Genomic DNA, 57,671 nt, shown 5'->3' with positions numbered 1-57,671 from the left:
GGGTATCCGATGACGCCAATTACGTGTCCCGGGATATTAGCAAAAGCCCTACGCTGTTATCGCTATATGCGGAACTGCGGGACAGCAACAAACGGGCTTACGGGCTGGTGCGCATCAGCATCGATTTTTCGTTCTGGTTCGAATCAATGTTGCAAAAATCCGAGAGTGATCAGGCCTACTTCATCATGTCCCGTTCCGGCGAGGTGATTGCCAGGTCGATTCCTGATTCTTCACTGTCTCCGGAAGCCGTGCATAAAATCGCAAACCTGCCGCAAAACGGTCATTGGACCGATCAGCAGTCCGATTCGCTAGTCAACTACAGCTATCTGTCCTCCCTGGATTGGTATCTCGTGGACCGCATTCCGCTTCATCTGTTGTTCCGGGAGATCGAAACACTGAAGCAGCAGTATTTTGTAACTTTTTACGTCATTACTGCCGCGTTTATTGCGATAGCGTTCATGATTTCACATGCGTTTACGAGGCCGCTGTCACATCTGCAGCGGAAGATGGAGGAGGCTGTCCGCAAGGATCTTATGATCCGGGTGCCCGATAAGCACTACAAAGGCGAAATACTGGAGCTAACCCGGACGTTCAACACGATGATGGTCGACATGAACGGACTCGTCCAGCGGCTGCGGGCCGAGGAACGTCAGAAGGACGCGGTGCATTTTCAAATGCTGCTGGCTCAGATGAACCCCCATTTTCTGCTGAATACGCTGAATACGATGAAGTGGATCGGACTGCGGGAAGGAAACGAGGAGATCGTGGATATTTGCCTCTCCCTGGGTAAACTGCTTGAGACAAGCTTGAACTCCGACGTAGACCTGATTCACCTCCGCGATGAGATCGAGCTTACACGTGCATTTCTTTATATTCAGCAGGTCAGATATGGAAACCGCTTTCAGGTGGAGTTCAGCTATGACGAGGAGCTGATCTACGCACTGGTGCCGAAGCTGAGCCTTCAACCGCTGGTCGATAATGCGATTCAGCACGGCATCGGCAATATGGCGGAAGGCGGGCGGATTCTGATCCGGATGGAACGCAGCCCGCTGCGGCCGGATCGGCTTACGCTGGAGGTCGAGGACAATGGCGTCGGACTCGGGAAGTCCAGCCGCAATCGCAGCGAAGGACGCAAGCGTCCAAGCATCGGTCTGCAAAATGTGAGGGAGCGGCTGCGCCTGTTGTTCAAGGACCGAGGAGAGCTGGAGATCATTCCGCTAAAACAAGGCACGCTGTGCCGCATGCATTTGCCGGAGCTGCTGTCCGAGCCTTACGACCATGAACGGCAATCCGATATCATCTAGCTAACAGCGAAGGGGAAACGCATATGTGGAAGGTATTACTGGTGGAAGACGAAACGTTCGTAAGGGAATCGGTTAAGGAAATCATCCGTTGGGAAGAGATGGGCTTTACGCTAGCGGGCGAGGCAAGCAATGGATTGGAGGCGCTTCCGATGATCGTGGACGATCCGCCGGATCTGGTGCTGTGCGATATCGTCATGCCCCAGATGGACGGGCTTGAGCTGCTGCAAGAAACGCGGAAAGCCGGCATCGCATCTAAATTCGTCATGCTCACCTGTATCGGCGATTTCGAATCAATGCGCAGAGCGATGGAATACGGAGCATCCAATTATATTCTGAAGCTGTCCATGAGCGTCAAGGATTTGCGGGAGACGCTGGAGAAGGTCAGCAGGGAGCTGTCGGCTGCGCATGCCCCGGCCGAGCGTCCGGCGCGTTTGGCTGCGGCGCCGAGGGAGAAGATTACCCATCCCGAGGTGAACAAAATCATAGATTATATCGAACAAAATTACGACCAGGACATTACACTCAAATCGCTCGCCCGCTACGTCATGATGGGGGAAAATTACGTCAGCGCTCTGTTCAAAAAGAAAACCGGGGAGACGCTGATCCATTACCTGCACCGGACGAGGGTCGAAAAGGCGATCGAATTTCTGACGACAACGGACCTTCCGGTCAATCGGATCTGCCAGAACGTCGGGTTCATGAACGACAACTATTTTATTAAAATTTTTAAGCGAATGACAGGAATGACGCCGAGCCAGTACCGGATGAAACAATAGAACAAAAATGCATATCCGTTAGCCGGTTACAGGCACGTGAACTGCGTATATCTGTTCCATGAAATCATGATTCTGTTACTTACGAGAAGATCCGCTGCTTTGCTATCCTTGAGCTACAACAAACATTTCATAGGTGTGTAGGGGGTCTTCAATTGAGAAAAAAAGGTTGGCTTGCGGGATTCGTATCGTTGGCGCTGATCGCTGGTGTGATATCGGGCTGCTCCGGCGGCGGAAGCGAAGCGGGGGGCGAGGACGCGAAGACTGCTTCGCGCTCCAGCGTCAAACTGAAGATGTGGGGCGGCGTTCCGCCGGAAGCCGGTCCGCAGAAGGTCGTGGATGCCTGGAACAAGGATCACCCGAACATTCAAGTGGAGTACGTGCGTTATGTGAACGACGATGGAGGTAACCTGAAGCTGGATACCGCCATTATGACCGGCCAGGATGTGGACCTGTTCGTCAACTATTCTGCTTCACATGCGAAAAAAAGGGTTACCTCGGGGGCTGCGGCCGATCTGAGCACATTCACCGACTATAACATCGCTGAGAAAATGGGCCCGGCAGCAGAAAACTGGAAGATCGACGGAAAGTTTTACGGCGTACCGACAACGAAAAGCTCTTACTTCGTTGCGCTGAACAAGGATGCCCTTGATGCGGCTAATCTTCCGGTTCCTAAGGATTGGACCTGGGAAGAGATGATGGAATACGCCAAAAAACTGAAAAAAGGCGACGGGTACGGCTTCATTCAGAATACTGAACCGTTCGTTGACCCGATTGATTCGGTGCTCGCCAAAGCGGGCTATACCAAAGCGGACGGCACGTCCAATCTGGGCCATCCGTTGGTGCGCAAATGGCTGGAGTCCTTGAACAACATGATGACGAAGGATAAAACGACGCCGCCGCTCGGCGAGCAGTTGACGTCCAAAATGCCGGTTGAGCAAATGTTCCTCAGCGGCGGAGCACCGATGCTGAACATCGGGGCATGGTTGCTCCGCAACTCCAACGATTTCACCAATTATCCTCGCGATTTCAAAATTGCATTCGCGCCGGTGCCAAGACTGGATGGGGATGCGGCGAACTTCGTGACCCGCGGCGGTTTGGGCGACTACATCTCGATCAACGCCAAGTCCAAGCATCAAAAGGAAGCATGGGAGTTTCTGAAGTGGTACTCAGACGGCGGAATGGCGCCGATGGCGGCAGGCGGGCGATTGCCGGCATCCAAGGATGCTGACCAGGATGCGGCTCTGAAGAGTATGCTTGGCGACAAAGGGGACACGTACGATAAGGAATCCCTGATGTACGTCATGTTCGACAACAAGGCGCCGACGTTCGTCCGCACCGTTCCTCAGGTGGTTATGGACCTGCGTTCGCAGGAGTATGAAAAATACTTCCTGGGAACTCAGGATCTCGACACGACAATGGCGGCGATGATCAAACGGCATGAAGAGTATTTGAAGACTAATCCGGGGAAGTAACCGCTGTCGATGCGAGGAATCGGACTTAAAGACAAGGGACGGCCAAGATTGACGGCCGTCCCCTTTTTATGCAAATGCACAATCATAAGAAATCCGGGAACAACATCGATCGCAGGAACCTTGTACATACTTGCCCCTACATTGATTGGATAGCCCGATTGTCGATTACCGATAGAACATTTTGATGAACAAGTGCCATGCGGCTAGCCGCGCGGCATTTTTTTGCATCATTTTGTGGTATGAAGTCGATGGTTTTGTTCCTTCTCGCAAATGGTTCCGGCTTGATAGACTGAGGACATCAAATCAAGAAGTGAGGGGAAACGCATGAAAAACAATTGGATGAGAAGGCAGCAGAGGCTCGGTTACATCTTTATCGGACCCAGCATGCTCGGAGTGCTGCTGTTTTTTCTCATACCTGCCGCATACTCCCTGGGGCTTGTTTTCACGGATTACAAGTTCATGAATCCCAAGGTTGATTTCGTCGGTTTCGATAATATTAAGCGGATGCTGCATGACGAACTCTTTTATCTGTCGCTGAAAAATACAGTCCTTTTCCTTTTGTCGGTACCGGTATCGATCGCACTCGGCTTCTTGGTTGCGGTCATCCTGAACCAGCGCATTCATTTGAAAAAGCTGCTGCGCGCTTTGTACTTCATGCCGTATATTACGAGCGGAGTGGCCGTCGCCTTCGTCTGGATGCTGCTGTTCCAGCCGACGCAGGGACCGATCAACGGATTCCTCCGCGCCATCGGCATCGATCATCCGCCGGGCTGGCTGTCGACGACCACGTCCTCCATGTTCGCCATCGATATCATCTGGATCTGGTTCTTGATGGGCTACAACATGATCATTTATTTGGCCGCACTGCAGGAGGTTTCGTCGGAGCTGCTGGAAGCTGCGAAAATCGACGGGGCACGTCCAGGTCAGCTTCTCCGTAAAATCATCTGGCCGCTCGTCAGTCCCACCTCGTTCCTGCTGCTGGTGACAGGCATGATCATGACGATCAAGACATTCGGCATCATACAGGCGACGACGCAGGGCGGCCCCGGAAACAGCACGACCATTTTGTCCCTCTACGTCTATCAGAATGCCTTCCGTTATTACGACATGGGCTATGCCTCCACGATCTCGTGGGCGCTATTTATCATCATCCTGATTATCACCGCGATCCAATGGATCGGGCAAAAACGTTGGGTCCACTATTAAGAGAAAGAGAGGCCTGAGGCATCATGGAAATCAAAAAACGACTAGTCGCCGGCACGCCAGGCAGGCTGCTTGCGACGCTGGTTATGCTGGCGCTGGCTATCGTGATGGTCATGCCCTTCCTATGGATGATCAGCACGTCCCTGAAAACCCCGGCCGAGGTATTCAAATACCCGATCGAATGGATTCCCTCGAATCCGACCTGGGAACATCATGTAAAGGTATGGAGCGGTCCGAATAGCTTCGGTACCTATTATCTGAACTCACTGAAAATCTCCCTGATCGGGATGATCGGAGCCACGTTTCTGTCTGCTTTCGCGGCATACGGCTTCGCCCGGATCGAATTCAAGGGTAGAAACGGGCTGTTCATGCTCTATCTGTCCATGATGATGGTTCCCCCGCAGGTGCTGTTCGTGCCGAAGTTCATCATGTTTGAATGGGCAGGTATTTACAATACACATTGGGCGCTGATCTTGCCCGCCATGTTTACGATTTTTGGCGTGTTTATGCTGCGCCAGTTCTTCCTGTCTATTCCCCATGAGATTTCCGAGTCGGCCTTCATCGACGGGGCGGGGCATTTCCGGATCTTCTTCCGGCTCATTCTGCCTCTGGCCAAACCGGCGCTTGCGACCTTGGCCATCATCGATTTCTCCTGGCATTGGAACGATTACGAGAACGCCCTCGTTTTCCTGATTGATGAGGATCTGTACACCATTCCGCTTGGACTTCAGAACTTCATCCTGGAAAATATGGTGGATTACAACGGCATGATGGCCGCGGCGTCTGCGGGCATCGTCCCGATGATCGTCGTGTTCGCGATCGGCCAGCGCTATATCATTCAAGGCTTGACCAACTCAGCGGTGAAAGGGTGAGAAGATGAGAACGGAAACGATTCAAAGCGACGTAACGGTCATCGGCGGCGGACTGGCAGGCGTGTGCGCCGCCATTGCGGCGGCAAGGCTCGGCAGCAAGGTCGTGCTCGTGAACAACCGCCCGGTCCTGGGCGGAAATTCCAGCAGCGAGGTGCGGGTATGGGTGTGCGGAGCGACCGCCCACGGCATCAACCGGTACGCGCGGGAGACCGGCATTATGGGAGAGCTGTTCGTGGAGAACCAGTACCGCAACCCGGACGGCAATCCGTACCTGTGGGATTTGGTTATCCTGGAAGCCGTTCGGGCGGAGCAGAACATTACTCTGCTGCTGAATACCGATGTACATGAAGTCGAGGCGGACGGTCCGGAGGATAGCCGGACGATCCGGTCTGTCACCGGCTGGATGATGGGCTCCGAGCGGCGCATCCGCCTGGAAAGCCCAGTCTTCCTGGATTGTACCGGAGACGGACTGGTCGGCTTCATGGCGGGTGCCCGGTATCGGATCGGACGGGAAGCCTCCCATGAATATGGGGAAGAATGGGCGCCGGAGGAGGCGGACGGCATTACCTTGGGCAGTACACTGCTGTTCTACACGAAAGAAGAGGATCATCCGGTCCGGTTCGTGCCGCCTTCTTTCGCCAAAGACATCGCACAGACGCAGATCCCGATCAAGCGTGTGATCCGCAGCGGCGACTCGGGCTGCCATTACTGGTGGATCGAATGGGGTGGCGGGCTGGATACGGTCCATGACAATGAAGTGATCCGGGACGAGCTGTCGTCTGTCATTTACGGCATTTGGGATTATATCAAAAATTCCGGCCGGTTCGAGGCCGACAATATGACCTTGGAATGGGTCGGATCCATCCCGGGAAAAAGGGAATACCGCCGCTTTGTCGGCGATTACGTGCTGAACCAAAACGACGTCATCGCGCAGGAGCCGTTCCATGACCGCATCGCCTTCGGCGGTTGGTCGATCGACCTGCATCCGCCGCAGGGGATGTATGCCGAAGCCAGCGGCTCCAAGCATATGCATGCGGACGGCAACTATCATATCCCGTACCGCAGCCTGTATTCGGTGAACGTATCAAACCTGCTGTTCGCTGGCCGGAACATAAGCGCTTCTCACGTAGCGTTCGGCACAACGCGCGTCATGGCGACCTGCGCCGTCATGGGGGAAGCGGCTGGTACCGCAGCTTCCCTGTGCACTGCAAAGGGCGTGATCCCGAGAGACATCTATCTCTCGCATCTGCAAGAGCTGCAGCAGACACTGCTGCGCCACGATGCCTCCATCATCGGCCTGCGGCATGAAGACGACGGGGACCAGGCCCGCCTGGCCCGGGTAACGGCATCATCGGTCCGCCGCATCATCGCCGTTGATCAGCCGGAGTCAGCTGTTCAGCTGAGCAGGGATGTCGCGGTGCTCTTCCCGGTAGATCCTGCGTTCGAAGGGCTGGAGCTGCTTGTAGACGCGGCCGAGGATACCCGGATTACGGTGGAGTTATGGAACACCGGCCGTCTGGAGAATTACGTGCCTTACTCGAAGCTGGCCGAAGCCGAAACGGCCGTCTCCAAGGGGCAAGCGCAGTGGGTATCCCTGCCGCTTGCCTGGGCGCCGGATGGGCCGCAGAATGCTTTTGTCATCATTCGAGAAAATCCGGGTGTCTGCCTGTACAGGTCGGCCGAACCGCTTACTGGCGTCCTCGCCTTCGAGAAGGGTGCCATCCCTAACGCTTCGGCCGAGCTGGAGGACCACGACGAGAATCAGCCCGTCGTGGCCTGGAGCATGAAGGCGCTGGTCCGCCAGCCATTCTGCTTCAAGGTCAAGGGCACATCCGAAGCCTATGCGCCGGAGAAGGCGATTGGAGGATTCAAGCGGCCGTTCGGGGGCCCGAATCTGTGGGCATCCGAGCCGATCGGGCCGGAGCACGAGGCTTGGCTGCAATTGGCGTGGGAGCAGGACATTGCCGTGAAGGAAATCCTTCTGACTTGGAATGACGATGTCAATGAAGACCTAATCAACCTTCACCATCATCGTACGCCATTCGATATCATCCCCGAACTGGTGAAGTCGTACCGGATTGAGGCCCGGGTTCAAGGGCAGTGGTGTACGGTGGCTTCCGCTGCGGATAATAGGCGAAGAAGCAATCGCATCCACCTCAAGGACCCGATCCTGGCCGATGCGCTGCGCGTCGTTATGGAAGAAACGAATGGCACATCTTGCGCGGAGCTGGTGGAAATCCGGGTGTATTAACAGTTGAGTCAGCCTACCCTTGATAGTATCCCCTTTAAGTAGACAGTGTGTGTGAAAAGCGCACTACGGTTTACTTGGAGGGGATTTTTCATAGGCGAAATACGAAAGACTCAGCCATATGGAGTGACTGTCAATCATTTATTGAATGACTCAACTGATGCTGCAAAAGAAAAAAGCGCTAAGTGGTGAAGCTTATTATCGCGCGGACCGCAGCTCTGTTAAGTCGAAAAAACTCATCTCCAGCATCATTTTTTTACAGACGGCACTTCAGGCCCCTAAAATAAAGGAAAAATGTTGAAAATCGTCGAATATTCCTACTAACTAACTATAGAAGTTTCCATGCGGAGGAAATTCAATGATTATAAGCTCCAAGCTTCATTTCCCCCAATTGCGTAAAGCATTGGTAATTAGGCCGAGACTAATGCGCATGTTGAATGAGGGAATGGACAGTAAACTAACGCTTGTTTCCGCGCAGGCCGGTTACGGGAAAACTACAGCGTTAAGCGAATGGGCAAAACAACGCGGTGAACTTACAGCCTGGGTTTCGCTAGATAAGCTGGATAACGACTTTATTCAGTTTTGGAGTTTGGTAACAGCTTCGATTCAGGCGAGAATTCCTGTATTTGGCAGTACGGTCTTTTATTATCTTGAAAAAGGCCTCTCCGTTGCTTTGGAACATACGATTCCTGCGTTGCTGAATGAGCTAAATCAATTAACCGAGGAACTGGTCATTATTCTTGATGATTTTCATTTCATTGAGCTCCCTGCAATCCACCATTCTTTCATATATCTTCTGGATCATTTGCCTTCCCGTATTCATCTATATATCGCCAGCCGTACCGATCTGAGTATACCTACTGCCAGGCTTCTGGCAAAAGGGGAGTATCATCGAATTCTCATGCAGGATTTACGCTTTCTGTTGGATGAAGGACTTGTCTTTTTTCGGGATACGACCGATTTATTGCTCACAAAAGAGCAAGTGACCGAGCTTTTTCACCAGACAGAGGGTTGGATCAGCGGCTTGCAGCTGGCAGCCATCTCACTAAAGCAAAGTAATAATATAGCCGAAACGATTCAAAGATTCAGCGGTAGGCAGCAAGATATTTCCGATTATTTGTTGGAGGAGGTTCTTCATGATCAATCAGGACCCATGCTCTCTTTCTTATTGGAAACGTCTATTTTAAACCGTATGAATCAATCCTTATGCCAGGCTGTAACGGGCCAAATAAACAGTCAGAATCAATTGGAAAAACTGGAGAAATTGAATCTGTTTATTGTTCCGCTAGATGATCATAGGAGCTGGTATCGATATCATCATTTGCTTTCCGATTTCTTGAAACAAGTATTGCTAAGAACGGATCCGGATCAATGGATACAAGTGCATATTCGTGCGGGCACCTGGTTGGAGAAGCATGGATACGACGAAGAAGCCGTAGAGCATTATTTGGAAGGGAAGCAGGTTGCCGATGCCGTTCGATTGATCGAGAAAAATCTTCATGCGCTGGTGCAATCGAAAAGCGTTGCGCTCCATAGATGGGTCTCTCTTTTACCGGAGAACGCCTTTGCGGAGAAACCGATGATTGAAATGTTCTATATCTCGGTGTTGCTGGGAGTTGGAGAATGGGATGCGGCTTTCAGCAGAGTGGGGCAAGCTCTCACCCGCTTTCGAGAGATGAAGGGAAAATGGAACGAAGCAGAGTGGAAAGAAGCCATGGGCAACATTTACTTTTTCTGTTCAATTACCTCGTACCTTCAAAAGGACATGGATCAAACCTCCAAATATTTCGAGTTGGTGGAACGCTTTATGCCGGAAGGCAGCTTCTTTCAAACGATGGGGCGCAATCGATATCAAGGCTATGATTCGTTTGATGATTATTTCGCGTTTATCAACGATCTTCATGTAGGCGAGGCATTCCTGTCGAAGTGGATTACAATTTGGGGAGAAAAGGAAGAATATCCTTTCGTCGGTCTCCTGTATGCATCTTACAGTAAACTGCTGTACGAGTGGAATCGGCTGGAAGAAGCCGACTTGTGTGTGAGTCAGGCTCTGGGACGCCAGGATATGAAGCCTTTTGCGCGGATTTTGATTCAAATAGCTATTAGCGCTTCACGGATTCAGCAGGCCTTAGGAAACCCCGATCGAGCCTCAGAGGTGCTTAAGCAAGTGAAGCTGCAGATCGACTCACCCGATTACGACTTATTTATGTTGAGTATCGAAGCAGAACAAGCGTGTCTGGCTCTGCAGCAAGGCTCATTCGACTATGCGCTGGAGTGGTTGCAAAGATCCGGTCTGGCGTATACCGATGAGGTTTCATTGTATCATGTGCTGGAACATTTAGCGTTGGCCAGGGTTCTTGTATCCTGTGGACGAATGGAAGAAGCCCTGTATCTATTGGATCGGTTGAATCACTTATTACACAGGGAAGATCGTCTCCGGGATCGAATTAAGGTACTCATTCTGATGAGTGTAGCACATCAGCGCTTAGGCCAGACGGAGGACGCACTTGTTCCGTTGGAGACCGCTTTTCAGTTGGCGCAGCCGGCGGGATATATTCGCAGCTTTATAGACGAAGGGGCTATGATGGTGGAGCTGCTGTCCGCTTATTTGAAGGTGACGCAAGGTGGACGCTCAACAGAATTTTCCCCGTCTTCTATGACCTATGCAAAGCAGTTGCTTCAAGCTATGCAGGTCTCGCAGGAAACGAAAGTGGCAATTAAAGATAATCTAACCGAGCAGGAAACGAGGGTTTTGCAGTTAATCGGAGGTGGATTGTCCAACAAGGAAATCGCCCATCGTCTGAACATCTCCGCCGAAACCGTAAAGAGCCATATCAAAAATGTGTACAGAAAGCTTGGAGTGAACAATCGGGTTCAAGCGCTGCAGCGTGCAAAAGAATAAATGATGCATGATACCCTCTATTTATCACCGTAAACTCCCCCGTTTGGGGGATTTTTATTTTGTTGGAATCGTTTTAAAGTAAGACTACTACGTCAAAAGTTGACAAAAGGAAACAGGAATCTGCGAGAATTGTCGTTATTGTAATTGGATTAGGCTTTAACTTTTAAGGCGTAGATGATCGAGGGGAGATAGAGTAACGTATGGATCAAAGAAATGGAAGGCAAGTAATGGGGAAATGGTATGTACTTAGCTTGGTCGTATTGATTATAACGATAGGTCTAAATGCAGTTCCGGCACAAGCTGCAGAGCAGTGGAGTCAGTATGGCTTAAGGGGGACGGTTCGAGATTCAAAAGCAGGGGGATTTGATGCTCCCAAAGCAGTCGCGGTAGATAGCTTCGGTAATATGTATGTGGCAGATAGTCGAAATCATCGCGTACAGAAGCTAGACGCAGCGAGCGGAGTTTGGTCCGAATGGGGAAAGAGCGGCGGCGAAAGAGGAAATGGCTTGGGTGAGTTTAATTATCCGGCTGGAGTGGCAGTAGATAGCATCGGTAATGTGTATGTGGCCGATAATCAAAACCATCGCATACAGAAGCTGACCGTAGCGAGCGGAGTTTGGTCCGAATGGGGAAAGAGCGGCGGCGTTGCCGGAAACGGGTTGGGAGAGTTTTATTATCCATCTGCAGTGGCGGTAGACAGCACCGGGAATGTATATGTATCAGATGGGCTTAATAATCGTGTACAGAAGCTGACAGAGGCGACAGGGATTTGGACCGCATGGGGGAAAAGCGGCGGTGGAATTGGAAATGGCCTGGGCGAGTTTAACTATCCAATGGGTGTGGCGGTTGACAGCATCGGTAATGTGTACGTGGCCGATCTGGGTAACCACCGCATACAGAAGCTAACCGCAGCAACGGATATTTGGACGTCTTGGGCAAAGAACGGCGGCGGAGCTGGAAGTGGCTTGGGCGAGTTTAATTATCCGGCTGGAGTGACGGTAGATAGTAATGGCAATGTGTATGTGGGAGATTTGTATAACAATCGCGTACAGAAATTGACTGCAGCGACGGGTGTTTGGACCTCATGGGCAAAAGGCGGCGCCAATTCTGGAAATAAACTGGGCGAGTTTAATTATCCATCTGGATTGGCAGTAGACAGCTACGACAATGTGTATGTCGCTGATGAAGATAACTATCGTATTCAGAAGTTGACACTGACAACGGGGCAATGGAATCAATGGGGAACCGAGGGAGTTGTTTCCGGTGATGCTCTGGGTGAGTTTAACTATCCAAGTGGAGTTACGGTTGACAGTACCGGCAATATGTATGTAGCCGATTCTGAAAACAATCGTATACAGAGGCTGACCACGGCAACGGATGTTTGGACCGCATGGGGAAAGAGCGACGGCGGAGATGGAAGCGGATTAGGCGAGTTTGATTATCCAGATGGTATAGCCGTAGACAACAGCGGTAACATTTATGTAGCCGATGCTGATAACAATCGCATACAAAAGCTGACTGCAGCGACGGGAATTTGGACCTCCTGGGGGAAGAGCGACGGCAAATATGGAAGTGAATTGGGCGAGTTTGATACTCCTAAAGGATTGGCGGCAGACAGTGATGGGAACCTGTACGTAGCGGATATCGGTAACCACCGCATACAGAAGTTGACCGCAGCGACGGGTACATGGAGCGCATGGGGGACCAATGGAAGTGGTCTGGGTGAGTTCAAATATCCTAACGGAGTGGCGGTAGACAGGGATGGTAATGTGTATGTAGCCGATTCTCAAAATAATCGCATACAGAAGCTGACCGCGGCAACGGATGTTTGGACCGCATGGGGAAAGAGCGGCGGCGGAAGCGGAAATGGCTTGGGTGAGTTTAATTATCCGGAAGGAGTGGCGGTAGACAACATCGGTAATGTGTATGTGGCGGATTCCTATAACGATCGCTTACAGAAGCTAACCGCAGCGACGGAGGTCTGGACCGCCTGGGAAAAGAGTGGCGGCGGAGAGGGAAACGGCTTGGGCGAGTTTGATTATCCAGTGAATGTGGCGGTAGACAGCATCGGTAATGTGTATGTGGCAGATCCAAGTAACAATCGCATACAGAAGCTGGTAACGACGTCCGTGCCGGGTAGCCCTACAGACGTAACGGCAACAGCGGCGGATAGACAGGCGACGATTAGCTTCGTGGCACCGGTTAGCGATGGAGGAAGCGCCATTACAAGCTACACAGTAACTTCAAGTCCGGATGACTCAAATCCCAATGGAATCACGGCTACCGGGTCCGTAAGTCCGATTACGGTAACAGGCTTGTCGAATGGAACCACATATACCTTTACTGTAGTTGCAACGAATATTGTAGGGGATAGCGCATCTTCCGGCGCTATAAGCGCTACGCCGCAAGCTCCAATACCTGGAGCCCCGGTGTTGCAGTCACCTGTTGCAAGTAATGCGCAAGTATCGCTATCTTGGAATCCGGAGAACGGTTCATCCGGTTATAAAATATTCCAGAGTGTAGCTTCCGCAACATATGGAACTGAAGTGGCCAGCGTGAGCGGCTCGGTGTACAGCTACGATGTGACAGGGTTGACGAACGGAACGACCTACTATTTTGTGGTAAAAGCGATCAACGCAGGAGGAGACAGTGCAGCTTCCAATCAAGTGAGCGCAACGCCCATGACGGTGCCGGGTGCGCCTGCAGGCATAACAGCTGCGGCAGGCAACGGACAAGCCATGATTAGTATTACCGCTCCAGCGGATAACGGCGGAAGTCCTATCACAGGCTATGAGGTAGCTTTAATGCCGGGAAATATCTTGGTTACGGGAGCATCAAGCCCGATTACGGTAACAGGTTTGTCGAATGGCGTGACCTATACATTCACGGTAAGGGCGTCTAATAGCGTTGGCAGCAGTGTATCAACGGATGTCTATAGTGTAACGCCACGGTCATCATCCTCATCCGGAGGCGGCGGCTCGTCCTCATCCGGTGGTAGCGGGGGCTCCTCGTCCTCAAGTGATAACACCGTTACCGCTAAGGATGGCAAACTAACGCTTCCTGCTGGTAAAAAAGGCAATGTGAGTTTGCATAATAAGGTTACAATCGTTATTCCGGCTAATGCGGCAGATAAGGAAATGAGATTAACGATAGACCCTGTAATGGACATTCAGAAACTTCTGACGAATAAAGAAACTTTAATCAGTCCGATCTATGAGATTCTGAAAAACTTCCCGGAAAACTTCAGTAATCCGGTAACGCTGACCATTGCTTTTGATGCAAAAATTTTGAATAACGGCCAAAGACCGTCTGTGTTCTATTATGACGAAACGGACAAAGCATGGGTAGAGGTCGGGGGCGGTAAGATTAACGGCTCAACCATTACGGTTGAGGTTAATCACTTTACCAAATTCGGAGTATTCGCAGTCGGTCAAACTGATCCGACAGACACGAAACCGACAATTAGCTTTAACGACATCTCTGAGCACTGGGCAGAGGCGGGCATCAACCAAGCGGTAAGCAGCGGGATCATCAGCGGTTACCCGGATGGATCGTTTAAGCCGAATCATACAGTGACGCGTGCAGAATTTGCAGTGATGCTGATGAATACGGTGAAGCCGGAGGGAGAAGGAGCAGCGCTGACATTCACAGATACAGGCAAGATCGGAGCCTGGGCTCAGAAGGCAGTGGCGCAAGCGGTACAAGCGGGTATCATTACGGGTTATGAGGACAATACGTTCCGTGCAGATGCAGAAATTACACGCGCCGAAATGGCAGTGATGGTCGCGAATGCGCTCAGTCTAAAGGCCGAAACCAATGGTGCATCTGGCTTTGCAGATGACAAGGAGATTGCGGCGTGGGCAAAAGGTGCAGTTGCAGCGATTAAGAGGGTAGGCTTGATAGAAGGTAAGGATTTCAACCGATTCGAACCGAATGCGAAGACATTAAGGGCAGAAGCTGTGACGGTGTTGCTGAAAGTGCTAGTACAGAATAACAACTAAGCAGTGCTTCGTTAAGGACGGACTATGTTCTGGAGACTTCGTGACGATAGAGCAGAATTCATGTTTATGCAGTATCACCAAATATCTTAACGTCACGCAGCGGACTGTGGATTTGCTACACCGCGATTCGCCTCCATACAGAGAACAGCAGAAGGTCCCAGCAGATAGACTGGGGCCTTCTTGCTGTTCCAGTAGGCAGGGCGGAGAATCCCACAGGTTCAGACCGCGCGGACTGCAGCGGATTCGAAGGGGCACGGGATTGGATTGAAATACTGCCCCATTAACCCCAATAATAGACCCCCGCAGCAAAATGCGGGGGTCTATTATACTGACGGTCAGCAAGTTAAAGCTTTCTATAGGCTGGCTGCATCATCCCTTGAGTGGGCTGATCCTCTTGGTACTCATAATATTGCGACTGAATCGGCGCATGTATTTGTGTTTCAGCGGGCACTGACGGCTGTTGATATGGCTCATCCACATACATGATTCTGCGCTGAATTTGCATGAGCCCATTCACAACGCGAAGCGCGATCCAAAAAAGTACAAGGCCAACACCTGCGTACAGCATATATTGCTGATTATAGGTCCAATCGATATGGAAATAATTAAACAGGTTATTCTCTAAAATATTAATCTGCATTTCATTCATTAAAATGATATGTACGACCGGAAGAGCGATCAATCCTAGTCCTAGTGAAATCACCGTTACCATAACAACAAAGAATACAATGCCTGTTACAAATTTTAGAACTACGAGCAGCAAATTTCGAATGAATAGCCCACCGTCAAAACCTCTCACCATCCGCATCAACCAGTTCCGTCCGACTTCAGACTGCTGATTGTAGATATACGAAACAGGCGGATTCGGTAAACCTAAAATTTGCCTAATCATGCTCTGTTCAAAATTCACAATCCCATTTAACAGCTTAGCTACTCCAAAAAACAACGGTATTCCGATAAATATAGGAGTTAAACCGATGGATAGCACAAGTCCAGTTATCGCTACTGTAAAATAGATGATCCCTAATGGGAGGGACAGCAATAAATAGAGAATCGTTGCATAGGTTTTTGGATTAAAAAGCACCCAACTCACCTTGCCATTTGGCGCCTTTGCAGGTGCTTTTGTTGCTTTCATATTCAAACACTCCTTTTGCTTCATAAGTCATGCTCTGAGTTATAAACCCATTATATCCGCTGTGTTTGCCTGAGATAACCGTCTTAGGGGGTGTCTGAACCTAGACTTTAGACTAGTATCGGTCCTGTGGAGGATTTGTTATTACTCTCTGAAAATGGTCAGTGCATGACCAGGCTATATAAGAAGTAAATTGGAAGAAAAGTGAGAATTGAACCCGGTTGCAAGGGGATATAGAGGCAGCTAACCAAACGGCATCAGGTGGTGGATAGTTATGAACCAACGGAGGTTACCTCCCTATATAGCAAAGGACCTAACCTTGCGGTTGGGTCCTAGTGCTGTTGGAGCTGCTAAATTATTTTAGTTTAATTTGGCCTTGTTCGGTTCCGAAGAAACCCGTTTGAACATTTAAGACAAAATCAGTCACGTCTTTGGGGACCTCAAACGCAACATTTCCGGTTTTGGATAAGCCGGGGTTGATTCCGTCAAATAAGAAGAATTCTTGGGAAGTGGTAATGAGCATTGAAGGTGTATACGTGACTTCACCCTTTTTAAGTTGGAAGAAGGAAGAGTCTGTGCTGATCATTTTAGTGCCGTCATTTTTAACGGTGACATTAACAATGTAAAATACACTTCCGTCTGAATCAGTCTTGTATGAGAGATAAGGCCCATCCTTAATTTCTTTTGTAGTGGAAACCTTGTTGACTTTGAAAACAACATCTCCGACCTTGAGTTCTTCACCAATGGATTTGATCTGAGCTTCTTTGGCTGGTTGTTTGGTTGCCTCCGGTTTTTCGTTAGCCGATACATTGGCCGCAGAATTAGCGGTAGTGGTCCCTGGATCATCTTTGACGGAAAGCATAGAAATAACGATTCCTAAGACGAATAACATCACAAACCCTAAGCAGCCGATCTTAAATACTTTTTTCATTTAGAACCCTCCTGTAATAGATAAAATAAACGGATATTCCATGAACTCTGAAGTTTATGGTTCTTAAGACATAATACTTTAGAATCAGTTCATTGGTTTCAAATCCTATCTATTCCTTATATCGGTTTGAAATAGATTGATATTAAGTGATTCCTGACATTTTTAGAAAGAGTATTTTTTAAAATATGGAAAAATGATTAATTTAATGAAAAATCTCTAGTCGAAATGAACCTGTTAAGTTACAATGAATAGGAAATATTACCTAGAGGAGTGTTTGGTATGACGGGGTCTAGAGTCATGAAATGGATATCCGGAGGGTTAGAGCTGGGATTAGCTATTCCGTTTATCGGGGGAGCATTTGTTCTTGCTAGCGGGTACACGGTCTTAGCATTTATGTTCATCTTGCATGTAATTACACTGGTTCTTTCCAGCCGGAATAGAGAACCGAATTACGGGTCCATATTAGGGATTGTGACCTCTTTACTTGCTTGGGTTCCATTCTTGGGATGGATCTTGCATCTGCTTTCTGCTATTTTCCTGATGGTTACGGCGGCACAGAGAAGTAAGTAATACCCGGATTCGTAATTTAACTGCTAATAGGAAGACAAAGGCTTAAAGGAAATACCTTACAAAGGATGTGCCGTTATCAGTCAGTAACGGTCGTATAATTAGCTGTAAATTTAAATTTGCACCCTTACAAACGGATATCGGAAAAAGCCTCCGGGTTTGACTGATTCATTTCAAAGGGTGCATTTTTATTTGCATGATTATTAAATACCCCTAATGTTGGTTGTCAGTTTCCGCTACAAAGGATGTCATTCCATTTGAATGATCCACGCCGCAGGGACGATTAACTATCCCGGAATCAACGGCTAGACTACAAGTATGTGTGGAGCCGATCTAAATATAAAGATATTAATACAACAAAAATCCCTAACCTTCCGGCTGGGGATTTTTGATGTACCGATGGAAGCCTCCGCTTATATATGAACGGGCAATTCCACGAAAAAGGAAACCTGCTCATTCTTCACGCTTTTCGCATAGATGTTTCCTTTATGCTGTTCGATAATGGCCTTAGCGATTGCTAATCCGAGACCATAACCGCCTTGGCCGCGGGTCCGGGATGAATCCGTACGGTAGAATCGGTCGAAGATTTTGTCCAAGTGCTCTTCAGAAATCCCTTTTCCCGTATTGGTGACGATTAGGACCAGATTCTGGTGGCGCTTGTTCAATGTAAGATCGACCGATCCGCCGGACTCCGTATATTTCATCGCATTGTCCAGCAGGATCATGACGACTTGCTTGAACTGCTCAATGCTGCCTCGCGCTGTCAATCCAGGCTCGATCTCATAGGTAAGGTGGATATCCTGCTCATAAATAACGGCTTCCATAGTAAGGACTACTTGTTCTACAGCCTCACTTACTTCAAAGGGAGCCATCATCACACCGGTATCGATTTGATCGATTTGCGCTAGATATAATAGGTCATTCGTCAGTTTTCCCATCCGTTCCGACTCGGATTTAATAAACATAAGCCATTTTGACTGATTTTTGATGATGTCGTCTTCATGAGCCAGCAGCACATCTACGTTGGTGTTAATTACGGTAAGAGGGGTTTTGAGTTCATGTGAAGCATCGGCAATAAATTGCTTTTGCTTGTTGAATGCCTCCTGTACGGGTCCGATCGAACGATTGGCGAAGAAACGGCTGATGAAGAAAATGATGACAAGCATGACGGAAGCCACGACTAGGAATGCATAGATCAAGTTGGTCAAGAAGGCTTGCTGGGAGGTAACGTCGAGAAAGGAGATCACATAGCCGTCGGGAACAGTCTGCACAGCATAGGCCCAATGAACATCATCGAGCTTGAGCTTCCCCTGCTGCTTGTTTTTGGCTAAGGCTGCGGTTTTAATCTGGTTATAGAATTCAGCGGTCATATCAAAGCGGGATGAAACGGTTTGGATTGTGCCCTGCTTGTCCGTGACAAGCGCAAAAGATGCGGAACGAAGCGGAGGCGACATTCCGTTGTTACCCGCGCCCGCTTGAGGTTCCTGAGGGGCAGTGTTAGGTCTGAACGGAGCGGATTTCCCTGCCGGCTTACGAGAATCGGATTCCCGGTGCAGCTCCATATCGATATCACGGCTAATATTCTGATCCATGATGATATAAATCGAACTGAATGCGATAAGCATCATGAAAGAGATGATAATCATATTCAGGAGGAGAAATTTATTTCGCAGCTTGTTGAACATTAAGCTTTCACCTCTAGCACATAGCCGACTCCCCGAATGGTGCTGATTCCTACAGCCGAATTCAGGTGGACGAGCTTTTTTCTCAAGAATGAAACGTAAACTTCCACATTATTATGCTCCGCCTCGGCATCAAAGCCCCATAATTTCTCTATGATTAATTCCTTAGGCGTAACCGCCTGCTTCCTCATGATGAAGAGCTGCAGCAGCTCGCTTTCTTTCAAAATAAGCTTAATTTCCTTGCCTCTGCATGAGAGCTTTAATGTGGCCGTATTCAGCTCGATATCGCCATAATGCAGGGCGTTGTCCGGAACAACTTCGCCCTTGCGCCGGAGTGCGGCACGTATGCGGGCCAGCAATTCTTCTGTAACGAACGGCTTGGCTATATAATCGTCGGCTCCGTAATCGAGCCCGGATACTTTGTCCTCCGTCTCGCCCCTCGCTGTAAGAAGGATAACCGGCGTAGCGATTCCTTCTTTGCGGATCGTCTGCAGCAGAGCCAGTCCGCTCATTCCGGGGATCATAATGTCCAGCAGCAGCAGATCATAGATCCCGCTTTGCGCATAATCCAGACCCGAGCTGCCGTCATGGACCACATCAACGGAATAGTGCTGCTTCCGAAGGATATGGGCGAGAGCCTCCGCTAAATGAGTTTCGTCTTCAACGATTAGGATTCTCATGGTTTCTGACTCCATCCTTCCCGCTAACAGCGGTTGTAGTAGGACTATTATAGCATTCCGCACCTTTAATGAACCTTAAATGGAATGTTTTACGGCTTGCCGTATGATTCGGTTCTAAGGAGCCAATTACTCCTATGGCTAGGGCTTTTTTCCCTTTTGAGAGATCCCAGAAAAGTATTTAAGGTTCGTTAAAGGTTCACGTCCTAAGATGGAGCCATCCAAGATACACAGGAAGGAGCAAGTAGGATGGCCATTGAGGTGTTTAACCGATATGAGAACAAATATCTGCTTGATGACACAAGCTTCCGCATGATTCATGAGAAGCTGCTTGCATACATGGAGCTGGATGAATATAACCGGAAGCATACGTTTTATTCCATTAGTAACCTCTACTACGATACGAGGGACCATGCTTTAATACGGAATTCCCTGCTCAAGCCCAAGTATAAAGAAAAGCTTAGGCTTCGTTCCTACGGGGTTCCTGAGCCGGGGGCCAAGGTGTATATGGAGATCAAGAAGAAGGTTCATGGCCTCGTGAACAAGCGGAGGACGGCTCTGAAGACAGATGAAGCGTATGAATTTGTCCGCACGGGAGTCAAGCCTGAACTTGCAAGCTACATGAATAAGCAAGTGTTGAGCGAAATCGAATACTTCCTTCAGCGATATGCTTTGGAGCCGAAGGTGTACTTGGCTTATGACCGAATTGCGATGTTCAGTAAAGAGAGCAGGGATTTGCGGATTACGTTCGATTGTAATATAAGGTCGAGGCGAACCGAGTTGATGCTGGAGAGCGGTAACCATGGTGAGCCGCTGCTTGGCCCCGGACAATGGCTCATGGAAGTCAAAGCGGAGAAGACCATCCCCGTCTGGCTGGCCCGCCTGCTGTCGGAGCACAGCATGTTTCGGACGAGTTTCTCGAAGTACGGCAATGAATATAGAAAAATGCGCATGCAGCAACAACATCCGGAGGGAGAACGTGTATATGCTTGAATCTTTATTTTCGACGACAACAACTAACGCAACCTTAACCTTCAGTCACTCGCTCTTGACGATTGTGGTTTCATTCTTGTTAGGCGGAATTATCAGTATCACTTATATGAAAACCAGCAAACAGACTTATTCCCAGAACTTCGCGCTGACGATGATTCTGATTCCTTCCATCATCGCGATTATTATTCTGCTGATCGGCAACAACATTGCGAGAGCTTTCAGTCTAGCCGGTGCATTCTCCATTATCCGCTTCCGCAGCGCACCCGGTGATCCGAAGGATATCGCTTTTGTTCTGTTTACGATGGCAACGGGTCTTGCCTGCGGTGTCGGTGTTTACGGGTATGCCATTATGTTTACCTTGATTTTATGTACATTGATGATCGTGCTCCACAAATTCAAATTCGGCGCCCAAAAAACCACTCAGAAATTGCTGAAAATAACGGTGCCGGAAGATTTGGCGTATGAGGAAGCTTTCCTGGAGGTTTTTAGACAATTCCAAGTCGATCATGAGCTGAAAAAGGTCAAAACGACCGAGTTAGGCAGTCTCTTCGAACTGGTGTATTCGATTACTATGGATCCGGCTGCGAACCAAAAGGATTTGATCGATGCTCTCAGATGCAGGAACGGGAATTTGAATATTACTTTAACTATGAACCCGCAAGCTTCGGATTATTAAACCCTGAGGAGGATGGATGACGATGAACAATAAACATACAAATACAAAGAAGATTAGATTGTTGGCGCTTTTGTGCGCAGTGATGCTGCCGGCTTGTCAGAGCCAGGGGGCTACTCAAACTGATACTTCCTCAGCTTCGCCAGCGGCGATGCAATCTCAAGTTTCAACCGAACCGGTCCCTGTGTCCTACAGCAAGGATGACGAGAATATCGATTGGAAGGCGGCGAGCCCGAACTATATTGAGCTGAGCGCGGCGGGCGCGGACATTACGGGGACCGGGGCAGCGGCAAAGGATCGTACCTTGACGATTACCGCGGCAGGCACCTATGTTTTAAGCGGCTTATGGGATGGAGGCCAGATTGTTGTTGATGCGCCCAAAGAAGACAAGGTCTGGCTGGTGCTGAATGGTGTAGAAATTACGAGCAAAGTAAGTGCGGCGATCTATGTGAAGCAAGCGGATAAAACCATTGTTACGCTTCAGGAAGGCACCAAGAACGCAGTAACAGATGCGGCCAAGTATACGGTGGTTGATTCCACGACGGATGAGCCGAATGCGGCGATTTATAGCAAAGACGATCTTACCATTAACGGAACCGGCGCTTTGACCGTCCGTGGTAATTACAATAATGGAGTGACGAGCAAGGACGATCTTCGGATTACCGGAGGGGCGATTACGGTCTCTGCTGCTGATGACGGGATTATGGGAAAAGATCTGGTAGCGCTCAAAGCAGGCACGGTTTTGATTGATGCTGCGGGAGACGGAATCAAATCGACTAATGACACGGATGCCGCCAAAGGAATCATCCATGTAGACGGAGGAACGTTTCAGATTAAGGCGGGCAAAGATGGCATACAGGCGGCAGCCTCTGTGCAAGTGAACGGCGGTACATTCGCGATCTCATCCGGTGGCGGGAGCGCGAGCGCTCCTGCGAAGAGTGAAGCAGGAGGCGGCATGAAAGGGGATATGCCGGGCGGAATGAAGGGAGGAACGGGAGGTTTCCCGGGCCAAGCAGAAGGCGGGGCACCGGGAGAAATGAACGGCGAAGGCGGAGCGCGAGCAGACAAGCCAGTCACATCGGAGGCGGCTACCCAACCGAAGAGCAGCGCCCAGGCAGACGATGCGGCTGCGGAAACGGCCAGCGCCAAAGCTATTAAAGCGGGTAAGGCTATCACGATTGCGAAGGGGACATTCAGCATCGACTCAGCGGATGATGCTATTCACAGCAACCAGATCATTGCTATAGCCGGAGGGGATTTCTCTATCGCATCCGGGGATGACGGTATTCATGCGGATTCGTCGATTCTGATCAGCGGCGGCAAGATTCAGATTACCAAGAGCTATGAAGGGATCGAGAGCTCGGACATCACCCTCGCAGGCGGGGAGATTCATGTGACCGCGAGCGACGACGGGATTAATATCGGCGGAGGGGCGGACGGATCGTCGACGAATGGACGTGGAGGGCAGAATAAGTTGAATTCTTCCTCTGCCGGCAACAAGCTTAAGATTACAGGCGGCAGTATTTATGTGAATGCCTCCGGCGACGGATTGGATTCCAACGGATCCATCCTGATGTCGGGCGGGACCGTCTATGTAAACGGGCCGACCATGAATGGCAACGGCGCGCTCGATTATGACGGCTCCTTCGAGCTAAGCGGAGGTCTGCTGGTTGCAGCCGGCAGTTCGGGAATGGCGCAGGCACCATCGGATTCCTCAACTCAATCGTCTATTCTGATGACCTATCCTCAGGCGCAGAAGGCAGGGACGAAGGTCGAGCTGCGGGACAAGAACGGGAAAACACTGGCAAGCTATACCCCTGACAAGAGTTTTCAGACGATAGTCATAGGCTCGCCTGATCTCAAAAAGGATGCCGCTTACTCCTTGTATACCGGAGAAGCGAAAACGGTTGATTTCACTGTCTCCGGTATAGTGACATGGCTCGATGAGAACGGCGTGACTACGGCGAGAAGCTCCGGTCCGGGCGGATTCGGGGGAGGACACGGAGGCGGCAATCCGGGCGAGCCTGGCGGAAAACGCGGCCCTGGTGAAATGAGCAGGCCCTAGGACGGGTATGCGCCAGTAGGTATAAGCAGCTTCATGCATTAGGGGCGGCAACTTAAAGAACCTTCATTCCACTTCAAGTGGTTTGAAGGTTTTTTGGATTGTTATAAGCATAAGCCATTGGGATTTGCCCGGGGGAGCGACGGCGCTGACCGGCATAGGGAGCAAGCGATAAGATTATTTAACCCGATTATTGTTTATAAAAAGTATATTTACTAATTCGAAACCTTGCGGCAGAAGCCGGTATGCGGGTGAGCAAGCTAAGCTGAAACCGGTGCACGGGGGCTGGCAAGGATGCAGGAGGCTGAAGGGTGTGCCCGCTTATGCGTATCATTTTGAAACGAACTGGAAGTTTAATGCGGATATCCGGGAAGTCTGGGAGTTGATCGGCGGTACCGCGGATAATAATTGGTGGTCGGGAGTCAGTTCGGAGCCTATACATATGAGCTCGGATCCCAATGGAATCGGCAGCAAGTATAATTATGTTTTCCGTACGAAGCTTCCGTACAAGCTGGCTTTTATAGCCGAAGTTATAAGAAGAGAAGAACCGCAATATCTGGAAATAAAAGCGAGTGGGGAGCTGGAGGGCCAAGGCGCCTGGAGATTAGCTCAGGAAGGCAGCGTGGCTCATGTCCAGTACATTTGGCAGGTAAATCCGAACAAGAGGTGGATGAATCTGCTCGGGCCGATTCTGAGGCCTGTATTTATATGGAACCACAGCAGGGTGATGAATGATGGAGCCAAAGGAATCGCTTCTACCCTTGGTGTGAAGCTGATTTCGTACTAGCGGCCCTACTATTCAGAAGTAAATCAAGCTTCTTTTTCTTAGGGGAGAAGTCGGGTCCGAGGTTCCCTTGCAATAATAAGCATACGGGAACCGCTGAACAGGAAGCAGCAGATCCTGCATGTGTGCAAGCAAATACATGTGTGCAAGCAAAAAGAATCCCGGATGCTGAATTTCAGCACCCGGGATTCTTTCAACATAGATCTTGTTAACTGTCATATCTCTATAGCGTGAGTTTCTAAGCACGGAATGGAGTATGTATGAGGGGCGCTTCATTCCCCGCTTCCCTTACTCTGCTTTGTAGTCATCTTTCGTATCAATCCGGATGGAATTAGCATCGGCATCCCACGTAACACCGATATTCATCAATTCTGCAACGTCTCTAAGTTTGAAGTAGTTATTCCCATCAATATTGTATGCAACGAAAAACACTTCAAATTCATCGAGATATACACTGGCTGACGTTTCCTGCACTTGCTTGCTTGCCGATCCTTCAGCAGCAGCCAGTTCTCCGCCTACTGGTGTATAAGCTTTATTAGTGGCGAGGGCAATTGCGTTCTTGTCGGCATCCCAGCTGATTTCGAAGTTCTTTTCCGTGCCGTTTACCGACATCGCCAAATCCCGTAATTTAAAATAGTTGTTACCCTCGATATTGTAAGCCTCGAATGCCACATCTTTGCCGTTTACCAATACTTTGGAAGGTGTAGGAATCGCTGACAAAGTCTCAGACTCTTCCGTACCCAGAACCTCCGTACCCGCTTCGCCTCCAATTACTTGCAGTAGAATGGGAGCATTATCGTCCTTGTTTTCGCCTTGGAATACAGGGAAAATACCGTAATCCACTGCTTCTGTAAGCACCGCTGAGTTATTGACGATATCTACGTATTCCAGGCTTTCATCGTCCACCCATTTGGCGATTGCCGTTTCTTCGGACAGTTCCCCATAGAAGGTCACCTTCACTGGGCCCGTCGCTAAATACTTAACCTCACCATAACCTACGTCCTCGGTCATTGTTAATTCAACTACATTTGAAATGGTGACATAGCCGCCCAGCTTTGAATCAAAGCGCATGACACGCCCCTCTTCGCTTGCAGCCAGCCCCGTGAATGATGCGAATAACGAAATGAACAAAGCAAGTACGGTCGTAACTGAAAGACGTTTGAAGCTTTTCTTCATCGGATAATCTCTCCCCTTATTTTTAAGTAACTAAATAATTAATATTGCTTACTAAGATTAAATCATATCAGACCCCTTTTCAATATATTGGTAACAACTATTTGTGTCATTATGAACTGAAGTTGAGTAATTTGGCGAAGAACCGCGATTAAATTAACAGGGTAGCACATCCTGGTCCCATGGTTTAAAGAATTAAAAATTCCATTGCCTAGGTGACCCTGTTAGGCATACTGGATTAGTTTCAATGTTTTAATTGTTATTATTAATTCTTACAAATCTATTTATTACATAAGGATCATACTTGATAGAACCTTGATATGAATCGGCTGCATATAGATGACTGGGGAGTGCGGCTTCATGATCCAGATACCAGGCATGGCGGGGTGTCCTTCTTCATGCTCCATTAGAGTGAAAAAGTATTGTAAAAAAACGGCTAATGATTAATACTGATATTGGAAATACGATTTGTAAATGGAAAAAATCCGGATTGCCGGGGCGTATCATCGAAGGAATAGTGTCTTACTCGCTTTACATAACTATTAATGATGTATGGGGGGCTAAGTGATGAAAGTTTTAAACGGAATCGATTGTATATTTGACCAGTACTTATATGATGAGCATGGGCTCAACTGTTTTTTGGCACCCAAATATTTAGCAACGCAAACCTTTAACCAGGAATATCCCGATTTGTTTTATTTGTACTTCTACTTGTTCTTCCACTATAATTTCAATCCCGCCGATCGTGATGCTCCTCGACTTTATCATCATGATTTAGATTCCATTGAATCTTATCTCCTCAAAGAAAAACTAGGATTAGAGATGGCCGATATAAACATAGAAGATAACCTGGTAGAGAAAATTGAAGAAAATTTAACCGAGGGAAGACCCGTATTCGTGCCTGTAAGTAAGAAAGCGATCTTCTATTGTGAAGAATATTTGAGGAATGACCATCCGCATCTTATTCTTGTAAAAGGTTATGACCGGGAAAGAAGACGCTTTGTCATACAGGATGGCGAGCAGCTTGTTTCCTTAACGAACAGCAGGCCCTATCCGGCTCTGCGGACCAAGATCGGCGACGTATGTTCCGAGTTCTATATGCTCTACGAGACTTTGGAAAGCGGTTTCGACATGTATAAGGAATCCTTCGTCTATATGGATGGAAGTATAAAAGCGATGAGAGCGGTAAAAGCACCTGCGATAGATTCCAGTCTGAACGCATTAATTGACATCTCGGATATGATAATGGAATTTGCGGGAAATGAGGAGCATTTCATCCAGTCTAAACTTGAGTATCTTGCGCATAGCGATAATGAGTTGATCATGGCTTATATATCCAGTCAAAAAATATTATTTAACATTCTTAACCGTTTTATTTCCATGCACGATCAGGACCCTTCCCATGTAGAGCATATCCGGATCCTCATGAATGAATGCAGCGGCTTATGGAAAAAGCTCACCAATATCATCGTGCTTAATACGGGGAGAAGGAAGGCCGGTCTTGAAAACTCCAGTTCTTCTATGATTAACAGTTTATCTGATGAAATTATGGAAATGGAGATTAAGTTATTAAAAGATATAGCCAAGATCGGAGCGGCCTTGAAAACTCCGGTCTGAAGCGAGACTAGCCGGCTTCGTATGTCATTTGCTGTGTTCATTCTCTAAATATCTCAACAGCTATCGACCCATTTGAGAGAATGTGCTATTCTTGATAACGTGGTAACGCAATAAAGTAACCAAACTTATTCAAAGGTGGCCTCTTACAGATGAAACGTGTAGCATCAATGGTTCTAATTATGGCAGCAGCCCTTTCTATTTTTACGGGATGTTCGTCCAAAGGAGCAGAGAATGGCAGCAAAGAGCTGGTCATTGGAATTGACGACAAATTTGCGCCGATGGGTTTCCGGGATGAGAAGAACGAAATCGTCGGTTTTGATATCGATTACGCCAAGGCGGCCGGTGAGAAGATGGGCCAGGCGGTTAAATTCCAGCCAATCGACTGGAAGACCAAAGAATCTGAGCTGAGCAGCGGACGAATCGATCTGATTTGGAACGGATATACGATTACGGACGAGCGTAAAGGGAAAGTTCTTTTTACCAAGCCTTATCTTAAAAATGCACAGGTTGTAGTTACGAAGAGTAATTCACCTGTGACGAAGCTGGATGATCTGGCGGGTAAAGTTGTAGGGCTCCAGTCACTTTCTTCGGCTGCCGATGCGCTGAATGCGAATCCGGTTAAATCGAAGATCAAGTCCGTTACGGAATATGCGGATAATGTCCTCGCCTTGAGCGATTTGAAAATCGGCCGGGTGGAAGCGGTTGTCATTGATGAAGTCGTGATTAAGTATTACATGGCCAAGGATCAGGGGACTTTTAAACTGCTGAATGATTCGCTGGCTCCTGAGGAATATGGAATCGGCGTGAAGAAGGGCAATGAAGCTCTGCTTCAGAAGCTTCAGAAAGCCCTCGATGATATGAATCAGGACGGTACGGCTGCGAAGATTTCCGAGAAATGGTTCGGCGAGAATAAAGTATTGAAGTAATCAGAACTGAATGAAGATAAAACAAATCGGATTTCTTAATTGAAATCCCATTTTGTTTTTGGAGGGACTTTTTATGTCTGCAGATTATTGGAACACCATGGTCCTGCCTATGCTGGAAGGGGCCCAGATGACCGTCCTGCTGTTCTTGATTGCTATTGTGGTCTCGATACCGCTCGGATTCGGGCTGACACTGGCGGTCAAAAGCAGCAGCAAACCGGTTTCCTGGCTGGCCCACACCTATATTTATGTCATGCGCGGTACGCCGCTGCTGCTTCAATTGCTCATTATTTGCTTCGGGCTGCCCATGCTGCCCGTTGTCGGCGAATATCTGGTACTGGACCGGTTCGCCGCAGCCTGTCTGGGATTCATCCTGAACTATGCCGCTTATTTCGCGGAGATCTTCCGCGGAGGACTGCTTGCTATCGACAAAGGGCAGTATGAGGCCTCTCAGGTGCTCGGCTTAAGCAAATGGCAGACCACTACGCGTATTATCCTGCCGCAAATGTTCCGGGTCGTGCTGCCGGCAGTATCCAATGAATCCATCACGTTGATTAAGGATACGGCGCTGCTCTATGCGGTCGCGGTGCCGGAGCTGCTGCACTTTGCACAGACCGCCGTAAACCGTGACTTTACCATTGTCCCGTTCTTTATAGCGGGTATTATTTATCTGATCATGACCCTTCTATTGACCTTGCTGTTCAAATGGATGGAAAGAAGATTTAAATACGAATAAAGGAATGGCGCTTGTGGCTATTATTGAAGTCGATGGGCTTACCAAATCATACGGTACCCTGGAAGTCTTGAAGAAAATGACGTTCGACGTCCATAAGAATGATGTCGTTGCGGTGATCGGGCCCTCCGGGTCAGGCAAAAGCACGATGCTCCGCAGCCTGGTTCACCTCGAAGAGATTAATGGCGGCAGCATCCGGGTGTCGGGTGAGTATCTGGTCCGGAACGGACTCTACTCTAAGCCGGGGGAGATTAAGAGAATCACCTCCAAGATGGGAATGGTGTTCCAGCATTTCAATCTTTTTCCCCACCTGACGGTAAAAGAAAACCTGGAGCTCGCCCCCAAAGTCGTAAAAGGTGAAACAGGTGCGGAAATCAGCCGCAGAAGCGCCGAGCTGCTGGAGAAGGTAGGCCTCGGAGGACGGGCGTCCGAGTATCCGTCCAGATTGTCGGGCGGCCAGAAGCAGCGGGTTGCGATTGCCCGGGCGCTGATGATGAACCCCGAGATCCTGCTCTTCGATGAGCCGACATCCGCCCTTGACCCCGAGCTGACGGGCGAGGTGCTTCAGGTGATGAAGAAGCTCGCAGAGGAGCATATGACGATGATCGTCGTGACTCACGAAATGGGGTTCGCCAGAGAGGTGGCTAACCGGGTGATGTTCATGGACCACGGGGAGATAATCGAATCGGGCCATCCGGAGCAGATCTTTACGAACCCCCAGTTCGACCGGACGAAGGCTTTTCTTAACCGGAGTTTTAAATAGTTCTTCTTGATAGAATAGCTACAGCAGACATCTTGCATGACAGGATGTCTGTTTGTTTATGTTAAGATGTGAGAAAGGAGGCTGTAAAACGATGGGTAATGAGACCAGACTGCCTGATTCGACTGAACCTTCTGCCAGAGGGGACAACCTCCAGACCGCAACGCTTGGTATGGGCTGCTTTTGGAGCCCGGAAGCCTTGTTCGGGCATTTGCCGGGTGTGGTTAGAACCCGTACAGGTTATGCGGGCGGCACCACCTCGGATCCGTCTTACCGTGAGATGGGGGATCATTCGGAGACGGTTCAAATTGACTTTGATCCGGATGGGATCACTTTCGGGGAAATCTTAGACATTTTCTGGAGCAGTCACAATCCGGTTAACATAAACGATTACAAGGGACGGCAATACATGTCCCTGCTCTTTCATCATGATGAGGAGCAGCGCCAAGAGATCCGGCATGTTATTCAAAAGCGGGCTGCACTAGGTAAAGGAAGGCCGGAGACGGAGATCGCCCCGTATTCCCGCTGGTACCTTGCCGAGAAGAGACACCAGAAGTATTATCTCCAAAGGTACCCGGACGCCGTGGATAAGCTGCGCCTTCTGTATCCTTCGGATGATGAATGGATGACCTCAACGCTGGCAGCCCGCTTGAACGGGCTGGCCAAGGGATATACGAATCTGGAGCGTATTATACAAGAAATTCAGAGCGGACCGTTCAGCCACGCGCACAAGGAGGCGGTGACAGGACTTATCCGGCAAATCCGGTGGTAGCCTGTATTCCGGGCGGCAGAATGCAGAGCAGCCCGTAAAGCGGACAGAGCGGCATTTTGATACACGATCAAGTGCAAGAGGCCGCATGCTTGACGTTTAACAGGCCGGCATGTCGGTGTGCCATTGTAGACGCAAGCTCGAAGGAATTGTGGACAGTATGTGCAGAAATAAAGAGAGACCTGATCCGGATCAGGTCTCTCTTGTTTAATAAAGTGAATATTCGGGACTAGAAATGAATATAACGTTCGAAAATCGGTGCAAAATCTTTGACCTTGTACTGTTTGTAGGACTTCTCCATCCATTCGTAGGCCGACTGATTAATACCGTTAAACTGTTCAACGAGATTGCCGTCAAGCTTGTTGATGCTGCTCAGTGTATTGGCGGCGATGGCCAGGCTTTCTTTGGAATGGCTGAGCTTAATCTCATTGTCGTACGTGATCTCTGAGATTTTGTTTAATGATTTGTAGAGGTCTTTAATTTCTTCAAGATGTTTCTTATGCACATCGATGCTGAAGATACGATCACCGATGGTGAATTTGATTTCCACATCAAGGTCGACCGTTCCCGCCGTTTCGATCGAGACGGCAGTAATTGGAGACAAGTAGTACGGGTAACGGTTAAGCGTACGTTTCTTGCTGATCGCGCTGGTTCCATCCAGGTGGATGAGGGCAAGATTGGTGAAACAGTATTCATCGGATTTCGATTTAATCAGGAAATAAATTTTCTCGCCATCCTCATGCATCACATAATCGTCGGCATCTACCTTATCGTAGTTCTCCGGGCGGATGACCGCACCGATATCGCTGAGCCCGAGCATGTCGGCAGCTGCTTTTTTGAACATGAACTTTCATCTCCGCTTCTTATCATCTAAAATGGGAATTCTTATGGTCGATATTTCCATTATAGTATAAGAAGATCATGTGTGAGAAGGAAAATTCCAATAGATTTAGAACGGAATAGTCCGGCATAGATGGCATTATTCTGAGGAGGAACTGGTATGAGAATATGGGACAGCCCGCTGGCGGAACCGGGCGTGTTGAAGAACCGTCTACGGATCTTGGCGGCTTTGGATGTGATCCTCTCTGCGGATAAATGGCCGCGCGTGCATCGTTATGAGCCGCAGTGGAGGGGTGGGGCCGAGCTGGGTATCGTAGATAACGGAGCGGGAGACGACTTGTATATCGTGTATGCACCGGAAGGGGTCATCATCAAAGGATTCGACCATCTGTCCCCACTAAGTCCCCATGCGGGAGAAGAATACGGTGTCTGGCCCGGTATATACGAAGAAACGCCCAAGGAACTGCTTGTCTACCTGGAGGATAACGAAATGTTCGAATACGAGGATGTGACATTCTGCATATGGCGGGAGTCAGGAGACTCACAGTGGCGGACAGGAGAGGTTGAGAATCCCGAGGGACTGGATGACGGTTCCGGATTCCTGTTGGGCAGACTGGAGAATACGCCGCAGCAGTATGCGGATTGGGCAGAAAGCTATTATGATGAGCCCGTCCATCTTGATGCGGTTCTTCAGATATTCAGCGGTTCCGCGATTACAGAGGAACTGATTGCTGCACTGAATCCCAAACGGGATGCAAAGGCTGCACTGGAGGAACTCGATGCCCTTGGCATTCAGGAAAGCAGGGCGTGATCAAACTCCGCAGCTTGTAGACACATACATCTTTTGAAGCAGGAACGGCAGGTTTCTTGGAAGTTCTTTATTTAGATAAAGGCAGCCCGGAGAGCCCGTACGCATAGGTCTGCACCTTGCTCGTACGCGTTCGCTCTCCAGCGGCTAGTCTGCTAATTCCCCTCTTTCATTAATGAAATCTAATTAACTGCGAAAAACTGGTTACCCGGCTGTCCCATCCAGATGTATACCCCCATGAGTCCGAACAGCAGCACGCAGAAGTTGACTACTACGAAGGTATAACGCAGCGCGGGCCTGCGATGGAAATTGAACAGCGTCTTGGATTCGCCCCGGCCTTCAATCAGAAAGATGATCAACAAGGTGTGGACGACGGTATGTCCGACGATTTCGGTGAAACCGAAAAAAGTGGTTGTGGACAGGAACACGCCAGTCAGGGCAAGGGCCGTGAAGCGGTTCATGAGGCCTACAATAAACGCCCAGGCAAGTCCTAATTCAATAAACGCGCTGATCAAGACGAAATCTTCTACGGTAAAACCGAGTGTCGGAATGCCGTATTCGTGCATAAGCGAGCAAGCGAGCTTGGCCAGCGTCATTTTCTCCATCGAAAGCCAGGCGAGTGATAATCCGGTAAAGGTATAGAGCACTGGGAGTGCGGAGCTTTTCCACTTGGTGTTGATAATAAGCAGGTAATAAATAATGCCGACGTAGAACATATAATCCAGTGATTCGAACAACCCGTATTGTGATAGCGTATACATATAGAGAATAGTCAAAGCGATACCGCTTACAAATAACAATTTCCTGTGAAGGAGCCCTATAATGGCTATGCTGAGCACAGCGTAGACCCACCATTGCTCGGATACAAAGGTCGGTGCAAGGTAGCTGCCGGTACTAAGCTGCAAGATCAGTCCCAAACCGAGGCCGATTCGCAGAATAGGAATCTGAAAGCGCTTTAGACGATCCAAAAAATGATGAACTTTGCGAATTAGACTGATCCGCTCCAACCGTTCGTTGAACATAGCGGACAGGAGTAGAACGACCAAGGTGAAGCCTAACCAGAATAAAAAAATGGGAGTAATAACTTTAGCCATGGGCATAGGATGCCAATCCATATCCTCCGTAAACCATTTGACGTGCATGTACAATCCGTTCCAATTCGGAACCCATCCATTCATAAACACTCATCTCCTTTGCATGCGAAAGATGTCGATAATGCCGTAGGTCCCGTACTATCATTCTTCAGGGAAAGCGTTAAAGCACCTTTTTTCGTAAACTCTATCTTATTGATAGTTTTTGTTTGTGTCCTTTATTCCAATTTATAGTATCATATCCAAATAGAATTGCAATCGACAATTTATGAGTCTTGAAAACAAATCCAAAACTTTTGTAAAAATTTTATAAAAAAAGCACAAATTTTGATAGAAAAAATGACACTAATCAACTAAATTCGACAATGAGTAGATGTTTTCGACATAAATGATTAGATAAGACGGAATAATTCTCCATAAAATGGCGACTTCTTATTTATAAAAATTATTAAATAGTAATCAAAATTAATAAATAATAAATACCTTTTGATTATTGATTTTACTAAAAAATCCAGTTTTCCAAGTGTCTGAAAAGTCCGCATTTTTATCGTAGATCTGCCCTAGAAAAACCGTTTCGCTTCATAACTGTGAGCGGCGGGTAAGAAAGTACACATAAGCAGCAATCACGATCAACTCTCTATAACGGAGGTGCCATACAACATGGAAGAGGAAAGAAAAACGACTGAGGGAACAACCGAGGAAGTCAGTGTGCAGAAACAGGGCAACAGTTACGTGCTTACGGGCAGAGAAGGCAAAGTAGGGGAAATCACTTATCAAATGGTCGATGTGGGTACTTGGGTAATTGATCATACGTATATTGATCCCCGTTACCGCGGCCATAATCTCGCAAGACAGCTGCTTAACATGGTGGTAGACGAAGCGAGAGAAAAGGGCCGTAAAATTATTCCGTCTTGTTCCTTTGCCTTGGAGCAGTTTGAGCAGAATCCGGAATACGCGGATGTATGGGATAACAAGACATCGACAAAGTATGCCGATCCTTATAGTTCGGATAGCGTTTCTCAATCAGGTCCATAAGGACGGGGGAGCTGCATAGCTCGTCAAAGACTTGTCATCCAGGGCTTGCGCTATGTGCGCAGGCCTTTTTGGCACATACGCTGCGTGGCGTCTACGGTGTTCATAAGCAGAGCTAACCGGTGCTGAAGCTTGCCAGATCACGGTTATTTGGTTCAGCGTGGGCGCTTCTCATGTTTAAGACGGGCCATTGTGCGGTTCTGCGGAAAAAAGATGAATATTTTACTGAGGATTTATGTAAACTCGTGGTATAATAAAGGTTCTACCATTTAAGATCTAATAGAAGGGCTGTCTGTATAATGAATGCAGGTAAAGATTGGAACCAAAAAGTTAAGCAAACGTTTAATGCAACGAGCAATGTAGCGGTTTTAACGCTTACCGAGGCAGGAGAACTACTGGGCCTTTCCAAGGATCAAATGAAGGTGTATGTCGATAAAAACAACTTGACCAAGGTACGGATCATGAGAAGCGTCCACAGGTATCTTCTGCTGAAAAGCGAAATAGATAAGATCGTAAGCAGCAAGTAGTGAAGCAGGGAAGCTGCACTGAGCCTAACAGGATCGGTGCTTTTTTGTATGTTCATTTGTAGAATAGATTCATGGTATGTAAGGTTAGATTGAAAAATTGAGTCGTTTGGAAAGGGGATTCTCCTGTGTCTGTCATCCGCATTCCCTGCAAAAGTGAAAACTGTGCGGCTGTTATTCTGCCGGCCACGGCCGACAAAACAGGCGGCTACTGCATGCCCTGCCGGCAAGCGATGAAACGGCGGGAGCAGGAGGAGTATATCCGTCTTAACCGCAAGGACATCAACCTCTACGAGAATGTTACGGATCCCGTTGAAATTCTGAAGATCATGTATACCCCGAGACAGCGAAATGTGCTGGAAAACTATATTCCATATGACAAGAGCGCGGAACAGCTCTACCGCATGCTCTCGAAGCACGATGTGGCTAAGCTGAAAGCTTATACCGCGGAATTAATCGGGCAGAGCAGGATGGACCAGGCAGAGGAGATACTTCTCTCTCTTGCCTGTTTTGCTGAGGTGCCGATTGCCGAATTTCTGGGAGACCTCATTCGTGAGCAGCGGTATTACCCCGGAATTCTGTACCGGCAGGCACCCGCCGGGATCAGAGACCATCTGATCTGCGAGATTGACACGGATGCAGGCAACCGCAATCATCTGCTGCTTGCTCTGGCCTGGATCGGGGATGAGACGGTCGTTGAGCTGTTCCGTAGGTGGCGTTCAGAGCCTCCGGTATGGCGCGGGGAGCTGTATGTGGCGCCCGAGCTATATGCGCATGAAGCAGGCTGGGAACTGACGGAAGACGGGCAGCGGAGGGATTTATTCTACAAGACCAGCTATCCGTTTGAACAAGGCGCCTCTGCCCCGGATGACGCCGCTGTTCTCCTGACAGAGAGCGGGCAAGGCTGTCAGTGGTGCGGCCGGCCGCTGGCGGTCCTGTTCGACCTTAATCTCGCTCATCCTTCGTTGGAGTTTCTGCGGATCGGGGGTGAGAGGCTGAAGATCGCCGCCTGTCTGACCTGCAACTGCTACGGATATATGTATACGGATGTGGAGACAGACGGGACTTTTGCCTGGAGCGTGCATAACGGGAAGCCGATGGGCGCGGGTGAAACCGGAGACGGGGAGGACGTCCGCGACTGGAGTGCTCCCCGCTCGCTGAGGCTATCTGCTGAGCCGCGCGGACCTTATTATGCCGCTGTATGGACAATGGAGCCAGCGGCATCCTCTCAAGTGGGCGGACACCCGGCCTGGATTCAGGACGCGGAATATCCGGACTGCCCGCAATGTTCCCGGGCAATGAAATTCATTGCGCAGCTGAACGGCGCGGACGTGGAGGTGTACGGCGAGGGGATCTACTACGGCTTCCTGTGTCAGCCCTGCGGGATAGCGGCGGTTCATTATCAGCAGACTTAGACTGCCGCGGCAGAAGTACAGCCCGGAGCCTTGCCCGAAGTGCAGGAACGCAGAACCAGTCGGCAATCCTTTAGGGAATCTTTCCGATATTGAAGCCGTTGCAGTTACTCCTCCAGATAATCCGCCGGTTCCCGGCAGCTGGACGGCGAAGAGCCGATGACTTTCTTGAACATCTTGGAGAAAAGAAACGGGTCGGTGTAGCCGACGGACCGGGCCACATCGCTGACGGTCAGCTCCTTGCTGCTGCGGAGCAGTTGAACGGCCCGGTTCATGCGGTATTCCAGCAGATAAATCTGCAGGGATACGCCGAACCGGACCTTGAACAGGCTGGACAAGTACGTCCGGTCCAGCCCGACGAAGCGGGCGATATCCGCGATGGAGATGCGCTGGCTGTAGCTGCTCTCCATGTACTCGATCGCCTTGCCGACGTAGGCCTCCTTCGTATTGGAGGGCCCCGGCTTGGCAGCTGCCGATGGAGAGCAGCGGATCAGCTCGGCTATCAGCCGGTACAGCGTGCTCTGGCTGAGCAGATCGCCGTGGGGCTCGGCGAGGGCGCTCTCCAGCTCGCTGTAGAACAGCTCCAGCCAGCTGCCCCTGCCCGCATCGAAGACGGGATCTTCGGGGGACAACTGAGCCCTCTGCATGAAGGCTTTGGCATGCAGCCCCTTGAAACCGACCCAGGAGTAAGTCCATGGGTCGGTTTGGTCTGCCCGGTAGTAGACAAGCGTACCGGGCGGGATCAGGAACCCCTGCCCGGCGGTCAGCGTATAGGTCTTATCACCGATCCTGTAGGTGCCCGATCCGCTGTGGACGTAGTGCAGGATGTAGGAGTCGCGCAGACCCGGCCCCCAGAAGTGTCCGGGAGGACAGTCCTGCCTGCCGAAGAACAGCAGGCTGAGGTCCATCTGGCCCTGCAGGGAATGCCTGGAGCTGACGACGTTAATCTGAGCCATGGAGCACCTCAATTCCTTCCGTGTAACATAGATCATAACAAATAAAAGGATGGAAGAGGGAGAATATACGGATTCAGAACTTGGATTATGACATGCAGCTAATGGGTTACTCCATGTTCTTCCCGCACAGCCCCGTTTATAGTTAGGTTAATTCCTATCCTACAATGTTCCAACTTAAACGGAGGCGAACTTACGATGTCCAAAATCACATTCCTGGGTGCGGGAAGCACTGTTTTTGTCAAAAATGTTCTGGGTGATGTCATGCTGACGGAAGCTCTTCAAGGATTTGAGCTGGCTTTATACGATATTGACGCCGGGCGTCTGAAAGATTCGGAGCAATTGCTGCAGAGCATGAAGCAGACCCTCGGAAGCAGCTGCACAGTCAAAGCCTACACAGACCGGAAAACAGCCCTGCGTGGCGCCAAGTATGTCATTAATGCGATCCAGGTAGGGGGCTATGACCCGTGCACGATTACGGATTTTGAAATCCCGAAGAAGTACGGCCTGCGTCAGACGATTGCGGATACGCTTGGAATCGGGGGCATTTTCCGGAATCTGCGGACGATCCCCGTTATGCTTGATTTCGCCCAGGATATTCAGGACGTATGTCCGGATGCGTGGTTCCTGAATTATACGAATCCGATGGCCGTGCTGACGAATGTTATGAATACAGTCGGCGGCGTTAAGACGGTCGGCCTCTGTCACAGTGTGCAGAAATGCGTATCGGAGCTGTTCGAAGCGCTGGATATGGACCAGACGGGCGTCCAGTCGAAGATCGCAGGCATTAACCATATGGCCTGGCTGCTTGAAGTGAAGAGTGGCGGCGTCGACCTGTATCCGGAGATTAAGCGCCGTGCCGCCCAGAAGCAGAAGGAGGGGCACAATGACATGGTGCGCTTCGAACTGATGCTGCGCTTTGGCTTCTATGTCACGGAATCGTCGGAGCATAACGCGGAATACCATCCTTATTTTATTAAGCGCGGCTATCCCGAGCTCATTGAGCGTTTCCGCATCCCGCTGGATGAATATCCGCGCCGCTGCGTGAATCAGATTAACGGCTGGGCATCGATGCGTGAGAAGCTGCTCGCGAGCGGGAACATCGGGCACACACGCAGTCATGAATATGCTTCCCGCATTCTGGATGCGATGGAGACCGATAAGCCGTATACAATCGGCGGCAACGTCATGAATACAGGTCTTATTACGAATCTGCCCGACGAAGCCTGTGTCGAGGTGCCGTGTCTCGTTGACGCTTCCGGTGTGACGCCGACTTATGTGGGGGCCCTCCCGCCGCAGCTGGCTGCACTGAACCGGACCAACATTAATACTCAGCTGCTCACCATCGAGGCGGCCGTAACCGGGCGCAAGGAGCACATTTACCACGCCGCTTTGCTGGACCCGCATACGTCCGCGGAACTGTCCATAGACGACATCGTGTCCTTGTGCGATGACCTTATCGAAGCACACGGCAGCTGGCTGCCGGCTTTTAAATAAATTGCCTTCCAGATTTCAAATAATGTCTTCCAGACCCCGGTATATTCCAGGGAAACGGAGGCTTCTGTGTCTCAATATGAACCGTAATTTGTAGCAGGCTCCCGTCTGCATATGAATTCTACTATATCAGTGCCGCTTGCCGCTGAGATTAGTTTCTTGGCTGCTTGATCTTGCGGTTACTAAAAGCAAATGCCCAGAGCTGGAACTCAGCCTGGGCATTCTGTATGTTGCGGCATCTGCACTTCCATTATTGTCCGCGCTGCGCCTCTCTTAGATCCGACCAGCGGATGAGCTTGATGTTCTCATCTTCGATTACCTGACGGATCTCGGCATCTCTGCATAGTGCCAATTCAATGCCGCGCCAAGCATAGTGCGGGGTCATCGCTTTAAGCTCTTCGGTGACAAGGGAAGGATGAATAATCAGCTCGGACACGCCGGCATTCAGCGCCCGGAGCGTTGCGATCATACGCTGCTTTACTTCTTCATAGCTTTCTCCGCTTCCCGGTGCGTAAGGCCAGTCCATCAGATAATCGGGAATGAGGACGCCCATAGTGTCCGCCAGCCCGGCTCTTGCCGCCGCAATCTCGATGATTGCGGGCTGAATGTATTGCCCGGTCAAGTAACGCGGCATGCGGAAAGGCAGTTTGTAAGCCGCGCAGACATCGAACACAATGTCCAGGAAGTCGCGGCCTGTTCTGAGCCCGTACAGACTGCCCATGTGATTATCCAGGTGAGTAGGATCTATGCCCATTGCGATAGCCAGTTCAATCTGCTGGACGATTTCGATCCGTACCTGCTGAGGGTCGGCGTTCTTCTCGAAGGTCAGACAATCCGCCGGGAAATAACCTTCCGCTGTCGTTAAAGATCCGGTGCCGGCATTCCGGGTGACAGGCCCCCATTTATGATTTTCCCATTCGCTCGTAAAAGTCAGGTGAATCCCTATATTGTGCTCGGGATGGGCGGCACTCCAGCGTGCCGCTTCCCGTGCCCAGCCGCACGGCATCATGATCGTAGCGGATGAAAGCGCTCCTTCCTCCAGAAGGTGCGAGATGCTTTCGTTGCCGGTGTGTGAAGCTCCAAAGTCATCCGCGTTGATAATTAACAACCGGTCCGTTTCGCTGTAGCCCAGTTTTTGCGCTGTTGTCATGCCAAGTTCCTCCTGACTTTGCTTAGAAATTTCTTCTTTGCATTCTTTCATTATAGTCCTCTTGACGGCGGAGCCACAAACAAGAGAGATTCCCGGCCATATTTGATACAATGGGAACAACAATCAGACCTTATGTGAAAAGGAGCCGTTCCTATGAAGTTTGTCCTGTTTGATTTTGATGGAACTATCGCAAATTCTTTGGACCGCATCGAGCAGGTCATTAACCAGTTAGCGGATAAGCACGGTTTTAAAAGGCTGGAACAGGACTCGCTCGATGAACTGCGCTCTCTGACTATCGCGGAAAGATGCAAGCGGATGGGCCTTCCCCTGTACAAACTCCCGTCGCTGGTGCTCGAATTTAACAGCCTGTACCGGCAGGATATGAGCGGGATGCAGCCGTATGCCGGTATGAAGGAGCTCTTCGGCGAGCTCAAAACAGCCGGTTACCGGCTGGCCGTCCTGTCTTCGAACTCCGAACCGGCGATACGAACATTCCTGGCCGCCCATGGAATGGAGACGGACATCGATCATGTGTACTGCACGAAGAGCCTGTTCGGCAAGCATAAGAAGCTGCGGCAGTTTCAGAAGGATCTCAGCCTGACGGCTGCTGACCTGATTTATGTGGGGGACGAGCAGCGTGATATTGAGGCTTGCCGGAAGGCAAAGGTGCGGATGATCGCCGTAACATGGGGGATCGACAAGCCGGAGCTGCTGGAAGCCGGGAGACCCGATAAACTGGCGGTGACTCCGTCCGATATTCCGCGGTATTTGCAGGAATTCGGATTTGCCCCGGCGTAAGCCGATAACTGATCGAAGTGGGGGCAGAAGCCCGGGCGGGGATCATCCTCGTGTTTATAATTTCATCACAAAAAACCCGGTATGCCGCTTGAGGCGGGCAAACCGGGTTTTCGCGTTGTTTGGAGCTTAACTCTCGATGCGGTCCAGCCAAGCGGGTCCTTTTGCCATGAGAAAACGGTAGAGAGCCACGTTCAGAAGGATAAACAAGACTAGCATGGAGATGAACACCGTATATACACCGAGTTTCAGTAAAAAAGTGAGAACGATCGGCGCGCCTCCGAGCAGAAGTCCAAGCAGCATCGGGAAGAGAGCGTTCAGATTCTGCTTAACGGCTTTCTGCTCATTGTCCCAGTGCAGCTTAGGATGCATCAGATCGATCCAGATGCCGATCAGGGACATAAAGAGAAGAAGCGGCAGGCCGGCTGCAAAGAGCATGACAAGGAAGAGCAGAGGCGTCTTCAGGAACACGGCAATCGAGACCAGGAGCAGAACCATGGTGATCAGGCTGAGCAGGAAGGCCGGAATGATTTTGCCTAAGAGAATGGTCCGGAACGGAATCGGCATGTACTTATTAATGAAGAACATCTGCCCCTCACGCGAAATGGCCGTTGCCGATGTCGAGTTGGCTCCGGATGTAAACAGCAGGACGCCCAGCCCGATGGCCAGGAAAATTCCGCCCGTTTCCGGGTCGAGAAGAATGGAGCCGATCTCTCCCAGCCCCGCTAAATTCTCCGTGTTGCTGGCGAGCGGAATGGCCATAATGACCGGCCACAGCAGGCTCATCAGCACGGTGTTGAGGAAATAGGCCGGTGTGCGCAGCAGAACCCGGATTTCCTTGAGGGTATAGGCCCGCACAGTAGAGCTTGGTGCCGCTGCACGATCGTACTGCTTGGAGGTGACAGCCCGGCGGCGTGAGAACGATTCGGAAGCGCCCATGACGCCGCCGAAATAAAGCTTTTCTCCAACGAAGGTGAAAACGCCGTAGAATACTGTGGTCAGCGCCAGGAAGAGGCCAAGGTAACCGAGACCGGTCCAGCTGTCCGCCATGATCAGAGCTTGAGACCCGAATTTGGCATTCGGGAACATGCGGGTCATAAGATCCAGCAGGCCTCCGTTGCTTTGAGTCAGGATCTGCTGCATTTGCTCCGGATCAGCGCCGGGCCGGTTGGTAATGCGCTGGAACATCAGATTAATGCCCAGCGACAAGGCTACGGCCAGAATGCCTGCGAACATCCGGAAGCGGTCCTTGTTCTTGGCTACGTTCGTGAACCGCATGAGCACCATAGCCAGCAGGGAAGCGATCACGAGCGGAATGACCGGCAGTGCAAGGAAGACAGCAAGACCGTATACGTAGAACAGAATACCGGCGCCGCTTTTGACTCCGTAGACGACCAGAAGCGGGCCGAAGAAGATGGCGATAAGGACATATTCGTAGAGCAGCGTCACGATAAACTTGGCGGACAGGATCTGATACGGTCGCAGCGGCAAAGGCAGCAGCTGATCAATGTCCTGGGCGAAGTAGAATACGTTGATGACATAGAAGATGCCGAACAGCAGTACGGCCATACTGACGACGCACATACCCAGACCAAGCAGAGCTCCCTCCTGTCCCGTCTGGGCCAGCCCTTCATACAGGGACGAGACAAAAGCAGAGATCGGAAAGATCAGGGAGGCGAGTACAAGGGCAAGGAGCACTTTCAGGACGGTTTGCCGGGCTTTCTTCTTGCCGGCGACCCCTCCTCCCCGCGCCGAAGCCTCACCGGCTCCGCCCATCATGAGCAGACCGCCGCCGTTCTTAAGCAGCATCCGGGTGAGCAGCCACGTTCTATTCATTGTTCGTCAGCTCCAGGAACAGACTTTCAAGCGAGCCGTTCTTCTTGAAATGCTCCTGCATTTCCCGGAACGTTCCGCAGAACAGGATAACGCCTTTGTTAATGATTGCGACACGGTCACAGAGCTTCTCGGCGACTTCCAGCACGTGTGTGGAGAAGAACACGGTGTTCCCGGCGTTGACGTGTTCACGCATCATTTCTTTGAGCGTGTAGGAGGACTTGGGATCGAGTCCGGTCAGAGGCTCATCCAGAATCCAGACCGAAGGATCGTGAAGCATAACGCCGATGACCACGATCTTTTGTCTCATGCCGTGGGAATAGCTCTGGATCGGGTCGTTAAGCGCGGCGCTCATATCGAAACGGGCGGCGAGCTTCTCAATGCGCTCCCGGCGCACTTCTTTGGGTACCTCATAGATGTCCGCCATGAAGATTAAATATTCCAATCCTTTTAACCTTAAGAACATATCCGGGCTGTCGGGCACATATCCGAACTGTTTCTTCGCTTCGAGCGGATTCTCCGCGATATCGACCTGGTTAATTCGAATCGACCCTTTGTCCGCCCGGATGATTCCGGTCAGCATCTTAATGGTGGTCGTCTTGCCGGCGCCGTTAGGGCCGAGGAAGCCGAAGATCTCTCCTTTGGGAATGGTCAGGTCCAGGTGTTCTACCGCTTTGGTACTACCGTTGTAGCTCTTGGTTACTCCTTTAATCTCGATCATTGTATGTCCCCCTTTGTTTCGGTTGGTGCTTGTTGAACGGAGCGGTTAACGTCCGGTTCCGATTCATCTTCTGCAGCTGAAGCAGCGGTGCCGGCTGCCGGCTTTTTTTGTATGGTAAGGATGGTATTAACCGTCAGTTTACGACGATCCGGTCCGGGTTCATGCCCCATTCGCCGCTGAAAGGCATCCGAAATTTCCTTGAACAGCTCAAGCTGTTCTTCCTCAGTCAGGTAAAAAGTAAGCTGGCTGTAGCCGGCCCGCTGCTCGAAGGGCAGCTCCTTACTCGCCAGAGCGGTATCAAAGTCTGTCAGCATGCTCCCCAGAAAGGTCATAAAGTGCCGGATATGGGCCTCATGAGTCTCTGTGGCCGCTTCATCGGCCGAGACGCCTACGGCGGCGGCAGCCAGCGCGTACACTTTCTCGATCGTCCCCCGCACGGCCCGCTCTTCAACAATCTGAAGCACTCCCGCGTCGGCTAGCTTGCGGATATGACGGTACAAGGATGCCTGAGGAACCTCAGGCAATCTTTCCCCGATCTGCTGGACGCTCAGCCTGCGGTCTCCGAGAAGAGTCTGAATGATCTTCATGCGGATGGGATGGACGATGAGATCCGCTTTCGATTCTTTCATAGATCGCAATCTCCCTCTCCATAACATTATCATTATCAATAATGATAATGTTAAATGCCCAATATTGCAATCTTTTCTTCTTATATTCTATTCCTATCCTAATAGTGTGATATTTAATACTGCAAAGTGAGGAGAAAAGAAGTAGACTTAAGCGGCATATGCTCAGCGTCCCGGGCTGCCGGCCTTAAACGTCTATGCTGTGCAGTAGTGGAGAGTCCTCCCTCAACTTGAAAAGGGGACTCGTACCTTCCTCTGCTCATACTTTCCTAGTGCTGTAGAGGTGACTTCTATGACCAGACTTATGTCGAAACGTATTTTATTTTCTTATTTAATAGCGGTAATGTCTCTTCAGTGGGGAATCGAGTTAGTGGGCAAGGAAGTATTCGGAGGCGGCCCGCAATCGGCATTTATGAATGTATGGATAAAGCTGGCTGCTCTGACACTGGCTTGCGGGTTGGGCAGCCTCCTGCTGTTCCGGAAAGTTGAAGCTGCTGCGCAGGCACAGGCCGCCCAGGGAGAGCAGGAGGCGGACGATAAAATCCGTGCTACGCTCGATAGTATTAAAGACGGATACTATGAAACGGATATAGACGGCCATTTTACATTTTTCAGCCAATCTTTAAGTGATTTGCTTGGGGTTCCTGCGGAAGAACTCGGAGGCTCCCATTACAGTGCGTTCATGAATGAGGCACATGCCGAGAAGCTCAGGCAGACGTTCAAATGGGTCCAGCAGACGGATGTTCCGGTAAACTGCGTGGAGTGGGAAGTGCTAGGGGATGGGCAGCCCGCTAGGTTCGTCGAAAGCTCAATCGTTCTCATTAACGGAATAGACGGAGGGGCGCCTGCCGGGTTTCGCGGAATTATCCGGGATATCACGGAGAGGCGGGATTCCGAGATCGAACTTGAGGAGAGCCGGAACCGGTACAAATCTTTGTACGAACACAACCCGGATCTGGTTTGTTCATTCAGTCTGGACGGCAGACTGCTTACGGCCAATCCGGCTACGGAGACCATTACGGGCTACGACACCAGTAAACTGCTAGGCTCCGAGTGCGAACCTTTTATGAAACAAGAGAGCGTTGCCCGTACGGTCCTGTATTTCAGACGTGCCCGGAACGGAGAATCCTCCAGTTTTGAAATGGCTATCCTGCACAAAGAGGGACATCCGGTCGAACTTCAGGTAAGGCTGGTGCCCATTATTGTAGGCGGGGAAGTTGTCGGGGTGTTCGGAATCGGCAAAGACATTACGGAGCAGAAGATATCCGAGCAAACTATCAACCATCTGGCTTACCACGATGCACTAACCGATTTGCCGAACCGGAGACTTTTTCAGGAAAAGCTGTCCCTTGCCTTGAAGCATGCCATCTGCAGCCGGCAGAGGCTTGCGCTTATGTTCCTGGATCTGGACCGGTTTAAATACATAAATGACTCTATGGGGCATAATTTCGGAGACCAGCTGCTTCAAATTGTAGCCAAGCGGTTGACCGGATGTCTTCAAGGACAGGGGATGATCGCCCGGATGGGGGGAGATGAATTCACCATTCTTCTTCCAGTCGTCCAGGGGGAAGAGGAAGTGGAGACAGTCGTCCGTTCGATTATCCAGTCGATTAACCGGCCCTTTATGATTGCCGGGCAGGAATGCTCGGTAACGACCAGCATCGGCATCAGCATGTACCCGGATGATGGAGCGGATGTGAGCATGCTCATGAAGAATGCGGATGCGGCCATGTACCGCGCCAAGGAAAAGAATCCGAACGCCTACGAGTGGTCGACTCCATCCATGAGTGCAGATGCACTGGAGCGTCATGCCATTGAGCAGGAATTGCGAAAGGCCGGTGCGCGCAATGAATTCGTGCTGCACTACCAGCCTCAAGTTAACCTGGGATCGGGAGAGGTCGTCGGGATTGAGGCGCTGCTCCGCTGGGATCATCCGACGCGGGGGATGGTCTCCCCAGCCGACTTTATTCCGCTGGCTGAGGAAACGGGGCTGATTGTGGGTATCGGCGAATGGGTGCTCCGTACGGCTTGCAGGCAGAATAAAGAATGGCAGCTCGCCGGCTATCAACCGGTACGGATGGCGGTCAATTTGTCCGTCTCCCAATTCATGCAGGACAATATCGTCGAGATTGTCTCCGGTATTCTGGAGGAAACCGGACTGGAGCCGAGATATCTGGAGCTTGAGATTACGGAGAGTGTCGCGATGCGCAACGCGGATAAGGTCTCCGTCAAATTGGAAAAGCTCAAAAATCTCGGTCTGCAGATTTCCATCGACGATTTCGGGACCGGTTATTCATCGCTCAGTTATCTGCAGCAGTTTCCGATTAATCGTCTGAAGATCGACCGCTCTTTCGTGAACAAAGTGACGCAGTCGGAAGATGATGCGGTGATTGCTTCCTCGATTATTGCGATGGCGCGGAGCCTTAAGCTCGAAGTGATCGCCGAAGGCGTGGAGACAGCCGAACAGTTCGATTTCTTGAGAAGACGGGCCTGCACCGAGATGCAGGGCTACTTCTTCAGCAGGCCGCTTCCGGCCGGGGAAATCGTAGAATTGCTCCGGTATGCGGAGGATGAAGAACGAGCCGCTATCGTATGAAATTAAAATCGGCCGTATCCAGATATCCGGGCTCTTTGAACCAGGACAGCTGTCCCCGGAAGGGGCGGCTGTTTTTTTGCGTTGCGTATGGAGGAGACCAGCCTAACCTTTCCTGAATATTCTTTTATGAAAAAATAACGAAACCTTGTAACGAAATTCAGTCATCTGTTACAAATAGAGTGATTCACTAAATCGAGAAGAACAGCGGAGAAGGTTTCAAGCGAAGCCTGCCGTTCGGTCATGTTCGGATGAGGAGGAGCGCATGGCGCTGGAGGAACTCTATAGAGATACACAACCGCGGATGCATGCCTTCTTCTACATACGGACGGGCAGCAGGGAGGCGGCGGAGGATTTGACTCAGGAAGTTTTCTATGAGGCGGTCAAAGGATACCGGTCGTTCACCGGGCAGTCGACGGTTCGGACTTGGCTGTTCGGCATAGCGAAGAACAAATTGAGCAATTATTACCGCTCCAAGAAGAGCAAGGAGAACTTGGCGCTTAAGCTCGCAGGTGAGCCTGCTGCGGAATCGCTCACGCCGGAGAAGCAGGTTATCCAGAGTGAGCAGCAGCAGCGGCTGCTGGCTCAGATCGACCGCCTGGACGACCTGTCCAAAGAGATCGTTACCCTGCGCATGTACGCGGAGCTGTCCTTCAAAGAAATCGGTCAGCTGACAGGCGCTGCCGAGAACAGTGTGAGGGTCAGGTTTCACCGGGCCAAGCTGCAACTGCACAAAGAGCTGGAGGGATATTATGGACCATAATGTGCGGCATATCATCGAGGATCTGCTTCCTTTGTATACGGAAGGGCTGCTCAGCGAGGAGACGACGAAGTGGCTGGAAGCCCAGATCCAAGGGAATAAGGAATACGAGGATCTGCTCCGGATGTCCCGGGAGCCGCTCCCTATAGCGGAAATACCCGCCGCGGCCGACTATGAGAGCATGATGAAGAACATTAACCGGAAGCTTTCCCTCTATCAGATGCTGTTTATCGCGATTTCTTTTTTCCTGGCCATCCGCACCTCGATTCTTAATGAAAGCTTTGGTTTTGTTCTCTGGTACACCGTGCTGGGGCTGGTCACGTATCTTTTCTATCAAGAGATGAAGCTCGTGCTGTTTATATCCCTCGTACCGATTTTTATCTGGTCGCTCGGAGACAGCATTGCTCAGATGATGAGTGGGACCTCAGGAGGGGCTGCACTCGGTTCATTCTTGGTGCAATCGCTGTTTGGAGCGGGATTGATGGCTCTGATTCACGGCCTGTTCGCCGTAATAGGCGCTCTAATCGGTTTGCTGGTGTTGAAAATTCGGAAAGAGGGGGAAGCAGGATGAAGAAGAAAAAGAAACGGAAGCTGCTTTATCTCGCTCTGCTGATTGTGCTTGTGCTCTTTGTGGGCTCGCTGTATAACTCGCTCAATGGGAATCCCGTCAGTAAATGGCTGGCCAAGCGTGAGCTTCAGCAGTTTATAACCAAGACATATCCGGACAAAGAGCTGCGGATTAAAGAGGGAATGTATAACTTCAAATTTAAAAGATACGAATTTACAGTCGTGGAGATTGGGACCTCAGGGGACAAAGGAACTGCGCTAGAGCATGATTTCGAGGTGGGAGGATTTAAGCCTAAGGTGGTTATAGACGGTATCCGGATGGATAATCTGGACTTTACTCTCATGGATAAGCTGAGTGAGGAGGCGGGGGAGGAGATCAAGCGGAAGATTGAGCCTGAGATCCCGGAGGTCAGGAAAGTAACGGTTCAGTTGGAAGTAGTTCAAGGGCAGTATGCCGGGGACACCCGTTGGAACAAGAGTCTGAAATTCGATGAACCTTTGTACATTCACATCGTCCTGGATTCGACAAAGGCTGCCAAAGAAGAGGTGCTGGCTGCCGCGCAGGTTATTCAGTCTCTCCTGAATGCGGAAGGCTACGATTATCGTTCTTTTACCATAAACGGTAATGTCATGGGAGACAAAGACGCGGGGGCCAAAGATGAATTCGGCTATGTAAAGTATTCGATCGGAGTGGAGAAGAACAGCAAGATTACCTTGAAGGATGTTGAGGAATTCAGCGGCAAATAAACCGTGGAAGTCCCGGTTGGAATAGGATGCAAAAGCAAAAGAGTACAATCCTCAGGAAGGAATGTACTCTTTTGTGCGTTATTTCATGCCTGAAATGCTGTAGTTGTCGATGATGTATTTCTGGAAGATCGCGAAGATGATCAGAATAGGTACCACCATGAACGCTGAACCGGCCATCTGCAGCGCGAAGTTGCTGCTGTACTGGCCCTTCAGCAGGGATAATCCGACCGACAGGGTGTACAGCTTCTCGTCGTTGGCGATGATCAGCGGCCAGAGGAAGCTGTTCCATCCGGCTATGAACGTCAGGATAGCCTGTACCGATAGAATCGGCTTGGACATCGGAAGAACGATTTGAAAGAACGTCCGGAACTCGCTGGCACCGTCAAGCCGGGTCGCTTCCAGCAGTTCATCCGGAATCGCCGACATGAACTGGCGGAACAGGAAGATGCCGAACGCTCCGACAAGACCCGGCAGTACGATACCGATCAAGGTGTTCGTCAGTTCCATCGAGTTCAGGATGAGATAGACGGGAATCATCGTAACCTGTCCCGGAATCATCATAGTGGCAAGAACGAGATAGAACAGTTTGTCACGGCCCTTGAACTTGTATTTGGCAAAGCCGAAGCCGGCCATGGCATTCAGGAACAGGCCTAGAAATGAGAACAATACGATGATCAGCGTGTTTTTCAGATAAACCCCGAAGTTCATATTGGCGAACAAATTCTTGAAGTTATCCATGGTGAACGTTTCGGGCAATAGGGTAGGCGGTATTCGCAGCACTTCACTTTCCGGTTTGAACGCGGATAGAATCATCCAAACGAACGGAATCAGGAATAGGATGCCGCCAAGGGTCAGCAAGGTAAAGACGATCCATTGAAACAAAGTACTGGATCCGGAATTACTCGTCCGGACCGTTCGCAGATTTGCGGATTTTGCAGCCACAAGGTTTCCCTCCGTTCGTATCAGATATCGGTTTCTTTGTTCTGGAGCCGGAACTGAATAATGGTAATGACAATAATCGCAATAAACAGGACGAAAGAACCTGCAGCGGCATAGCCGAAATTGCTCAGCTTAAAGCCGTTGTTATACACAAACAGTGCGACAGACGTCGTTCCATCCAGCGGTCCGCCTTCCGTCATGACGAAGGGTTCTTCGAAGAACTGGAGCCAGCCGATCATGGTGGTGATCGAAACGAAGAAGATCGCGAAACGGAGCATAGGCACCGTAATATGAATCATCTGCTGCCATGTGTTAGCTCCATCCAGCTGTGCGGCTTCGTAATAGGTTTTGGGGATTCCCTGCAGAGCAGCGATGAAAATAATCATATTGAGCCCTATAGCACGCCATAACGCCAGAAGAATCAAGGATATTTTAGCCATAACCGGATCGGTAAGCCATGGGATCTTATCAAAACCTGCTGATTCCAGTACATAATTGAAAAGGCCGAAGGCAGGATTGTATAAGTAACTCCAAACGACGGCCACCGCAACTACGTTAGTGACGGACGGCAGGTAATAGATGACCCGGAACGCTTTGAAAATACGTGAAGTTCCATAGTTAATCAACAATGCGATACCGAGGGAGAAGATAACGACACACGGTACCCCGATGATGACATAGAACAGGGTGTTCGTGATGGCTTTCAGGAAAAGCGGATCCTGGAGGACATTGATATAGTTCTCGAAGCCGATGAAGTTAATGTTGGAATAGTCGGCCAATCCGGCCAGATCCATATCGGTAAAGGAGATAATTAATGCAACAAAGATAGGAAGCAGGGAGAAAAGTGTAAGCAGTATCATGGTAGGTGCTATAAAAAAATAGGGCGCTTTGCTGTTGCTGAATCCCTTCATCTCATGTCCCTTCCTTCACTGTCGCCCGGATAGGCGGGCCGTTAATAGCTAAACCGGCCTGCGGGGCCGGCTAGCATCGGGTCTTTTTACGATGGATCAGATCATTTATTTGTTTAAAATCGATTGAGCCTGCTTATTGAAAGCGTCAAGCTCGGGTTTAACCTCTGCCTGACCACGGTAGATCCGCTCGAAGCTTTTCAGGTAAGTCTGCGCAATTTCTTCAAATGGCTTGATCATTGGCATCGGCTCGGAAGCTTTCATCTGCTCACCGATGACCTTGTAGTGAGGGTCCTGCTGAAGAGCGGGATCTTCCCAAGCTTTCTTGGTTGAAGGCATGGACTGTGTCATTTCCAGCCATTTCAGTTGTGTCTCCGGCTTGCTCATATAAGCAAGGAACTTCATAGCTTCCTCTTTATGCTCGGTAAATTGGAACACCGACAAGTTGGCTCCGCCAAGTGCGGAAATATTGTTTTCTTTCTTCGGAAGTACCGCAGTGGCCCATTTGCCTTTGAGATCAGGTGCCTGATCGTTAATCAGCTTAACCATCCAGGGTCCGCTGATAAACATCGGTACCACACCTTCTCCGGACAGGCCTTGAATAGCATCGATGCCCAGATCTTTCGGCGCTGATCCGTTTTTATAGAAGCTATTGAGATAATCGACGGCTTCAACGAATTCCGGCTGATCGAAAAGCGGCGTCTTACCGTCGATCAGCTTGGAGCCATTCTGCCTTGCGAACATGAAAGCCAGAGACTGCTCTTTGGGATCGATGGAAATTCCGTACTTGCCTTTGCCCCGCTGAGTCAGCTTCGTGGCGGCATCTTGCAGCTCGTCCCAAGTTTTCGGTGCTTCATTATAACCGGCTTCTTTAAGCAGGTCTGTCCGGTAGTAAAGCACGCGCGTATCGATATACCAAGGCACCCCTACGGTTTTATCCTCATACTTGGTTGTCAGAATCGAGCCGGGATAGAAATTGTCTTCTTTGATTTCCGGATAATTAGCGGCCATAGGCGTCAGATCCATTAGCGCACCTGCTGCCGCAAATTCAGGAATCCACGTGGTTCCCATTTGCACGACATCGGGGCCTTTCTTGGAGGCGACGGCCGTCAGCAGCTTATCGTGAGCGGAAGACCACGGAAGAGCCTGGACATTAATTTTAATATTCGGATTGTCTTTCTCGAACTGCTCGGCGATTTTGGGCAGAGACTTGGCTTCCTCGCCCATACCCCACACATTTAAGGTGACTTTACCGCCTTCTGCGCTGCTGCCGCCTTCTGTCGTTCCCCCATTACCGCATGCAGATAATACGCTGGTCAGGATCATGGCACCTGCTAGTCCCGCTGCCCACTTGTTACGCTTCATTCTTGTTTCCTCCCGTTAATGAGTGATTATGAATAAATAGGGTGTAATCTTATTGTGCCTAATAAATAAGGTTATCAAACGCAATCGAAACGTTTCGATTTCATTATAAATCATCTTGTAATCGGATTCAAGTTTCTTTTTCAGGAAAAATAAACCGCTTTCAATTAACGAATTTAGTTATTTTGTGAGTTTGACATCTCTGAAAGAAGAGGTTTATAATTCGGATTATCACAAATCGAAACGTTTCACTAATCCTTTTTAAAACTATGAACGTATATATCAACCAATCCAATCTCACATCATAAGGGGGCACTACAATGTCTGAGAAACAGCTGTTATCCATTTTGGAGAAGCTTACACTGGATCAGAAAATCGCGCAGCTTCAGCAGTTGGCGGGACCGTTCTTTGAAGGGGCATCAAGCCAGGGGCAAATTACCGGGCCTATGGCTGCCATGGGCATTACGGATGAAGTGCTGACCCATACGGGATCGGTTCTCGGGGTTACGGGTGCCGACGAGGTCATTGCCATCCAGAACGCGCATCTTCGCAAAAATCCGCACGGTATTCCGCTTCTGTTTATGGCGGATATCGTCCATGGCTATAAGACGATTTTCCCCGTTCCGCTTGCAATCGGCTGCTCTTGGGATATGGAGCTTGCCCGCAAGAGCGCGGAAATCGCAGCCAAAGAGGCTGCCGTGTCCGGTGTCCATGTCACCTTTGCACCCATGGTGGATCTGGTTCGTGACCCCCGCTGGGGGAGGGTAATGGAATCCACGGGTGAAGACCCTTATCTGAACAGCGAATTTGCCCGGGCATTTGTGCGCGGATTCCAGGGCGAGGATTTAAGCGCGGATTCGGACCGGGTAGCCGCCTGCGTCAAGCATTTCGCAGCCTATGGAGCAGCGGAGGGCGGACGCGATTACAATACGGTGGACATGTCGGAACGTCAGCTCCGGGAATTCTACCTGCCCGCCTACAAAGCGGCGTTAGATGAAGGCTGTGAAATGGTCATGACAGCTTTCAATACCGTAGACGGGATACCGGCCAGCGGCAATACCAGACTGATGCGGGATCTGCTTCGCACGGAATGGGGCTTTGACGGTGTACTCATCTCGGATTGGGGCGCGGTCAAGGAACTCATTGCGCATGGCACTGCCGCCGATGAGGCCGAAGCAGGCCGGAAGGCACTTGCTGCGGGCGTTGATATCGAGATGATGACGACGTGTTACATCGGCCATCTGCGCGCGATGGTTGAGCAAGGCGTGATCGAAGAGGCGCTGATCGACGAAGCGGTTCTCCGGATTCTGCGCCTGAAGCAGAAGCTGGGCCTGTTCGAGAGCCCGCTGAGGGGTGCTGACCCGGATCGGGAGAGGGAGATTGTGCTGAGCGGGGATCACCGCGAAGCAGCCCGTGAGCTGGCACGGAAGTCGTGCGTCCTGCTCAAGAACGAGGGCGGCGTCCTGCCGCTTAGACCGGAAAGCCGGATCGCGCTGATTGGCCCGTTCGCGAAGAGCGGGGACATTCTCGGGCCGTGGTCCTGGATGGGCTCCGCAGAAGAAGCGGTGCCGCTTTACCAGGGTCTCGCCGCCTATACAGACCCGGCCCGGATTACAGTTGCGGAAGGCTGCGGCGTCGAGAGCGGCACACCAGAGCAGATCACGCAGGCGCTTGAGGCTGCCCGCAGCGCGGACGTCATCGTACTGGCGCTCGGGGAGCACTCCGGAATGAGCGGCGAGGCTTGCAGCCGTGCAGACATCCGGCCGCCCGCTCCGCAGCTTGAGCTGGTCGCCGCGCTGAAGGCGCTGGGCAAGCCGATGACAGCCGTGCTGTTCAACGGCCGTCCGCTCGACCTGCATGGCATCATCGACGAAGCAGATGCCGTACTCGAAGCCTGGTTCCCCGGAACAGAGGGCGGCGCGGCGATTGCCGATCTGCTCTATGGCGCCGAGAATCCGTCGGGACGGCTGACGATGTCGTTCCCGTACAGCGTCGGTCAGGTTCCGGTATACTACAATCATTTCAATACAGGCCGTCCCCAAGATGCGCCTGATGCACAGGTACATTATGTATCGAAATATCTGGATATCCCGAACGAACCGCTGCTGCCATTCGGCTTCGGTCTGAGCTATACGGCCTTTGCGTATGAAGATGCCGGTATAGAAGGGAATACGATGACAGCCGGACAGCCGCTTGCGGTCTCCGTCCGGGTTACGAACACAGGAGCTGTGCCGGGTGAAGAAGTGGTTCAGCTCTATGTGCGGGATTTCGCAGGCGAGGTCGTGCGGCCCGTTAAAGAGCTGAAAGCCTATAAGAAAATTTTGCTGGAACCCGGAGAAAGCGTAAAGGTTACGTTTACCTTATCTGAAGAGCAGCTCCGCTACTATCATGCGGACCTGAGCCACACGAGCGACGCTGGAGAATTCGCCGTTTTTGTCGGACCGAACAGCCGGGATACCGCAGAGCTCCGGTTCCGGTTAACCAAGTAAAGAAAGCGAGTGAGCCAACACCATGACCACATTCACGAGCACATCGTTCGATATCCAGGCGGGGAGCCTGCGGTTTGCTTTTCTAAACAGCGGAGATATCCGGGAAATTACTTCGGGGCCTTTCCTGATCAATCAATGGCTGGCTAATCCGATTGACGGATCGCTGAATAATTTGTACCTGCGTCTGCACCGGGAGGAAGGAATCGAAGCGATTCCTTTGCTGGGCGTTCATTCGGACAGCCGCTTCCAGTACAGCGCTTCCCAGGTGGTCTGGGAAGGAACGGCCGAGGGGATGTCCTACCGGGTGACGTTCACTTTGACGCCCGGGGATATCTGGTTCTGGGACGTTCAGGTCAGCGGAACTACGGATGCTGAGATCGATTTGGTATACGGTCAGGACTTGGGTCTTGCCGACCGGGGGGCCGTCCGCAGTAATGAAGCTTATCTGTCTCAATATATCGATCATACGGTATTTGACGACAGCTCATTAGGGCGCGTCGTCTGCTCGCGTCAAAATCAGCCTCAAGGAACATTGTTTCCTTATATACAGCAGGGTTCCTTAACGAAAGCAGCCGGCTTCTCTACGGACGGGTTCCAGTTCTACGGGCTTTCTTACAAGGCAACGGATAAGCCGGAAGCGCTATCCCGCAATGAACTTGCCAATGAAATTTACCAGTATGAGTTTGCGTATACAGCACTTCAGTCGGAACGGGTCCGTATAGGCAGCGAGGGCGAAGCGGCCCGGTTCGTCTTCTACGGTCTCTTCAAGTCAAGCCATCCGGAAGCCGTTACGTCTCTTGAATATGAAGAGGAAGTAGCGGAAGCATGGGAATTAGCGCAGCGTATGTATGCAGATGCAGCTTCCGGAACCAATGGGATTGCAGCACGATCCGAGAGTGGGGCCGCTGCTGGCTTCACTGCAGCCGAGCCTGTCCTTCTCTCTTCCGATATCGGCAAACCGCTGACGGGAGAAAGCTTCACTCCGGCAGAGATTCAGCATTATTTCCCGGAGCGCCGTCTGGAGGAACGTCAAGAAGACGAGCTGCTCTCCTTTTTTACGGGAACGTATGAGCACGTGGTGTTACAAGCAAAAGAACTTCAGGTTGAGCGTCCGCACGGGCACATCCTGATGAGCGGCGATAACGCCCGGTTGAATGAGTCCGTTATCACATCTACTTCCTATATGTACGGGGTGTTTAACTCCCAGCTCACCGTAGGGAATACGTCATTCAACAAAATGCTGTCCCATGCGCGTAATGCCCTGAACGTTCCCAAGACGGCGGGACAACGCATTTATATAGAGAGTGGGGGAGAATTCCGGCTGCTCACTTTGCCCTCTCTGTTCGAAATCGGATTCAACTACACGCGCTGGTATTATAAAATGCCCGGGGATATGCTCATCATCACCAACTTCACCGCTGCGGACGCGGCTGAAGTTCACTTGCAGATCATCTCGGAGCAAGGAAAGGCGTACCGGTATCTCGTGACCAACCAAGCGGTTATGAACAACAATGAGTACGAGGTTCCGTTCTGCCTGGAGCTTGAAGCGGACGGACAAACCATTGCGTTCACTGCTGATAACGCTTCAGACAGTGCTACCGTATGGCCGGACCTGCGCTACCGCATGCGCGTGGAGGGCGCGAGTCTCGCTGTGTGGGATGAGAGCCGCTTGGCACCTAATGCCGCACCGGGTTCGGCTTCGCTGGTCGTGCTGGAGATTGGCGCGAGTGCTTCGTGGAGCTTGACAGTGCAAGGGCTGCTTCGCGGGGAAGAAGCTGCCTTCACTGGGGCAGATGCCGCTCAGGAAGCTGCCCGCTACCGGGATTTCCTGGAATCCGTCATGAACGGCTTCCGCTTGTCGCGCTCCGGTGCCGGCACGGATGAGGCACTGGACAAGATGAATGCGCTGGCCTGGTGGTACACCCATAATATGCTCGTCCACTACTCGGTTCCGCACGGATTGGAACAGTATGGCGGAGCCGCATGGGGAACACGGGACGTGTGCCAGGGGCCGACGGAGTATTTTGCCGCCACCGGCAAGTTTGATGAAATTCGTGACATTCTGCGTACCGTATATGCCCATCAGTATGAAGATGAGGGCAACTGGCCGCAGTGGTTCATGTTTGACCGGTATGCCCATATCCAGCAGGAGGAGAGCCATGGGGATGTCATCGTGTGGCCGCTGAAAATTCTCGGCGATTATTTGGCCGCCACCGGGGATGTGGCTTTTCTCCAGGAAAAGCTTCCTTACACGAAGCGGCATACGTTTGGTTTCACAGAGGAGCAGGCTTCTTTGAAGGACCACGTCCGCAAAGAAGTCCAGTATATCCGGCGTAACTTCCTGCATGATACGCACCTGTCCTCATACGGGGATGGAGACTGGGACGACACGCTTCAGCCGGCTAATGCCCAGCTCAAGAAGTACATGGTCAGCTCTTGGACTGTGGCACTGACCTACCAGGCAGTCCGTCAGCTGTCTGCCGTACTGTCAGACGCGGACCCGGATTTATCGGCAGAGCTGGGGGAGATGGCAGCCGGTATTAAGCGGGACTTCTCCCTTTACGTGCTGAATACGGATGTTATTCCCGGTTTCGTCTATATGGAGAAACCCGGCGAGACCGAATTTATGCTGCATCCGTCGGATACGAAGACGGGCATCTCTTACCGGCTGCTGCCGATGACGCGCAGTATGATCAGTGAGCTGTTTACGCCAGAGCAGGCTGAAGCGCACTACCGCCTCATCAAGGAAGAGATGTACTACCCTGACGGCGTCCGCCTGATGAACCGGCCTGCTCATTACGACGGTGGCGTCAGCCGCCACTTCAAGCGGGCGGAGCAGGCAGCTAATTTGGGCCGGGAGGTCGGCCTGCAGTATGTCCATGCCCATATCCGCTTTGTAGAAGCGATGGCCAAGCTGGGCAAGGCCGATGAAGTCTGGCGCGGCCTGCAGGTGATCAACCCTGTCCGAATCCAGGATGTTGTGCCAAGTGCCGAGCTCCGTCAGAGTAACGCTTACTTCAGCAGCTCGGACGGCAAGTTCAACACCCGTTATGAAGCCCAGGAACGGTTCGGTGAGCTTCGGGATGGCAGCGTTGCCGTTAAAGGCGGCTGGAGAATTTATTCCAGCGGTCCGGGAATTTACATGAACCAGCTTATATCGAGCTGCCTGGGGATACGGACCCAGGGAGGGGACCTTGTTGTAGATCCGGTGCTTCCGGCGGAACTTGACGGTCTGCGGTTTGATTTCCGGGTTATGGATATCCCTGTCACCTTCCTGTATCATTCTGCGGGTAAACCGGTCCGGCGTGTAAGTGTGAACGGACACGATCTGATTACGGAGGAAGTGGCCAACCGTTACCGTACGGGAGGTCTGCGGATCAAGCGTGAGGAGCTGCTAAAGCACCTTTCGGGCAATAGCCAAAACGTTATTGAACTAGTTAACTGAGCCGAAACGGCGGTCCTGCTGGACCGTCCTTTTGCTTTTACAACCGGATTCATTAGGGGATAGTAAGCATGCAAAATAATGGTATGATTAACCTATATATAAATGAAACGTGAGGAGAGAGTATTGTGGTCAGCATTAAAGATATCGCAAAAAAAGCGGGTGTTTCTATATCGACGGTATCTTACGCGCTGAACGGCAGCTCCAAGGTAACGGATGAAACATGTGCCCGTATTCTGGCGATCGCCAAAGAACTGGACTATACGCCCAATGCAGCGGCGCGGACCCTTAAGAAAAGGGAGACGAAAATTGTCGGTGTTTTTCTGACGGA

General features: G+C 50.6%; 46 protein-coding genes (2 of these 46 running past the window's edge). 31 read left to right on the top strand and 15 right to left on the bottom strand.

Going from position 1 to position 57,671, the window contains the following annotated elements:
• From AR333_RS20195 to AR333_RS20160, 8 genes are all read left to right on the top strand, one after another.
• Nucleotides 1–1,304: the 3' portion of a sensor histidine kinase gene (locus tag AR333_RS20195; RefSeq protein ID WP_068777179.1), read on the top strand. It extends 490 nt beyond the left edge of the window; only the last 1,304 of its 1,794 coding nucleotides appear in the window; the start codon falls outside the window, past its left edge; the stop codon is at nucleotides 1,302–1,304.
• Between the two features lie 23 nt (nucleotides 1,305–1,327).
• Complete coding sequence (locus AR333_RS20190; protein WP_068777178.1) at nucleotides 1,328–2,080, top strand: helix-turn-helix domain-containing protein; 753 nt, start codon at nucleotides 1,328–1,330, stop codon at nucleotides 2,078–2,080.
• A gap of 152 nt (nucleotides 2,081–2,232) precedes the next feature.
• Entirely contained in the window at nucleotides 2,233–3,552 is a 1,320-nt protein-coding gene (locus tag AR333_RS20185; RefSeq protein WP_068777177.1) for an ABC transporter substrate-binding protein, read from the top strand.
• A gap of 324 nt (nucleotides 3,553–3,876) precedes the next feature.
• Nucleotides 3,877–4,758: a carbohydrate ABC transporter permease gene (locus tag AR333_RS20180; RefSeq protein ID WP_068777176.1), complete on the top strand. Its 882-nt coding sequence runs from the start codon at nucleotides 3,877–3,879 to the stop codon at nucleotides 4,756–4,758.
• A 23-nt stretch (nucleotides 4,759–4,781) separates the two neighbouring features.
• Complete coding sequence (locus tag AR333_RS20175) at nucleotides 4,782–5,627, top strand: carbohydrate ABC transporter permease (protein ID WP_068777175.1); 846 nt, start codon at nucleotides 4,782–4,784, stop codon at nucleotides 5,625–5,627.
• Between the two features lie 4 nt (nucleotides 5,628–5,631).
• Nucleotides 5,632–7,878: an FAD-dependent oxidoreductase gene (locus tag AR333_RS20170; protein WP_068777174.1), complete on the top strand. Its 2,247-nt coding sequence runs from the start codon at nucleotides 5,632–5,634 to the stop codon at nucleotides 7,876–7,878.
• Between the two features lie 355 nt (nucleotides 7,879–8,233).
• Nucleotides 8,234–10,777, top strand: a complete 2,544-nt coding sequence (locus AR333_RS20165) for a LuxR C-terminal-related transcriptional regulator (protein WP_068777173.1) — start codon at nucleotides 8,234–8,236, stop codon at nucleotides 10,775–10,777.
• Between the two features lie 200 nt (nucleotides 10,778–10,977).
• On the top strand, nucleotides 10,978–14,778 hold the full coding sequence (locus AR333_RS20160; RefSeq protein WP_084783871.1) for an S-layer homology domain-containing protein: 3,801 nt from the start codon (nucleotides 10,978–10,980) through the stop codon (nucleotides 14,776–14,778).
• Between the two features lie 343 nt (nucleotides 14,779–15,121).
• Here AR333_RS20160 and AR333_RS20155 read toward each other — a convergent pair whose 3' ends face one another.
• Nucleotides 15,122–15,913 carry a sensor domain-containing protein gene (locus AR333_RS20155; protein ID WP_068777171.1) on the bottom strand — a complete coding sequence of 264 codons (792 nt, stop codon included), beginning with the start codon at nucleotides 15,911–15,913 and terminating at the stop codon, nucleotides 15,122–15,124.
• 352 nt (nucleotides 15,914–16,265) lie between these two features.
• Nucleotides 16,266–16,841 (bottom strand): DUF4352 domain-containing protein, encoded by a 576-nt coding sequence (locus AR333_RS20150; protein ID WP_068777170.1) that lies wholly within the window; start codon nucleotides 16,839–16,841, stop codon nucleotides 16,266–16,268.
• 279 nt (nucleotides 16,842–17,120) lie between these two features.
• Between AR333_RS20150 and AR333_RS20145 the strand changes: the two genes are divergently transcribed.
• Nucleotides 17,121–17,411: a hypothetical protein gene (locus tag AR333_RS20145; RefSeq protein WP_068777169.1), complete on the top strand. Its 291-nt coding sequence runs from the start codon at nucleotides 17,121–17,123 to the stop codon at nucleotides 17,409–17,411.
• A 410-nt stretch (nucleotides 17,412–17,821) separates the two neighbouring features.
• Here the strand turns inward: AR333_RS20145 and AR333_RS20140 are convergent, their stop codons facing one another.
• Both AR333_RS20140 and AR333_RS20135 read right to left on the bottom strand, forming a co-directional pair.
• Nucleotides 17,822–19,093 carry a cell wall metabolism sensor histidine kinase WalK gene (locus AR333_RS20140; protein WP_068777168.1) on the bottom strand — a complete coding sequence of 424 codons (1,272 nt, stop codon included), beginning with the start codon at nucleotides 19,091–19,093 and terminating at the stop codon, nucleotides 17,822–17,824.
• Nucleotides 19,093–19,770 (bottom strand): response regulator transcription factor, encoded by a 678-nt coding sequence (locus AR333_RS20135; protein ID WP_068777167.1) that lies wholly within the window; start codon nucleotides 19,768–19,770, stop codon nucleotides 19,093–19,095. The genes AR333_RS20140 and AR333_RS20135 overlap by 1 nt, the downstream gene beginning before the upstream one ends.
• Nucleotides 19,771–20,016: 246 nt before the next feature.
• Here AR333_RS20135 and AR333_RS20130 point away from each other — a divergent pair, with 246 nt between their 5' ends.
• From AR333_RS20130 to AR333_RS20115, 4 genes are all read left to right on the top strand, one after another.
• Complete coding sequence (locus AR333_RS20130) at nucleotides 20,017–20,760, top strand: polyphosphate polymerase domain-containing protein (RefSeq protein ID WP_068777166.1); 744 nt, start codon at nucleotides 20,017–20,019, stop codon at nucleotides 20,758–20,760.
• Nucleotides 20,753–21,436, top strand: coding sequence for a DUF4956 domain-containing protein (locus tag AR333_RS20125; protein ID WP_068777165.1), 684 nt, complete (start codon nucleotides 20,753–20,755; stop codon nucleotides 21,434–21,436). The genes AR333_RS20130 and AR333_RS20125 overlap by 8 nt, the downstream gene beginning before the upstream one ends.
• Nucleotides 21,437–21,458: 22 nt before the next feature.
• Nucleotides 21,459–23,498, top strand: a complete 2,040-nt coding sequence (locus tag AR333_RS20120; protein WP_068777164.1) for a carbohydrate-binding domain-containing protein — start codon at nucleotides 21,459–21,461, stop codon at nucleotides 23,496–23,498.
• Between the two features lie 310 nt (nucleotides 23,499–23,808).
• A complete protein-coding gene (locus AR333_RS20115; protein WP_068777163.1) occupies nucleotides 23,809–24,282 on the top strand; it encodes an SRPBCC family protein in 474 nt (157 codons plus the stop codon).
• A gap of 285 nt (nucleotides 24,283–24,567) precedes the next feature.
• On the opposite strand, the gene AR333_RS20105 is transcribed toward AR333_RS20115, so the two are convergent.
• Nucleotides 24,568–25,455 carry a hypothetical protein gene (locus AR333_RS20105; protein WP_068777161.1) on the bottom strand — a complete coding sequence of 296 codons (888 nt, stop codon included), beginning with the start codon at nucleotides 25,453–25,455 and terminating at the stop codon, nucleotides 24,568–24,570.
• A gap of 564 nt (nucleotides 25,456–26,019) precedes the next feature.
• Here AR333_RS20105 and AR333_RS20100 point away from each other — a divergent pair.
• From AR333_RS20100 to msrA, 5 genes are all read left to right on the top strand, one after another.
• Nucleotides 26,020–27,069, top strand: a complete 1,050-nt coding sequence (locus tag AR333_RS20100) for a BtrH N-terminal domain-containing protein (RefSeq protein WP_068777160.1) — start codon at nucleotides 26,020–26,022, stop codon at nucleotides 27,067–27,069.
• Nucleotides 27,070–27,218: 149 nt separating this feature from the next.
• The gene (locus AR333_RS20095) at nucleotides 27,219–27,995 is read left to right on the top strand and encodes an amino acid ABC transporter substrate-binding protein (RefSeq protein ID WP_068777159.1); all 777 of its coding nucleotides are present in this window, start codon (nucleotides 27,219–27,221) and stop codon (nucleotides 27,993–27,995) included.
• Nucleotides 27,996–28,068: 73 nt separating this feature from the next.
• Entirely contained in the window at nucleotides 28,069–28,728 is a 660-nt protein-coding gene (locus tag AR333_RS20090; RefSeq protein ID WP_068777158.1) for an amino acid ABC transporter permease, read from the top strand.
• A 13-nt stretch (nucleotides 28,729–28,741) separates the two neighbouring features.
• Nucleotides 28,742–29,488: an amino acid ABC transporter ATP-binding protein gene (locus AR333_RS20085; protein ID WP_068777157.1), complete on the top strand. Its 747-nt coding sequence runs from the start codon at nucleotides 28,742–28,744 to the stop codon at nucleotides 29,486–29,488.
• Nucleotides 29,489–29,579: 91 nt separating this feature from the next.
• Entirely contained in the window at nucleotides 29,580–30,257 is a 678-nt protein-coding gene (gene msrA / locus AR333_RS20080) for a peptide-methionine (S)-S-oxide reductase MsrA (protein ID WP_068777156.1), read from the top strand.
• 226 nt (nucleotides 30,258–30,483) lie between these two features.
• Here msrA and AR333_RS20075 read toward each other — a convergent pair whose 3' ends face one another.
• Nucleotides 30,484–31,098 carry a PH domain-containing protein gene (locus AR333_RS20075; protein WP_068777155.1) on the bottom strand — a complete coding sequence of 205 codons (615 nt, stop codon included), beginning with the start codon at nucleotides 31,096–31,098 and terminating at the stop codon, nucleotides 30,484–30,486.
• A gap of 156 nt (nucleotides 31,099–31,254) precedes the next feature.
• On the opposite strand from AR333_RS20075, the gene AR333_RS20070 reads away from it, so the two are divergent.
• Entirely contained in the window at nucleotides 31,255–31,905 is a 651-nt protein-coding gene (locus AR333_RS20070) for a hypothetical protein (RefSeq protein WP_068777154.1), read from the top strand.
• A gap of 179 nt (nucleotides 31,906–32,084) precedes the next feature.
• Here AR333_RS20070 and AR333_RS20065 read toward each other — a convergent pair whose 3' ends face one another.
• Complete coding sequence (locus AR333_RS20065; RefSeq protein WP_253735919.1) at nucleotides 32,085–33,080, bottom strand: hypothetical protein; 996 nt, start codon at nucleotides 33,078–33,080, stop codon at nucleotides 32,085–32,087.
• 573 nt (nucleotides 33,081–33,653) lie between these two features.
• On the opposite strand from AR333_RS20065, the gene AR333_RS20060 reads away from it, so the two are divergent.
• From AR333_RS20060 to AR333_RS20050, 3 genes are all read left to right on the top strand, one after another.
• Nucleotides 33,654–34,028 carry a GNAT family N-acetyltransferase gene (locus tag AR333_RS20060; protein WP_156430970.1) on the top strand — a complete coding sequence of 125 codons (375 nt, stop codon included), beginning with the start codon at nucleotides 33,654–33,656 and terminating at the stop codon, nucleotides 34,026–34,028.
• 296 nt (nucleotides 34,029–34,324) lie between these two features.
• Entirely contained in the window at nucleotides 34,325–34,552 is a 228-nt protein-coding gene (locus AR333_RS20055) for a hypothetical protein (protein WP_068777152.1), read from the top strand.
• Between the two features lie 125 nt (nucleotides 34,553–34,677).
• Nucleotides 34,678–35,964, top strand: coding sequence for a DUF1963 domain-containing protein (locus tag AR333_RS20050; RefSeq protein WP_253735918.1), 1,287 nt, complete (start codon nucleotides 34,678–34,680; stop codon nucleotides 35,962–35,964).
• A 104-nt stretch (nucleotides 35,965–36,068) separates the two neighbouring features.
• Here the strand turns inward: AR333_RS20050 and AR333_RS20045 are convergent, their stop codons facing one another.
• Nucleotides 36,069–36,929, bottom strand: coding sequence for an AraC family ligand binding domain-containing protein (locus AR333_RS20045; protein WP_367584834.1), 861 nt, complete (start codon nucleotides 36,927–36,929; stop codon nucleotides 36,069–36,071).
• Nucleotides 36,930–37,112: 183 nt separating this feature from the next.
• Between AR333_RS20045 and AR333_RS20040 the strand changes: the two genes are divergently transcribed.
• Nucleotides 37,113–38,411, top strand: coding sequence for an alpha-glucosidase/alpha-galactosidase (locus AR333_RS20040; RefSeq protein WP_068777150.1), 1,299 nt, complete (start codon nucleotides 37,113–37,115; stop codon nucleotides 38,409–38,411).
• 247 nt (nucleotides 38,412–38,658) lie between these two features.
• On the opposite strand, the gene AR333_RS20035 is transcribed toward AR333_RS20040, so the two are convergent.
• Entirely contained in the window at nucleotides 38,659–39,558 is a 900-nt protein-coding gene (locus AR333_RS20035) for a polysaccharide deacetylase family protein (protein WP_068777232.1), read from the bottom strand.
• 153 nt (nucleotides 39,559–39,711) lie between these two features.
• On the opposite strand from AR333_RS20035, the gene AR333_RS20030 reads away from it, so the two are divergent.
• Nucleotides 39,712–40,356: an HAD hydrolase-like protein gene (locus AR333_RS20030; RefSeq protein ID WP_068777149.1), complete on the top strand. Its 645-nt coding sequence runs from the start codon at nucleotides 39,712–39,714 to the stop codon at nucleotides 40,354–40,356.
• 126 nt (nucleotides 40,357–40,482) lie between these two features.
• Here the strand turns inward: AR333_RS20030 and AR333_RS20025 are convergent, their stop codons facing one another.
• The 3 genes from AR333_RS20025 to AR333_RS20015 are packed head-to-tail and all read right to left on the bottom strand — an operon-like array spanning nucleotide 40,483 to nucleotide 43,536.
• Nucleotides 40,483–42,189, bottom strand: coding sequence for a hypothetical protein (locus tag AR333_RS20025; protein ID WP_068777148.1), 1,707 nt, complete (start codon nucleotides 42,187–42,189; stop codon nucleotides 40,483–40,485).
• Entirely contained in the window at nucleotides 42,182–42,907 is a 726-nt protein-coding gene (locus AR333_RS20020; RefSeq protein ID WP_068777147.1) for an ABC transporter ATP-binding protein, read from the bottom strand. Before AR333_RS20020 ends, AR333_RS20025 begins: the two co-directional genes overlap by 8 nt.
• Nucleotides 42,904–43,536 carry a helix-turn-helix domain-containing protein gene (locus tag AR333_RS20015; protein ID WP_068777146.1) on the bottom strand — a complete coding sequence of 211 codons (633 nt, stop codon included), beginning with the start codon at nucleotides 43,534–43,536 and terminating at the stop codon, nucleotides 42,904–42,906. The genes AR333_RS20020 and AR333_RS20015 overlap by 4 nt, the downstream gene beginning before the upstream one ends.
• 289 nt (nucleotides 43,537–43,825) lie before the next feature.
• On the opposite strand from AR333_RS20015, the gene AR333_RS20010 reads away from it, so the two are divergent.
• The 4 genes from AR333_RS20010 to AR333_RS19995 all read left to right on the top strand — a co-directional run bounded on the left by AR333_RS20010 (nucleotide 43,826) and on the right by AR333_RS19995 (nucleotide 48,200).
• Nucleotides 43,826–46,129 carry a bifunctional diguanylate cyclase/phosphodiesterase gene (locus tag AR333_RS20010; RefSeq protein WP_068777145.1) on the top strand — a complete coding sequence of 768 codons (2,304 nt, stop codon included), beginning with the start codon at nucleotides 43,826–43,828 and terminating at the stop codon, nucleotides 46,127–46,129.
• Between the two features lie 262 nt (nucleotides 46,130–46,391).
• A complete protein-coding gene (locus AR333_RS20005) occupies nucleotides 46,392–46,889 on the top strand; it encodes an RNA polymerase sigma factor (protein ID WP_068777144.1) in 498 nt (165 codons plus the stop codon).
• Nucleotides 46,879–47,457 carry a hypothetical protein gene (locus tag AR333_RS20000; RefSeq protein ID WP_172798905.1) on the top strand — a complete coding sequence of 193 codons (579 nt, stop codon included), beginning with the start codon at nucleotides 46,879–46,881 and terminating at the stop codon, nucleotides 47,455–47,457. The genes AR333_RS20005 and AR333_RS20000 overlap by 11 nt, the downstream gene beginning before the upstream one ends.
• Nucleotides 47,454–48,200 carry a hypothetical protein gene (locus AR333_RS19995; RefSeq protein ID WP_068777142.1) on the top strand — a complete coding sequence of 249 codons (747 nt, stop codon included), beginning with the start codon at nucleotides 47,454–47,456 and terminating at the stop codon, nucleotides 48,198–48,200. Before AR333_RS20000 ends, AR333_RS19995 begins: the two co-directional genes overlap by 4 nt.
• A gap of 78 nt (nucleotides 48,201–48,278) precedes the next feature.
• Here AR333_RS19995 and AR333_RS19990 read toward each other — a convergent pair whose 3' ends face one another.
• The 3 genes from AR333_RS19990 to AR333_RS19980 form a co-directional block, all read right to left on the bottom strand.
• Nucleotides 48,279–49,121, bottom strand: a complete 843-nt coding sequence (locus AR333_RS19990; RefSeq protein WP_253735927.1) for a carbohydrate ABC transporter permease — start codon at nucleotides 49,119–49,121, stop codon at nucleotides 48,279–48,281.
• Between the two features lie 41 nt (nucleotides 49,122–49,162).
• Nucleotides 49,163–50,050 (bottom strand): carbohydrate ABC transporter permease, encoded by an 888-nt coding sequence (locus tag AR333_RS19985; protein ID WP_068777140.1) that lies wholly within the window; start codon nucleotides 50,048–50,050, stop codon nucleotides 49,163–49,165.
• A gap of 105 nt (nucleotides 50,051–50,155) precedes the next feature.
• Entirely contained in the window at nucleotides 50,156–51,412 is a 1,257-nt protein-coding gene (locus AR333_RS19980) for a sugar ABC transporter substrate-binding protein (protein ID WP_068777139.1), read from the bottom strand.
• Between the two features lie 317 nt (nucleotides 51,413–51,729).
• Here AR333_RS19980 and AR333_RS19975 point away from each other — a divergent pair, with 317 nt between their 5' ends.
• From AR333_RS19975 to AR333_RS19965, 3 genes are all read left to right on the top strand, one after another.
• Nucleotides 51,730–53,898 (top strand): glycoside hydrolase family 3 N-terminal domain-containing protein, encoded by a 2,169-nt coding sequence (locus AR333_RS19975; protein WP_068777138.1) that lies wholly within the window; start codon nucleotides 51,730–51,732, stop codon nucleotides 53,896–53,898.
• A gap of 22 nt (nucleotides 53,899–53,920) precedes the next feature.
• Nucleotides 53,921–57,343, top strand: a complete 3,423-nt coding sequence (locus AR333_RS19970) for a cellobiose phosphorylase (protein WP_068777137.1) — start codon at nucleotides 53,921–53,923, stop codon at nucleotides 57,341–57,343.
• 125 nt (nucleotides 57,344–57,468) lie between these two features.
• Nucleotides 57,469–57,671: the 5' end (the start) of a LacI family DNA-binding transcriptional regulator gene (locus tag AR333_RS19965; protein WP_068777136.1), read on the top strand. It continues 772 nt past the right edge of the window; only the first 203 of its 975 coding nucleotides appear in the window; its start codon is at nucleotides 57,469–57,471; its stop codon lies beyond the right edge, outside the window.

Source organism: Paenibacillus sp. FJAT-26967 (genome assembly GCF_001541095.1).
In the GTDB taxonomy this organism is placed as follows: domain Bacteria; phylum Bacillota; class Bacilli; order Paenibacillales; family NBRC-103111; genus Paenibacillus_F.
The sequence above is the reverse complement of the archived record's forward strand: the minus strand, read 5'-3'. Positions and strand labels throughout refer to the sequence as shown.

What these genes read in the sequence shown, in the direction of transcription:
- AR333_RS20125 (WP_068777165.1), top strand. Translation starts at nt 20,753, where the DNA reads ATGCTTGAATCTTTATTTTCGACGACAACAACTAACGCAACCTTAACC.
- AR333_RS20030 (WP_068777149.1), top strand. Translation starts at nt 39,712, where the DNA reads ATGAAGTTTGTCCTGTTTGATTTTGATGGAACTATCGCAAATTCTTTG.
- AR333_RS20070 (WP_068777154.1), top strand. Translation starts at nt 31,255, where the DNA reads ATGAGAATATGGGACAGCCCGCTGGCGGAACCGGGCGTGTTGAAGAAC.
- AR333_RS20095 (WP_068777159.1), top strand. Translation starts at nt 27,219, where the DNA reads ATGAAACGTGTAGCATCAATGGTTCTAATTATGGCAGCAGCCCTTTCT.
- AR333_RS20015 (WP_068777146.1), bottom strand. Translation starts at nt 43,536, where the DNA reads ATGAAAGAATCGAAAGCGGATCTCATCGTCCATCCCATCCGCATGAAG.
- AR333_RS20180 (WP_068777176.1), top strand. Translation starts at nt 3,877, where the DNA reads ATGAAAAACAATTGGATGAGAAGGCAGCAGAGGCTCGGTTACATCTTT.
- AR333_RS20020 (WP_068777147.1), bottom strand. Translation starts at nt 42,907, where the DNA reads ATGATCGAGATTAAAGGAGTAACCAAGAGCTACAACGGTAGTACCAAA.
- AR333_RS20100 (WP_068777160.1), top strand. Translation starts at nt 26,020, where the DNA reads ATGAAAGTTTTAAACGGAATCGATTGTATATTTGACCAGTACTTATAT.
- AR333_RS20190 (WP_068777178.1), top strand. Translation starts at nt 1,328, where the DNA reads ATGTGGAAGGTATTACTGGTGGAAGACGAAACGTTCGTAAGGGAATCG.
- AR333_RS19980 (WP_068777139.1), bottom strand. Translation starts at nt 51,412, where the DNA reads ATGAAGCGTAACAAGTGGGCAGCGGGACTAGCAGGTGCCATGATCCTG.
- AR333_RS20010 (WP_068777145.1), top strand. Translation starts at nt 43,826, where the DNA reads ATGACCAGACTTATGTCGAAACGTATTTTATTTTCTTATTTAATAGCG.
- AR333_RS20090 (WP_068777158.1), top strand. Translation starts at nt 28,069, where the DNA reads ATGTCTGCAGATTATTGGAACACCATGGTCCTGCCTATGCTGGAAGGG.
- AR333_RS20150 (WP_068777170.1), bottom strand. Translation starts at nt 16,841, where the DNA reads ATGAAAAAAGTATTTAAGATCGGCTGCTTAGGGTTTGTGATGTTATTC.
- AR333_RS20175 (WP_068777175.1), top strand. Translation starts at nt 4,782, where the DNA reads ATGGAAATCAAAAAACGACTAGTCGCCGGCACGCCAGGCAGGCTGCTT.
- AR333_RS19985 (WP_068777140.1), bottom strand. Translation starts at nt 50,050, where the DNA reads ATGAAGGGATTCAGCAACAGCAAAGCGCCCTATTTTTTTATAGCACCT.
- AR333_RS20135 (WP_068777167.1), bottom strand. Translation starts at nt 19,770, where the DNA reads ATGAGAATCCTAATCGTTGAAGACGAAACTCATTTAGCGGAGGCTCTC.
- AR333_RS20040 (WP_068777150.1), top strand. Translation starts at nt 37,113, where the DNA reads ATGTCCAAAATCACATTCCTGGGTGCGGGAAGCACTGTTTTTGTCAAA.
- AR333_RS20145 (WP_068777169.1), top strand. Translation starts at nt 17,121, where the DNA reads ATGACGGGGTCTAGAGTCATGAAATGGATATCCGGAGGGTTAGAGCTG.
- AR333_RS20075 (WP_068777155.1), bottom strand. Translation starts at nt 31,098, where the DNA reads ATGTTCAAAAAAGCAGCTGCCGACATGCTCGGGCTCAGCGATATCGGT.
- AR333_RS20055 (WP_068777152.1), top strand. Translation starts at nt 34,325, where the DNA reads ATGAATGCAGGTAAAGATTGGAACCAAAAAGTTAAGCAAACGTTTAAT.
- AR333_RS20000 (WP_172798905.1), top strand. Translation starts at nt 46,879, where the DNA reads ATGGACCATAATGTGCGGCATATCATCGAGGATCTGCTTCCTTTGTAT.
- AR333_RS20160 (WP_084783871.1), top strand. Translation starts at nt 10,978, where the DNA reads ATGGATCAAAGAAATGGAAGGCAAGTAATGGGGAAATGGTATGTACTT.
- AR333_RS20165 (WP_068777173.1), top strand. Translation starts at nt 8,234, where the DNA reads ATGATTATAAGCTCCAAGCTTCATTTCCCCCAATTGCGTAAAGCATTG.
- AR333_RS20120 (WP_068777164.1), top strand. Translation starts at nt 21,459, where the DNA reads ATGAACAATAAACATACAAATACAAAGAAGATTAGATTGTTGGCGCTT.
- AR333_RS19970 (WP_068777137.1), top strand. Translation starts at nt 53,921, where the DNA reads ATGACCACATTCACGAGCACATCGTTCGATATCCAGGCGGGGAGCCTG.
- AR333_RS20060 (WP_156430970.1), top strand. Translation starts at nt 33,654, where the DNA reads ATGGAAGAGGAAAGAAAAACGACTGAGGGAACAACCGAGGAAGTCAGT.
- AR333_RS20105 (WP_068777161.1), bottom strand. Translation starts at nt 25,455, where the DNA reads ATGAAGAAAAGCTTCAAACGTCTTTCAGTTACGACCGTACTTGCTTTG.
- AR333_RS20005 (WP_068777144.1), top strand. Translation starts at nt 46,392, where the DNA reads ATGGCGCTGGAGGAACTCTATAGAGATACACAACCGCGGATGCATGCC.
- AR333_RS20130 (WP_068777166.1), top strand. Translation starts at nt 20,017, where the DNA reads ATGGCCATTGAGGTGTTTAACCGATATGAGAACAAATATCTGCTTGAT.
- AR333_RS20140 (WP_068777168.1), bottom strand. Translation starts at nt 19,093, where the DNA reads ATGTTCAACAAGCTGCGAAATAAATTTCTCCTCCTGAATATGATTATC.
- AR333_RS20065 (WP_253735919.1), bottom strand. Translation starts at nt 33,080, where the DNA reads ATGAATGGATGGGTTCCGAATTGGAACGGATTGTACATGCACGTCAAA.
- msrA (WP_068777156.1), top strand. Translation starts at nt 29,580, where the DNA reads ATGGGTAATGAGACCAGACTGCCTGATTCGACTGAACCTTCTGCCAGA.
- AR333_RS19995 (WP_068777142.1), top strand. Translation starts at nt 47,454, where the DNA reads ATGAAGAAGAAAAAGAAACGGAAGCTGCTTTATCTCGCTCTGCTGATT.
- AR333_RS20170 (WP_068777174.1), top strand. Translation starts at nt 5,632, where the DNA reads ATGAGAACGGAAACGATTCAAAGCGACGTAACGGTCATCGGCGGCGGA.
- AR333_RS20155 (WP_068777171.1), bottom strand. Translation starts at nt 15,913, where the DNA reads ATGAAAGCAACAAAAGCACCTGCAAAGGCGCCAAATGGCAAGGTGAGT.
- AR333_RS19975 (WP_068777138.1), top strand. Translation starts at nt 51,730, where the DNA reads ATGTCTGAGAAACAGCTGTTATCCATTTTGGAGAAGCTTACACTGGAT.
- AR333_RS20025 (WP_068777148.1), bottom strand. Translation starts at nt 42,189, where the DNA reads ATGAATAGAACGTGGCTGCTCACCCGGATGCTGCTTAAGAACGGCGGC.
- AR333_RS20035 (WP_068777232.1), bottom strand. Translation starts at nt 39,558, where the DNA reads ATGACAACAGCGCAAAAACTGGGCTACAGCGAAACGGACCGGTTGTTA.